General features: G+C 62.3%; 56 protein-coding genes (1 of these 56 running past the window's edge). 22 read left to right on the top strand and 34 right to left on the bottom strand.

The window, feature by feature from the left end; all coding sequences use genetic code 11:
- From RG540_RS11720 to murA, 7 genes are all read right to left on the bottom strand, one after another.
- Window positions 1–1540: the 5' portion of an ABC transporter ATP-binding protein gene (locus RG540_RS11720; protein ID WP_038588018.1), read on the bottom strand. Its footprint begins 206 nt before the window's first position; 1540 of the gene's 1746 nt are visible here — the first part of the coding sequence; the start codon lies at window positions 1538–1540; its stop codon lies off the left edge, out of view.
- Complete coding sequence (locus tag RG540_RS11715) at window positions 1537–2376, bottom strand: ABC transporter permease (RefSeq protein WP_174479285.1); 840 nt, start codon at window positions 2374–2376, stop codon at window positions 1537–1539. The genes RG540_RS11720 and RG540_RS11715 overlap by 4 nt, the downstream gene beginning before the upstream one ends.
- Complete coding sequence (locus RG540_RS11710) at window positions 2376–3338, bottom strand: ABC transporter permease (RefSeq protein ID WP_037083485.1); 963 nt, start codon at window positions 3336–3338, stop codon at window positions 2376–2378. Before RG540_RS11710 ends, RG540_RS11715 begins: the two co-directional genes overlap by 1 nt.
- 36 nt (window positions 3339–3374) lie before the next feature.
- Window positions 3375–4895 (bottom strand): ABC transporter substrate-binding protein, encoded by a 1521-nt coding sequence (locus RG540_RS11705; protein WP_038588011.1) that lies wholly within the window; start codon window positions 4893–4895, stop codon window positions 3375–3377.
- Between the two features lie 77 nt (window positions 4896–4972).
- Window positions 4973–5896 (bottom strand): N-acetylmuramic acid 6-phosphate etherase, encoded by a 924-nt coding sequence (murQ, locus tag RG540_RS11700; protein ID WP_038593605.1) that lies wholly within the window; start codon window positions 5894–5896, stop codon window positions 4973–4975.
- A 180-nt stretch (window positions 5897–6076) separates the two neighbouring features.
- Complete coding sequence (locus tag RG540_RS11695) at window positions 6077–6961, bottom strand: N-acetylglucosamine kinase (protein WP_038588008.1); 885 nt, start codon at window positions 6959–6961, stop codon at window positions 6077–6079.
- Window positions 6958–8214 (bottom strand): UDP-N-acetylglucosamine 1-carboxyvinyltransferase, encoded by a 1257-nt coding sequence (gene murA, locus RG540_RS11690; protein WP_038588006.1) that lies wholly within the window; start codon window positions 8212–8214, stop codon window positions 6958–6960. Before murA ends, RG540_RS11695 begins: the two co-directional genes overlap by 4 nt.
- Window positions 8215–8442: 228 nt before the next feature.
- Here murA and RG540_RS11685 point away from each other — a divergent pair, with 228 nt between their 5' ends.
- Window positions 8443–9294: a MurR/RpiR family transcriptional regulator gene (locus tag RG540_RS11685; RefSeq protein ID WP_038588004.1), complete on the top strand. Its 852-nt coding sequence runs from the start codon at window positions 8443–8445 to the stop codon at window positions 9292–9294.
- Window positions 9295–9302: 8 nt separating this feature from the next.
- Here RG540_RS11685 and RG540_RS11680 read toward each other — a convergent pair whose 3' ends face one another.
- The 5 genes from RG540_RS11680 to RG540_RS32365 all read right to left on the bottom strand — a co-directional run bounded on the left by RG540_RS11680 (window position 9303) and on the right by RG540_RS32365 (window position 13700).
- Window positions 9303–9953, bottom strand: a complete 651-nt coding sequence (locus tag RG540_RS11680; protein WP_038588001.1) for a class I SAM-dependent methyltransferase — start codon at window positions 9951–9953, stop codon at window positions 9303–9305.
- Between the two features lie 93 nt (window positions 9954–10046).
- The gene (locus RG540_RS11675) at window positions 10047–10667 is read right to left on the bottom strand and encodes a 2-dehydro-3-deoxy-6-phosphogalactonate aldolase (RefSeq protein ID WP_038543844.1); all 621 of its coding nucleotides are present in this window, start codon (window positions 10665–10667) and stop codon (window positions 10047–10049) included.
- Between the two features lie 12 nt (window positions 10668–10679).
- On the bottom strand, window positions 10680–11609 hold the full coding sequence (locus RG540_RS11670; RefSeq protein WP_038587998.1) for a 2-dehydro-3-deoxygalactonokinase: 930 nt from the start codon (window positions 11607–11609) through the stop codon (window positions 10680–10682).
- Between the two features lie 2 nt (window positions 11610–11611).
- Complete coding sequence (locus RG540_RS11665) at window positions 11612–12535, bottom strand: 2-dehydro-3-deoxygalactonokinase (protein ID WP_051909357.1); 924 nt, start codon at window positions 12533–12535, stop codon at window positions 11612–11614.
- 13 nt (window positions 12536–12548) lie between these two features.
- Window positions 12549–13700 carry a mandelate racemase/muconate lactonizing enzyme family protein gene (locus RG540_RS32365; protein ID WP_038587996.1) on the bottom strand — a complete coding sequence of 384 codons (1152 nt, stop codon included), beginning with the start codon at window positions 13698–13700 and terminating at the stop codon, window positions 12549–12551.
- A 142-nt stretch (window positions 13701–13842) separates the two neighbouring features.
- Between RG540_RS32365 and RG540_RS11655 the strand changes: the two genes are divergently transcribed.
- The 8 genes from RG540_RS11655 to RG540_RS11620 all read left to right on the top strand — a co-directional run bounded on the left by RG540_RS11655 (window position 13843) and on the right by RG540_RS11620 (window position 22960).
- Complete coding sequence (locus RG540_RS11655; protein ID WP_051909355.1) at window positions 13843–15567, top strand: SMP-30/gluconolactonase/LRE family protein; 1725 nt, start codon at window positions 13843–13845, stop codon at window positions 15565–15567.
- A gap of 17 nt (window positions 15568–15584) precedes the next feature.
- Window positions 15585–16679, top strand: coding sequence for an ABC transporter ATP-binding protein (locus RG540_RS11650; protein WP_038587993.1), 1095 nt, complete (start codon window positions 15585–15587; stop codon window positions 16677–16679).
- A complete protein-coding gene (locus RG540_RS11645; protein ID WP_046599705.1) occupies window positions 16676–17482 on the top strand; it encodes an SDR family NAD(P)-dependent oxidoreductase in 807 nt (268 codons plus the stop codon). Before RG540_RS11650 ends, RG540_RS11645 begins: the two co-directional genes overlap by 4 nt.
- Before the next feature lie 85 nt (window positions 17483–17567).
- Window positions 17568–18839 carry an extracellular solute-binding protein gene (locus RG540_RS11640; RefSeq protein WP_038587990.1) on the top strand — a complete coding sequence of 424 codons (1272 nt, stop codon included), beginning with the start codon at window positions 17568–17570 and terminating at the stop codon, window positions 18837–18839.
- Between the two features lie 249 nt (window positions 18840–19088).
- Window positions 19089–20021 carry a carbohydrate ABC transporter permease gene (locus tag RG540_RS11635; RefSeq protein WP_051909353.1) on the top strand — a complete coding sequence of 311 codons (933 nt, stop codon included), beginning with the start codon at window positions 19089–19091 and terminating at the stop codon, window positions 20019–20021.
- Window position 20022: 1 nt separating this feature from the next.
- Window positions 20023–20859, top strand: coding sequence for a carbohydrate ABC transporter permease (locus tag RG540_RS11630; protein ID WP_038587987.1), 837 nt, complete (start codon window positions 20023–20025; stop codon window positions 20857–20859).
- A complete protein-coding gene (locus tag RG540_RS11625; RefSeq protein WP_038587984.1) occupies window positions 20856–21767 on the top strand; it encodes a dihydrodipicolinate synthase family protein in 912 nt (303 codons plus the stop codon). The genes RG540_RS11630 and RG540_RS11625 overlap by 4 nt, the downstream gene beginning before the upstream one ends.
- Before the next feature lie 11 nt (window positions 21768–21778).
- Entirely contained in the window at window positions 21779–22960 is a 1182-nt protein-coding gene (locus tag RG540_RS11620; protein ID WP_038587981.1) for a mandelate racemase/muconate lactonizing enzyme family protein, read from the top strand.
- Between the two features lie 64 nt (window positions 22961–23024).
- Here the strand turns inward: RG540_RS11620 and RG540_RS11615 are convergent, their stop codons facing one another.
- Window positions 23025–23684 (bottom strand): SGNH/GDSL hydrolase family protein, encoded by a 660-nt coding sequence (locus tag RG540_RS11615; protein WP_038587978.1) that lies wholly within the window; start codon window positions 23682–23684, stop codon window positions 23025–23027.
- A gap of 107 nt (window positions 23685–23791) precedes the next feature.
- Between RG540_RS11615 and RG540_RS11610 the strand changes: the two genes are divergently transcribed.
- From RG540_RS11610 to msrA, 8 genes are all read left to right on the top strand, one after another.
- A complete protein-coding gene (locus RG540_RS11610; RefSeq protein ID WP_038587975.1) occupies window positions 23792–24823 on the top strand; it encodes a LacI family DNA-binding transcriptional regulator in 1032 nt (343 codons plus the stop codon).
- 14 nt (window positions 24824–24837) lie between these two features.
- A complete protein-coding gene (locus tag RG540_RS11605) occupies window positions 24838–26439 on the top strand; it encodes an FAD-dependent oxidoreductase (protein WP_038593589.1) in 1602 nt (533 codons plus the stop codon).
- A gap of 51 nt (window positions 26440–26490) precedes the next feature.
- Entirely contained in the window at window positions 26491–27762 is a 1272-nt protein-coding gene (locus tag RG540_RS11600; RefSeq protein WP_038587972.1) for an ABC transporter substrate-binding protein, read from the top strand.
- Window positions 27763–27773: 11 nt separating this feature from the next.
- On the top strand, window positions 27774–28706 hold the full coding sequence (locus RG540_RS11595) for a carbohydrate ABC transporter permease (protein ID WP_038587969.1): 933 nt from the start codon (window positions 27774–27776) through the stop codon (window positions 28704–28706).
- Entirely contained in the window at window positions 28696–29538 is an 843-nt protein-coding gene (locus RG540_RS11590; protein ID WP_038587966.1) for a carbohydrate ABC transporter permease, read from the top strand. The genes RG540_RS11595 and RG540_RS11590 overlap by 11 nt, the downstream gene beginning before the upstream one ends.
- 49 nt (window positions 29539–29587) lie before the next feature.
- Window positions 29588–30640 (top strand): ABC transporter ATP-binding protein, encoded by a 1053-nt coding sequence (locus tag RG540_RS11585; RefSeq protein ID WP_038587962.1) that lies wholly within the window; start codon window positions 29588–29590, stop codon window positions 30638–30640.
- Between the two features lie 8 nt (window positions 30641–30648).
- Window positions 30649–31341: a hypothetical protein gene (locus tag RG540_RS11580; protein ID WP_038587958.1), complete on the top strand. Its 693-nt coding sequence runs from the start codon at window positions 30649–30651 to the stop codon at window positions 31339–31341.
- Window positions 31342–31415: 74 nt separating this feature from the next.
- Entirely contained in the window at window positions 31416–31937 is a 522-nt protein-coding gene (gene msrA, locus RG540_RS11575; protein ID WP_038587955.1) for a peptide-methionine (S)-S-oxide reductase MsrA, read from the top strand.
- A 60-nt stretch (window positions 31938–31997) separates the two neighbouring features.
- Here msrA and RG540_RS11570 read toward each other — a convergent pair whose 3' ends face one another.
- The 8 genes from RG540_RS11570 to RG540_RS11535 all read right to left on the bottom strand — a co-directional run bounded on the left by RG540_RS11570 (window position 31998) and on the right by RG540_RS11535 (window position 40183).
- Entirely contained in the window at window positions 31998–33431 is a 1434-nt protein-coding gene (locus RG540_RS11570) for an aldehyde dehydrogenase family protein (RefSeq protein WP_038587952.1), read from the bottom strand.
- A 68-nt stretch (window positions 33432–33499) separates the two neighbouring features.
- The gene (locus RG540_RS11565) at window positions 33500–34780 is read right to left on the bottom strand and encodes a TRAP transporter large permease (protein WP_038587948.1); all 1281 of its coding nucleotides are present in this window, start codon (window positions 34778–34780) and stop codon (window positions 33500–33502) included.
- A complete protein-coding gene (locus RG540_RS11560) occupies window positions 34780–35301 on the bottom strand; it encodes a TRAP transporter small permease (protein ID WP_038587945.1) in 522 nt (173 codons plus the stop codon). The genes RG540_RS11565 and RG540_RS11560 overlap by 1 nt, the downstream gene beginning before the upstream one ends.
- A gap of 89 nt (window positions 35302–35390) precedes the next feature.
- A complete protein-coding gene (locus RG540_RS11555) occupies window positions 35391–36362 on the bottom strand; it encodes a TRAP transporter substrate-binding protein (RefSeq protein WP_038543802.1) in 972 nt (323 codons plus the stop codon).
- An 80-nt stretch (window positions 36363–36442) separates the two neighbouring features.
- A complete protein-coding gene (locus tag RG540_RS11550) occupies window positions 36443–37309 on the bottom strand; it encodes an amidohydrolase family protein (RefSeq protein WP_038587942.1) in 867 nt (288 codons plus the stop codon).
- Window positions 37309–38445, bottom strand: coding sequence for a mandelate racemase/muconate lactonizing enzyme family protein (locus tag RG540_RS11545; RefSeq protein ID WP_038587939.1), 1137 nt, complete (start codon window positions 38443–38445; stop codon window positions 37309–37311). The genes RG540_RS11550 and RG540_RS11545 overlap by 1 nt, the downstream gene beginning before the upstream one ends.
- A gap of 4 nt (window positions 38446–38449) precedes the next feature.
- Window positions 38450–39355, bottom strand: coding sequence for a 5-dehydro-4-deoxyglucarate dehydratase (gene kdgD / locus RG540_RS11540; RefSeq protein ID WP_038549347.1), 906 nt, complete (start codon window positions 39353–39355; stop codon window positions 38450–38452).
- Between the two features lie 75 nt (window positions 39356–39430).
- Window positions 39431–40183 carry a FadR/GntR family transcriptional regulator gene (locus RG540_RS11535; protein ID WP_038587936.1) on the bottom strand — a complete coding sequence of 251 codons (753 nt, stop codon included), beginning with the start codon at window positions 40181–40183 and terminating at the stop codon, window positions 39431–39433.
- 198 nt (window positions 40184–40381) lie between these two features.
- Between RG540_RS11535 and RG540_RS11530 the strand changes: the two genes are divergently transcribed.
- On the top strand, window positions 40382–41179 hold the full coding sequence (locus RG540_RS11530; RefSeq protein ID WP_038593586.1) for an NAD-dependent epimerase/dehydratase family protein: 798 nt from the start codon (window positions 40382–40384) through the stop codon (window positions 41177–41179).
- 100 nt (window positions 41180–41279) lie between these two features.
- Complete coding sequence (locus RG540_RS11525; protein ID WP_038587934.1) at window positions 41280–42251, top strand: S1C family serine protease; 972 nt, start codon at window positions 41280–41282, stop codon at window positions 42249–42251.
- 37 nt (window positions 42252–42288) lie between these two features.
- On the opposite strand, the gene RG540_RS11520 is transcribed toward RG540_RS11525, so the two are convergent.
- The 7 genes from RG540_RS11520 to RG540_RS11490 form a co-directional block, all read right to left on the bottom strand.
- A complete protein-coding gene (locus RG540_RS11520) occupies window positions 42289–43029 on the bottom strand; it encodes a tyrosine-protein phosphatase (protein ID WP_038587931.1) in 741 nt (246 codons plus the stop codon).
- Between the two features lies 1 nt (window position 43030).
- Window positions 43031–43894: a carbohydrate ABC transporter permease gene (locus RG540_RS11515; RefSeq protein ID WP_038587928.1), complete on the bottom strand. Its 864-nt coding sequence runs from the start codon at window positions 43892–43894 to the stop codon at window positions 43031–43033.
- Complete coding sequence (locus RG540_RS11510; RefSeq protein WP_038587925.1) at window positions 43884–44834, bottom strand: carbohydrate ABC transporter permease; 951 nt, start codon at window positions 44832–44834, stop codon at window positions 43884–43886. Before RG540_RS11510 ends, RG540_RS11515 begins: the two co-directional genes overlap by 11 nt.
- Before the next feature lie 81 nt (window positions 44835–44915).
- On the bottom strand, window positions 44916–46211 hold the full coding sequence (locus RG540_RS11505; protein WP_038587922.1) for an ABC transporter substrate-binding protein: 1296 nt from the start codon (window positions 46209–46211) through the stop codon (window positions 44916–44918).
- Window positions 46212–46233: 22 nt separating this feature from the next.
- Window positions 46234–47076: a metallophosphoesterase family protein gene (locus RG540_RS11500; protein ID WP_038587919.1), complete on the bottom strand. Its 843-nt coding sequence runs from the start codon at window positions 47074–47076 to the stop codon at window positions 46234–46236.
- A gap of 95 nt (window positions 47077–47171) precedes the next feature.
- The gene (locus RG540_RS11495; RefSeq protein ID WP_038587916.1) at window positions 47172–47807 is read right to left on the bottom strand and encodes a TetR family transcriptional regulator; all 636 of its coding nucleotides are present in this window, start codon (window positions 47805–47807) and stop codon (window positions 47172–47174) included.
- A gap of 68 nt (window positions 47808–47875) precedes the next feature.
- Window positions 47876–48205: a hypothetical protein gene (locus RG540_RS11490; protein ID WP_038587913.1), complete on the bottom strand. Its 330-nt coding sequence runs from the start codon at window positions 48203–48205 to the stop codon at window positions 47876–47878.
- A 187-nt stretch (window positions 48206–48392) separates the two neighbouring features.
- Here RG540_RS11490 and RG540_RS11485 point away from each other — a divergent pair, with 187 nt between their 5' ends.
- The gene (locus RG540_RS11485) at window positions 48393–49004 is read left to right on the top strand and encodes a DUF922 domain-containing Zn-dependent protease (protein WP_038587910.1); all 612 of its coding nucleotides are present in this window, start codon (window positions 48393–48395) and stop codon (window positions 49002–49004) included.
- A gap of 64 nt (window positions 49005–49068) precedes the next feature.
- Here the strand turns inward: RG540_RS11485 and RG540_RS11480 are convergent, their stop codons facing one another.
- A complete protein-coding gene (locus tag RG540_RS11480; RefSeq protein ID WP_038587907.1) occupies window positions 49069–49974 on the bottom strand; it encodes a DMT family transporter in 906 nt (301 codons plus the stop codon).
- An 87-nt stretch (window positions 49975–50061) separates the two neighbouring features.
- Between RG540_RS11480 and RG540_RS11475 the strand changes: the two genes are divergently transcribed.
- Window positions 50062–50991 (top strand): LysR family transcriptional regulator, encoded by a 930-nt coding sequence (locus RG540_RS11475; protein WP_038587904.1) that lies wholly within the window; start codon window positions 50062–50064, stop codon window positions 50989–50991.
- A 65-nt stretch (window positions 50992–51056) separates the two neighbouring features.
- Window positions 51057–51374 (top strand): hypothetical protein, encoded by a 318-nt coding sequence (locus RG540_RS11470; protein WP_038587901.1) that lies wholly within the window; start codon window positions 51057–51059, stop codon window positions 51372–51374.
- A gap of 4 nt (window positions 51375–51378) precedes the next feature.
- On the opposite strand, the gene RG540_RS11465 is transcribed toward RG540_RS11470, so the two are convergent.
- The 5 genes from RG540_RS11465 to RG540_RS11445 are packed head-to-tail and all read right to left on the bottom strand — an operon-like array spanning window position 51379 to window position 56588.
- A complete protein-coding gene (locus tag RG540_RS11465; protein WP_244446653.1) occupies window positions 51379–52134 on the bottom strand; it encodes an SDR family NAD(P)-dependent oxidoreductase in 756 nt (251 codons plus the stop codon).
- Window positions 52127–53011 (bottom strand): polysaccharide deacetylase family protein, encoded by an 885-nt coding sequence (locus RG540_RS11460; protein WP_038587897.1) that lies wholly within the window; start codon window positions 53009–53011, stop codon window positions 52127–52129. The genes RG540_RS11465 and RG540_RS11460 overlap by 8 nt, the downstream gene beginning before the upstream one ends.
- 18 nt (window positions 53012–53029) lie before the next feature.
- The gene (locus RG540_RS11455) at window positions 53030–54745 is read right to left on the bottom strand and encodes a dipeptide ABC transporter ATP-binding protein (RefSeq protein ID WP_174479284.1); all 1716 of its coding nucleotides are present in this window, start codon (window positions 54743–54745) and stop codon (window positions 53030–53032) included.
- A complete protein-coding gene (locus RG540_RS11450) occupies window positions 54742–55617 on the bottom strand; it encodes an ABC transporter permease (protein ID WP_038587893.1) in 876 nt (291 codons plus the stop codon). Before RG540_RS11450 ends, RG540_RS11455 begins: the two co-directional genes overlap by 4 nt.
- Window positions 55617–56588: an ABC transporter permease gene (locus RG540_RS11445; protein WP_038587890.1), complete on the bottom strand. Its 972-nt coding sequence runs from the start codon at window positions 56586–56588 to the stop codon at window positions 55617–55619. The genes RG540_RS11450 and RG540_RS11445 overlap by 1 nt, the downstream gene beginning before the upstream one ends.
- Between the last annotated feature and the right edge of the window lie 29 nt (window positions 56589–56617).

The raw sequence follows: 56617 nt of genomic DNA, 5'->3' as shown, positions 1-56617 counted from the left end.
CGATCTCGACGATCTGGCCAGCATAAAGCACCGCGATGCGGTGGGCGATACGTTCGACGACCGCCATGTCGTGCGACACGAACAGATAGGCGAGGCCATATTCGTGCTGCAGGTCGACCAGCAGCTCCAGAACCTTGGCTTGGACCGAGACGTCCAGCGCCGAGACTGCCTCATCGAGCACGACGATCGACGGATTGAGCATCAGCGCACGGGCGATGCAGAGGCGCTGGCGCTGGCCACCGGAGAACTCGTGGGGATAACGCAGGAGGCTGTTTTCGGGCAGGCCGACCCGCTTCAGCAGCGCCACCATTTTCGCCCGGGTTTCCGCGTCGATCCGGCCGCCGGCGGCGATCACCGGTTCGGCGAGGATGCTGTCGATCCGCAGGCGCGGATTGAGCGACGCGTAAGGGTTCTGGAAGACCATCTGCACGGAGGGATCGCTGCCGTCGACGATTGCTCCGTTGTTGGCGGAAAAGCTGCCGCGGGTGGGCTTCACGAGACCGAGGATGGCGCGGGCCGTGGTCGATTTGCCGGAGCCGCTTTCGCCGACGATCGCCAGCGTTTCGCCCGGCATCAGGTCGAAGCCGACATTCTCGACTGCGTGGACCGAGCCCGGCGAGCGGGTGAGGATGCTGCCGGCCACCTTGAAGCGTACTGTGAGGCCATCGACTTTCAGGGCAGGGACAATCGCCTCGGATTTTTCCCGGCTGAAATCGGAACGGGCGGCGCGGCCGGATTCGAAATGCGGCACGGCGCTCAGGAGATGCCGGGTATAGGGATGTTTCGGCTGATCGAGGACGTCGCCGAGCGGTCCCTGCTCGACCGCTTCGCCGGCCTGCATGACCATCACCTTGTCGGCAATGCCGGCGACGAGGCCGATGTCATGGGTGATGAAGATCATCCCCATGTCGGTCTCACGCTTCAATTCGCCGAGCAGAGCCATGATCTGGGCCTGGACGGTTACGTCGAGCGCGGTCGTCGGCTCGTCGGCGATCAGCAGGCGCGGATTGCAGGCGAGCGCCATGGCGATCATGACGCGCTGGAGCATGCCGCCGGAAAGCTGGTTCGGCGTGTATTTGAGGCGCCGCGCGGCATCCGGAATACGGACGCGGTCGAGCGCGTCCTTGGCCGCAGCCGTTGCCTGCCTGCCAGTCAGGCCACGATGCAGGCGAAACGATTCCTCGATCTGGCGGCCGATTGTCAGCACAGGGTTCAGCGAGGTCATCGGCTCCTGGAAGATCATGCCGATCTCGGAACCGCGGATTTTTTCGAGCACCGGCTCTTCAGCCTTGGTGATATCAAGAATGCTGCCGTCGGCGCGCTTCAGGGTGATCGAACCGCCGATGATCCGGCCGCCGCCGAAATCGACCAACCGGTTGATGGAGAGCGCCGTCACCGATTTGCCGGAGCCGCTTTCTCCGACGATCGCCAGCGTCTCGCCGGCATCGAGGTCGAAGCTGACGCCCTTGACGATTTCATTCTGCTTCGGGTCACGCCCGAAACCGACACGCAGGCCGGATACCGAGAGAAGCGACGTCATGGCGCGGACCTCCGCGTCTTGGGGTCGAGGATGTCGCGCAAGGCATCACCCAGCAGGTTGAAGCCGAGAATGCTGATCATGATCGCGACCGCCGGGAAGATCAGCATCCAGGGCGCGTTTTCCATCAGGTTGCGGCTGTCGGCGAGCATCAGCCCGAGAGAAGAGGCCGGCGGCTGGGTGCCGAGGCCGAGGAAGCTCAAGCCTGCCTCGGTGAGCAGCGACCAGGCGAGCGCCAGCGTCACCTGAACGGTCAGTGGCGCCACCAGGTTGAGGAGCAGATGCCGGGTCAGGATATAGCGGCGGCTCGAACCGAAGGTGCGGGCAGCGTCGACGAATTCGCGGGCCTTGATCGAGAGCGCCGGGCCGCGCACCACGCGGGTGAAGATCGGCGTGTAGACGATGGCGATCGCAGCCACGCTCGTCCAGGTGCCGGGGCCGACAACGGCGATGATCAGGAGCGCGAGCAGGATGGCCGGGAAGGCGAGCAGCACGTCCATGATGCGCATCACGAGGCCGTCCCAGGCCTTTCCGAACCAGGCGGCCGTGAGGCCGAGCACAGTTCCAGCAACCGTCGCGATCGCCACCGAGCAGAAGGCGACGAGGAAGGACTGGCCGACGCCGTTCATCAGCCGGCTTGCTACATCGCGGCCGAACAGGTCGGTGCCCATCCAGTAGACGGCATTCGGCGCATGCAGACGGTCGATGCGGAACTGCTGCAGAGGATTGTGAGGGGTGACGCCGAACATGCCGAGCAGCGCGACGACGACATAGATCACCACGATCGTACCGCCGATCCTGCCGCTGGAATGGCTGAAAATTGCACGCAGCATCGACATCAGTTGCTCTCTCCGAGCCGGATGCGTGGATCAAGCGTCACATAGGCGAGGTCGACGAGCAGGTTGACCACCATGAAGTTGAAGGCAATGAACAGCACACAGCCCTGCACCAGCGCATAGTCGCGCTGCAGGATGGCTTCGAGCACGAGGCGGCCAAGACCTGGAAGAGCGTAGATCTGCTCGACCAGCACGGCGCCGCCGAGCAGATAGCCGAATTCGACGCCGCTCAAGGTAACGACCGGGATCAGTGCGTTCGGCAAGGCATGGCGCCAGATGACGCTGCGTTTCGGCACACCTTTCGAGCGCGCCGTGCGGACATAGTCGTCGGAGAGGACATCCAGCATGGCGGAGCGCGAGATGCGGGTGACCGAGGCGGCGAAGGCAAAACCGAGCGTGATCGCCGGCAAGATCATCTGCCCGAGATTGCGGAGGGGGTCGGTCAGGAACGGCGTGAACTCGCCCATGGTCGGCAGGATGCCGAAACCGGCCGACAGCGCATAGATGATCAGCAGGCCGACGACGAAATTAGGGGTCGATTGGCCGATCATCGCGAAGATGCGCACCGCCAGATCGGAGATTTTTTCGTTGCGGGTGGCGGCGAACACGCCGGCCGGCAGGCCGACCAGAAGGGCCACGCACATCGACATCAATGCGAGCTGCAGCGTGAGCGGAAAACGTTCGAGGATGATGGTGAGCGCCGGCTTGCCATGGATCACGGAAATGCCGAGATCGCCCTGGAGAACGCCGAGAAGCCAGCTCCAGTATTGCACCAGGATCGGCTTGTCGATGCCGAAATAGGCCGAGAGCGCCGCCCTCTGCGCCGGAGTCAGCAGGCCGGCTTCGGTGCCGAGCATCGCGGTGATCGCGTCACCCGGCACCAGTCGAATTGCGACGAACACGAGGATCGAGACCCCGAGCATCACGAGCGGAAACGTCAACAGCCGTCGCGCCAGGTAACTCATTCGCCCACCAACCTCGTATCCGTCATGCTTTCGCGATTACTGCAACGTGACCTTGCTCAGGCCGAACAGCGAGCCTTCCGGCGTCGGCACGAAGCCCTGAACATTCTTCTGCTGTGCCGTGTAGCTGTAGGACGTGTAGAGCCAGGCCCAGGGGGCGACTTCGACGAGGTGCTTTTCGAAGTCGGCGAAGATGGCCTTGCGCTTGGCAGGGTCGGTCTCGACGCGGCCCTTCTGCATCAGGCTGTCGAGCGTATCGTCGATGTAGTTGGTGACCTTCTGCAGGTTGCCGGTCTTGGTCCAGTAGCGGTTGTACATGGAATAGGGATCGGCACGGCCGCCGTTCAGCGCCACCGCCATGTCAAAGTCGCCCTTCAGCCAGGCGTCGACATAGACGTTGAGCTCCATCATCTTGATGTTGAGCTTGACGCCGATTTCGGCGAGCTGGGACTGGAGGACCTGCGCTTCGGCGGCTGCGGTCGCAGGCTCGCCATTGGCGGCGATCACGGTCGCGGTGAAGCCGTTCGCAAAACCGGCATCCGCCATCAGCTTCTTCGCCTTGGCGATATCCTGCTTGTAGCAGAACAGCGCGCTGGCATCGGACGTGTAGCCGGGCATGGTCAGCGGGCCGGTGACCTTGCCTTCGCCGACCGAGGCTGTGTCGAGCACGTCCTTGCGGTCGATGGCGCAGGAGATTGCCTGGCGCACGGCGAGAACGTCCATCGGCTTGCGGGACGGGTTCATCTGCAGGACGTGGTAGGCGAGAACCGGTGTGCGGTTGAGCACAAGGCTTGGCTCCTTGGGCACGAGGGTTGCGACCAGCGGATCGTTGATCAGCGCAAAGTCGACCTGCTTGGTGCGCAGTGCCGCAAGGATAGCGGTTTCATCCGGCAAAACGCTGATGTCGATGCCGTCGATCGCGATCTTGCCGCCGGCCCAGTCCTTGTTGGCGGAGAGCGTTTCCTTGGAATTCGGCTCCCACTTGTCGAGCTTAAACGGGCCGGAACCGAGCGCCTTGGTGCCGATGGTGCCGGCCGCGATTTCAGCCGTCGGTACGATGGCGGCATTGATGCTTGCCATGGCGGTCAGAAGCGGTGCGTCCGGCTGCGACAGCTTGAAGACGACCGTCGCCTGGTCCGGGGTCTCGATCGAGGCGATCGACAGGAAGTTGGCGCGGGCGGCAGCGGCGGTCTTTTCGTCGAGAAGGCGCTCGAAGGAGGCCTTCACGTCGGCGGCCGTTACCGGCTTGCCGTCCTGGAATTTTGCGTTCGGGTTAAGCTTGAAGGTCAGTTGCTTGGCGTCGGCTGCAAATTCCCAGGAGGCTGCGACGGCCGGGACGATCTGCAGGTCCTTGTCGAGGCGGACGAGCGGCTCATAGATCAGTTCCAGCAGGCGGATCGAGGAAAATGCGGTCTGCTTGTGCGGATCAAGGCCGGTCGCATCCTGCTTCCAGGCCATTTTCAGCGACGCGGCTGATGCCGGCGAGGCGATCGCGGTCGCGCCGATAGCGACAGCCAGCGCAAGGCTGGACAGCAGTTTAGTCGAAAGATGTCTTCCCATTTTTATTCTCCCTCTTTTGATATCTGTTCGTCGTCTCGACCCAGCCACATTCGAGCAGCGGCCGTCATTCAGCAGCTTTACGCTGTCTTCCCATCAATTGCCTTGCGGAGGAAGCCTCCGGCACCGTCGAGCGCTACGCGCGCCGTATCGACATTCATTCCGGTCAGCGCGATCAGGATCGCCAGTTTGACGTCGTTGCCGGTGAGGTCAAGCACGCGGCGCGCCTCTTCCTTCGTGCAGCCGGTCGCCTGCATGACGATGCGGGCGGCGCGGGCGACGAGCTTCTGGTTGCTGGCATGAAGATCGACCATCAGGTTCTGATAGCTCTTGCCGATGCGGATCATGCTCGCCGTGGTCAGCATGTTGAGTACGAGCTTCTGGGCCGTGCCCGATTTCAGCCGCGTCGAACCGGTCAGGATTTCCGGGCCGACGACCGGCGAGATGGCGATATCGGCAATATCGGCAATGACGGCGTCGGGATTGCAGGAGAGAGCGACGGTCTTCGCCCCGATCTCCTTGGCATAGTTCAGGGCGCCGATAACGTAAGGGGTGCGGCCGCTGACGGCGATGCCGACAACGACGTCGTTTGCGGTCAGGCCGATGCCGACGAGATCCTGCTGGCCCTGTTCCGGGCTGTCCTCGGCGCCTTCGACGGCGTGCTGCAGGGCGTGGCTGCCGCCGGCGATCAGGCCCACGACCATGCCTTCCGGGACGCTGAAAGTCGGGGGGCATTCGGAAGCATCGAGCACGCCGAGGCGGCCACTGGTGCCGGCGCCGATATAGACCAGCCGCGCGCCATTCTGGAACGCGCGAACGATTTCGTCCACGGCCTCGGCGATCTGCGGGATCACCTTTTCGACTGCGGTCGCGACGCCCTTGTCTTCATCATTGATCTCGCGCAGGACGTCGATGGTCGGCAGGAGATCGATATCCATGGAGCGAGGATTGCGGTCTTCCGAAACCAGTCTTTCCAGTTCGGATATCAGCCGTTCGTCGCTCATGACCCTGCCTTCGAGATCGGGGTGCGGCGCAGCGCTTCGCAGGATCTGCGTCATACGATGTTGCTCCTCACCCTTCGTTGCCTTTCCCAAAGGATTAGGATCATCCATTCCATGAGTCAATTGAGTATTGGAATATATTATTCCATTTCTTCTTAGGCCTACCGAGACGCGGGATCAGGATCAGGAGGCTTGCAGGGCCTTGCGGGCGAGAATGATCGCGCCCGAGACGGCATCGCCGTCGGCGGGTTTCAGACGGCGGCGGACGTCGGGCGCCAGCCAGGCCTCGAGCGGGCTCGACAGCCCGCCCAGCAGCGTGACGCGCGGCGCGCCCTGGTCGAACAGCGTACGCACCAGCGTATCGATCTGTTCGGCGGCGCTCTGGACGATGCGGCGGCCGACGGAGTCGCCCTGGTCTGCATGGCGCATCACCATCGGCGCCAACGAGGCATAGTCGGTGGCCGACGACCGGTCCATCCAGCCGATGGCTTCATAAGGATCGTTCTGGAAACGTTGCATGACCTCGATGAGCAGAGCGGTTTTCTCGATCCGCCCGTCATGAGCCCGAAGCGCCAGCTGCACCGCTTTCAGGCCGAGATCTGCACCGCTGCCTTCGTCCGAAATGGGAAATCCGTAGCCGCCGAGGCGCAGGTCGCGGCCTTCTGCAAAACCGAGCCCGATCGAGCCGGTGCCGGCAATGACGATCGCGCCGTCGCGACCCGAATGCGCGCCGAGGCACGCACCCATGCCGTCGCTGACGAAATCGATGCTGGCGAACGGATGCGGGATCGCCTTCAAGGCTTCGACGGAACCCTTGCGACCGGTGCCTGCAAGGCCGACGCCCACATGGGTGAGGGCCATCTTGTCGGGTCCGAACCCGGCTTCGTCCAGGGCGGCGTTAAAGGCGCGCGAGATCGAGGCCCAGGCCTGCTCGATGCCGAGCCGCGTCGTTGCAGGGCCGGAAAGACCCTGGCCGAGTACGGCGCCGGATTCGTCCTCAATACGGGCGCGGCAGCCGGTACCGCCGCCATCGACACCCAGGAAAAAGCGTTCGGTTCCGGCCGTCATGCGCTGATCCGCTCGATATCGGCTCCGCATTGGCCAAGCTTACGGTCGAGTTGTTCGTAACCACGGTCGAGGTGGTACACGCGGTTGATGGTCGTTTCGCCCGACGAGACCAACCCGGCGAGTACCAGCGAGACGGAGGCGCGCAAATCCGTCGCCATCACCTGCGCACCCTTCAGTGGTGCTCCGCCGCGTACCAATGCGGTGGTCCCCTGGAGCGCGATATTAGCGCCGAGGCGCATCAGCTCCGGCACGTGCATGAAGCGGCTTTCGAAGACAGTTTCGCGGATCAGCGAAGCGCCTTCGGCACAGGCGGCGAGCGCCATGAACTGCGCCTGGAGATCGGTCGGGAAACCCGGATAGGGTTCGGTGGTGATATCGGTTGCCTTCAGCGGTCCTTCGCGCGAAACGACAAGGCCGCGGTCGCTCGGCCAGATGCTGACGCCCATCGTCTCTAGCACCTGCACGATGGAGGCCATGTTTTCCAGTCGTGCGTTGGTGAGCTCCAGCATGCCGCCGGTGATCGCGGCTGCCACGGCGTAGGTTCCTGCTTCGATGCGGTCGGGAATGCCGTGATGTTTCGCCGGCTGCCAGGTGGTTGAGCCCTGGATCAGGATGCGGTGGGTGCCGGCGCCTTCGATACGTGCGCCCATGGCGATCAGGCAGGCGGCAAGATCGGCGACTTCGGGTTCGCGGGCGGCGTTGAGGATTTCGGTTTCGCCCTTGGCGGCGGTCGCGGCCATCATCGCCGTCTCCGTGGCACCGACGGATGGGGAGGGAAGCACGATGCGGCCACCCTTCAATCCGCCCGGTGCCGAGGCAACGATCAGGCCGCTCTCGATATCAATGTCCGCGCCCAGCGCTGCCAGCGCCTTGACATGCATGTCGACCGGACGCGCGCCGATGGCGCAGCCGCCGGGGAGCGATACGCGCGCCTGGCCGAAGCGGGCGAGCAGCGGTGCAAGGACGAGCACGGTGGCGCGCATCTTGCGAACGGTGTCGTAAGAGGTTTCTTTGGAGACGATTGCCTTGGCGTCGACGATGGTGGAATGGCCGGTGCGGGTGACGACGGCGCCATGCAACTCGACGACCCCCAGCATGTTTTCCACATCGCTGACCTGTGGCAGGTTGGTGAGTTCGACCGGGTAGGGGCTGAGCAGCGTTGCCGCGATCTGCGGGAGCGCCGCGTTTTTCGCCCCGGCAATGGTAACGGCTCCCTGGAGCCGATGACCGCCGACGATCCGTAATCTGTCCATGACGAAACCTGTCGAAGAGGTGCGGTGAATCTCAAATCAATCTGCGCTTCCTCGAAACTAAACCACGGCGCGTCTCTGTCAATCATTCGGAATTTTTTATTCCTTTGTGCGGCATTATCTGCGATAATCCATCCTCGGTTTAAGAATGGAAACGCTGTTGTCGACGGGCGTTGCGGTGGTATCCTGCTCCATCGTCCCAACCCTATCGCGAAGCTTCCGAAGGAACGCATGTCAGTCTTAAAGAAGATCAACGCGCAGATAGAGGATATGGCGCCGGCGGACCGGGAGATCGGCCAGTTCATCCTCGATAACCCGGACCAGATGCTGCGGCTTTCCTCCGCAGCGCTTGCGGCCGAGACGGGGCGCAGCCAGTCGAGTGTCGTGAAATTCAGCCAGAAGCTGGGTTTTGCCGGATACCAGGAGCTGAAACTCGCCGTCAGCGAGGCGAAGGCGCAGGAATGGCACGCGCCTCCCGGGATGATCCACGGCTCGATCGAGGTCGGCGACAGTTATCTGACGATCCTGCAGAAGCTTATCGGCAGCAAGATGTTGTCCATGCAGCAGACGCTTGCGGTCAATAACGAGCAGGAGATCGAGCGGGCCCTGACAGCTCTCAACGATGCGCGACGCATCCATATGGCGGGCGTCGGGGCATCGTCGCTGGTCGCTCGCGATTTTTCCTACAAGCTGATGAAGCTCGGCCGCAACGTTCTGCATGACAGCGACAGCCATGTGCAGATGGCGAATGTCTCGACGCTCAACAGTCAGGACGTGCTGCTGGCACTTTCCTATTCCGGCACCAGTTTCGAGACGCTGAGGATTGCCGAGTTGGCGCGCCAGCGCGGCGCGACGGTGATTGCGATTACCGGTCTCAATGGCAATCCGCTGATGCAGGCGGCGGATATCCGACTTTATACGGTTGCGGACGAGGAGCGCGTGCGGTCCTCGTCGATCACGGCGCGCGATGCGCAGCTGATGCTGACGGACTTGCTGTTCATCCTGCTCGTCCAACGCCAGCCGGACGCCAACGAATATGTTCATAACAGCGAACTTGCGGTCTCTGTCCTGAAGGCCAAGTGACCTTAAGCTCACGCGGCCATGCGATGTTTCAGGCGTATGACCTTGAAGAAACCGTTCGGGAAGACGCGGCGGATCTCTGCGACTTCGAAATCGCCGCGGCGCTTTGCCCATTCGACAATCCGGGCGATACGGAAGGACGAGCTCCACCCGACCCGATGTACCAGCGGCGCGACGGCTTCCTCGATCGCTCCTTGCAGGCCGCGCCCGTCGCCGAGCTTGCTCGCAACGATGATCTCGCCGCCCGAGTGTAGCACGCGGGCGCACTCGTCAAGAGCACGTTCGGGATCCGGGATCAGCGTGATGACGAAGGGCAGGCAGACGGCGTCGAACGAACGATCGGCGAATTCGAGATTGTGCGCATCCATGACATGCAGCGACTGAACGTGGGCTAGCCCGGCGCGCGCGACCTTCTCACGCGCTTTGGCGATCATGTGTTCGGAAAGATCGATGCCGGTGACGCGGCAGTGTTTCGGATAATAGGGCAATACGAGCCCGGTGCCGACGCCGACTTCGAGGATGTCCCGTCCGACTTCGGCGGCGAGCCTTGCGACGGTGCGATGTCCGTCGCGCAGCAAGCCTCGATAGACCCGGTCATAGACCGGCGCCCACCGTTCATACACCTTCTGCTGATGTTCGGCGCTGTTGCGGATAACTGCCAAGATCGTCCCCTCCGGTTTGCCCTGCTTGCGCTAAAACTCAGGAGGAAAACGATAGTTCCGCTTCACGACGGTATTGCGACAGGGTTTTAGACGTCAGAGCGCGCGCATCGCGTCCATGAATTCTCTCGCCTTTTGCCCGATGGAGGCGATATCGGCACCGGGTTTGTAAAGGGAGGAGCCTATGCCGAAACCGGCGGTACCCGCCTGCGCGTAGACAGCCATGTTCTCGGGCGTGACACCGCCGACCGCCAGAACCGGAATGTCCTTCGGCAGTACCGCCTTCCATGCCTTGATGACATAGGGCGGGATGGCTTCCGCCGGAAAGGCCTTGATGCCGCTGGCGCCGGCCTCGATCGCCGCGAAGGCTTCCGTCGGGGTTGCGACACCCGGCAGGCTCACCATGCCGGCCGCGCGGCTGGCCTTGATGACTTCGACATTCGCGTTCGGCGAGATGATCACCTTGGCGCCGGTCGCGGCGACATCGGCGACCTGGGCCGGGGTCAGTACGGTGCCGGCACCGATCAGTGCCTGGTCTCCGAAACGCTTGACGAGCTTTTCGATACTTTTCAGCGGATCGGGGGAGTTGAGCGGCACTTCAATGATCCGCCAACCCGCCTCGACGAGTACCTCGCCCACCGCTTCCGCTTCTTCCGGCTTGATGCCGCGCAGGATGGCTACGAGATTGCATGCCTTGAGCGCCTCTTGGAAGGTCATCTCGAAACTCCTTTATTGCGCGGCTTCGGCCGCGATCAGCATGATGCCGCGTTTCGCGGCGTTTTCCGGAGCGGGTTCGACCATCAGGCCGAACAGGGGCGCGATCCGGCCGTAGCGGCTGTTGAGCACGTTGTTGCCGACGATGCCGATCGTGTCGCCGTTCTTGAACCAACCGGCAGCGCGGGCCTGGCGGAATTCCGAGCCTATGACGAGGCCGGAAACGTAATCGAGGATATCCTCCGGCTTCAATTTGCCGTCGAGAATCCCGGTGCGAGCGCTGAAGATCGCCGACAGGAAGGCATCGGCGGCGGCCGAATCGCTCGCTGCAAATTCTGCTCCGCGATCGAAGCTCTGCCAGTCCGGCTCGGCGCCCGGCTGCGGCTCCAGAGCCTTGGCGATGAACGAATGTTTGGTCAGAAGCGAAAATACCTCGCCGGTCGCGTAGGTCTGGAAACCGTCGATGCGGTTGTCCCTGACCCGTGCCCATTTGCTATGGGTGCCGGGCAGGACCAGGGTGCGGTCGCGCCCGAGGCCGTAGCCGACGATCTGGGTTTCCTCGCCACGCATCACGTCCGGAAAAGGGTTGGCGGCCGGATCGCGCATGCCGGGCAGGAAGGTGATGACGGCGCCGTTCTGAAGAGTGAGTTTGCGCGTGCCGGCGGCAAGCTCGGCGATCCCGCCGGGCGTGTCCACATAGGGTACTTCGACCCAGCCGTTGCGGCTGGTGATCATACCGCTTGCCAGGACGGGCAGGGGGCCATGCGCCGAAAACCATTCGCCCACGGCTTCCATCAACGCCTGCTCGAAGGCGCCGTTCTTGACGAACTGAATGCCGCCGCTCGACGTATCGCGGGTATCGAGCGTTTCACCTGTTTCCGAAACCAGCATGGCGCGCAGCGAACTCGTTCCCCAATCGAGGATGATCGAGGTGGGTTTTGGCATGGTCACATTTCTCCCGAAGCGGCTTTCGCCCCTTCGATAGCCCGTGACGTATCACCCTGTCGAGAGGCGACCCGGCGGAAACCGGCGGCGATGTCGGGCGTGACGAGATTTGTTTGCGCACCGAAGATCTCGAGCGCCGTCTTGTAACGCTCGGCGAGCGCGGCGTGACCGACAATGTTGATTTTCCTCGGTTTGTCCTGCCCGAGCGCTTCCGAGATTTCCGCGCCGATCATCAGACCGGTCAGATAGTCGGCGATCTCTTCCGGCGCCAGACGATCGAACAGGACCAGGCTGCGCGCTGAAAAGACGCGGGCGAGGATGCGGCCGGGTAGGGTCCCTTGTTCAAGCGCCGTCTGGACCCCGCGGCGAAAGGCGTCCGGGCGCTCCTCGTACGTCGCGGGGATGAGGCGAGAGACGAGCGAATCCTTCTTGAGCAGATTGAGGATTTCGCCGGACATGTATGTGGTGATGGCGGTGATGCGGCCACCCTCCATCGTCACCCATTTCGCATGCGGACCGGGCAGCACGAAGATGCCGTCGGTTTCCGTGAGGCCGAAGAGCGACATTTCCTCGCCGCGCATCACGTCGGGCAAGGGTTTGGTCTGGGCAATGCCGGGCAGGAAGATCAGCGGCGGCAGACCCTCGACCTCATGCGCAACCGCCTGGGCCAACAAATCCGCAGGCCCAGTCGGCACTGGGGCGAAGGGGCTTTCGATCCAGCCGTTGCGGCTGGTGATCATGCCGGAAAACAGGATTTTTTCTGCTTTCTCGCTCCAATCGCCGAGTTCTTCCCGGAGTGCGGTTTCGAAACCGCCGGCCGTGACCTTGGTTGTGCCGCGGTCGCTCTTCTTTTCTCCCAGCACCGTGTCGTCGTCGAGAAGCAGCGCACGGAAGGCAGCGGAGGTCCATTCAATTGCAATATACATGGGGAGAATAATCCTAATAGGCGGGTTTGACCGGGAACCAGTCCTTGCGCTCGGTATCGAGATAAGCGCCGGCAATGCCGGGCACGCGGTATTTTTCGAGCATTTCGATATCCACTTCGAGGCCGAGGCCCGGCCCTTCCGGCACCTGGAAACAGCCGTCTTTCAAGACCGGCGGATTGGGCGAGATATCGCCGCCGAGATAGGCGCGTTCGGTATCGATGGCGATCGACATGTTGGGAAGCGAGGCCGCGAGGTGGATATAGGCCGATTGCGACAGGGCCAGTTCCGCGCCGGAATGCAGCGTCACCGGGATGCCTACCGCCTCGCATATGGCAGCCGCCTTGATCGTCTGCCACAGACCGCCTGCCTCGTGCGGATCGAGCAGCACGACATCGGCTGCATTGGCGCGGATGATGTTGCCGACATCGGACAGCGTATAGGCGCTTTCGTCGAGCGCGATCGGCACGGAGGAATTTGCGACCAGCGCCGCATGGCCGGCAATATCATCGAGTTCCAGCGGCTGTTCCACATAGGCGGGATCGAAGGCTTTCAGCTTTTCGAGCTGGCGTTTGGCGGTCGCCGGGTTCCAGGCGCCGTTGACGTCGAGCCGTAGCGGATGGTCGCCGATCACCTTTCGGGATGTTTCGGCGAGCGTGATGTCGCTCCTTTCATCGAAGCCGATCTTCACCTTGAAGGTGGTGTATCCGAGATCGAGGAACCGCTTCAGGCGTTCGGAAAGACCTTTGGGATCGTTGGTGAAGAGATAGGCTGCGGCCTCGACATCCTTGCGCCAGCGGCCGCCCCACATGGCATAAAGCGGCAGGCTCGCCTGTTTGCCGAGCGCATCCCACATTGCCATTTCCATGGCGCAGATCGCCATCACCGCAGCACGCTTGTGGTGGTAGAAGCCGGCGCCGAGCACATGCCGGTGGAAACGTTCCGCATCCGCGACCGGATATCCGATCGCCAGAGGCGCGACGATATCGGCAAACACCGCCGGCACGTTCGCGATCAACGAGATCGTCTCCCCCCAGCCGATGATCCCCGTGTCCGTTTCGATTCGGCAGATCAGCCGGGTCGTGCCGATTCGCCGGCCGGACCCCCAGAGAATGTCCTCGGTAAAAGGCATACGGACCAACCAGTGGTCCACTTTGGTAATGCGCAAGATATCCTCCCATGGGCGGTCAGTGTCTGGCCGCTTCAGTTTCGCTGTTGACATGGAACTTAGTTCCAAGATAACTCTCTTGGCAAGAGCGAGGCGGCATGCTGTGGGAGCAGCATCAAAAATCGTCGTTCGGGGAGAGGGCATGGCCAAGGTACAACTGGAAGCGATCGACAAGGATGTCGCCAATGATACGGGCGGCGTGCCGGGTGTTCAGGCGCTGACGCGCGGCATCCAGATCGTCGATGCCGTGGCGGCGGAAGCCCGCGGCCTGCGCTTCACCGAACTGCTCGACCAGACGCAACTGCCCAAGGGCACGCTGCACCGGCTGCTGCAGGCGCTGGTCGACGAGCGGCTGCTCCACTTCGATACGCGCGACCAAGTCTACCGGTTGGCGCCGCGGCTGTTCCAATGGGCCCACAAGGTCTGGGACAATTTCGATCTGCGCGGCGCGGCCGAACCGGAACTGGCGCGGCTTCGCGACCTGACCGGCGAGGCGATCCGTCTTGGCGTGCTCGACGGCGGCAGCGTCCTTTACATCGACCAGCGGGAGGTGCCGCAGCCGCTGCGCCTCAACAACGGTGTCGGTTCACGGGCAGCACCGCATGCCAGCGGCCTGGGCAAGGCCATCCTGGCGCATCTGTCGCTCGAAAAGCGCCGCGCATTGCTCGACGGCATCGAACTGGAGCGACTGACCCCGAACACGATCGTCAACGCCGAGGAACTCAGCCGCCAGCTCGATCTCACCAAGGCCCGCGGTTATGCCGTCTCGGTCGACGAACAGCATATCGGCATTTCCTCGGTCGCAGCCCCTGTCCTCAACCACCGCGGGGAGCCGATTGGTGCGATCGGCATTATCGGCCCGTCCTTCCGCCTGCCGGTCGACCGGCTGCACGCTTTCGGCCGGGACGTCATCGAGGCAGCCCGCCGCACATCCGGCAATTTTGGAGAGTTTCCCATGTCGCTTGCGGTCAAGCCGCGTCCTCTCGGCCCCGATCGCGCCGACGTGCGCTGCGTCATTCCGGCAAGCACGTTTCTCGGCGAAGGTCCGCACTGGTCGCCCGAGCACAAGAAGCTCTATTTCGTCGATATTCTGGCGCCGGCCGTGCATACCGGCGATCCGGTGAAGGGCACCTATACCTCCATGCAGTTGCCGGAACTGATCGGTTTTGTCATCCCTCGCGCTCGCGGCGGTTTCGTCGCCGCCATGCATGGCGAGATTCGCGGCATCGATCTTTCGACCGGCGATATCACGACGATCTCGCGGCCGGAGGCAGACCGTCCCGGCAATCGTTTCAACGACGGCAAGTGCGACCGTCGCGGCAGGCTTTGGGCCGGTACGCTTGCGATCGACACGACGCCGGACCAAGGTCGGCTCTGGAGGATCGATCCGGACGGGCGGTCGCGGGAGATGGATCGCGGTTTCCACGTCTCGAACGGGCTTGGCTGGAGCCCGGACGACCGCACCTTCTACTTCACCGATACCAACCGGCAGACGGTCTATGCCTATGATTTCGATATCGAAAGCGGTGAGGTCGCAAACCGCCGGACCTTCATCACGGTGCCGGAAGCCGAGGGCAAGCCGGACGGCATGACGGTCGATGCGGAAGGTTTCGTTTGGATCGCCCATTGGGACGGCTGGTGTGTTACCCGCTACGATCCGCAGGGCAAGGTCGAGCGGGTGATCAATCTGCCGATACCGCGCCCGACGAGCTGCGTCTTCGGCGGTCCCGACATGCAGACGCTGTTCGTGACGTCCGCCCGCATCCGGTTGTCGGCAGCGCAGCTTTCCGAAGCGCCGCTCTCCGGCAGCGTGTTTTCCATCGATACCGGCATCAAGGGCCAGGCAGCCCAGATGTTCGCGGGCTGAGACATCAAGAGACACCCATGGCCAAGCTTGAACTCAAAGACATCCGCAAATCCTTCGGCTCGGCAGAGGTGCTGAAGGGCATCGACCTGACGGTCGAAGACGGCGAATTCGTCGCTTTCGTCGGTCCGTCGGGCTGCGGAAAATCGACGCTACTGCGGCTCATCTGCGGCCTCGACGAAATCACGTCGGGCCATATGGCGATCGACGGCGAACTGGTGAACGACGTGCCGCCGGCCAAGCGCGGCATTGCCATGGTCTTCCAGTCCTACGCGCTCTATCCGCATATGACGGTTGCCGAAAACATGGGTTATGCGCTGAGACTCGCTGGCACGCCGAAGCAGGAGATCGATGCCCGCGTCGTCCAGGCGGCCAGGAAACTCCGCATCGACACCTATCTGGAGCGCAAGCCCCGCCAGCTCTCCGGCGGCCAGCGCCAGCGCGTCGCGATCGGCCGCGCCATCGTGCGCGAACCGCGCATCTTCCTGTTCGACGAGCCGCTTTCGAACCTCGACGCCTCTCTGCGCGTCGAGATGCGCATCGAGATCGCCCGGATGAAGGATACGCTCGGCACCACCATGGTCTATGTCACCCACGACCAGATCGAGGCGATGACGCTGGCCGACAAAATCGTCGTGCTGAATTCCGGTCGCGTCGAGCAGATCGGCTCGCCGCTCGATCTCTACAACAAGCCGGTGAACCGCTTCGTTGCGGGCTTCATCGGCTCGCCGCGCATGAATTTCCTGAGCCTCGGCGCCAGGAAGAGCGAAGGCGTCTTTGTCGTTCCGGGCGGAGAGGTGCGTCTGCCGCGTGACTTGTCTTCGGTGCCGGCGGAGATCGGCATCCGGCCGGAGCATGTGGAGCTGGTGAGCCGCGGCGCGCCGGAATCGCTGGCCGGCACCGTCACCATGACCGAGCATCTCGGCAGCGACACCTATGCCTATGTGGCGCTCGAAGGCTCCGAAGAGATGGTCGTCGTCCGCCTGTCCGGCGACCGCGCCGTCAAGCGCAGCGAGCCGATCGGCGTGCATGTCGATCCGGTGATGATTCATGTCTTTTCCGCCGATGGCCTTTCGCTTGCCTCTGCGCGTCCCGTTGCCCTGGAGGCCGCATGACCATCCATCCCGAACTCATTGCAAAGGTTGAGGTCGAGGCCGCGACATATCCGAGCCTCAAGGACAAGGGCGTGCTGATCACCGGCGGAGGATCGGGCATCGGCGCGTCGCTTGTCGAGCATTTCTGCGCCCAGGGCTGCAAGGTCGGCTTTCTCGACCTTGATGCCAATGTGGCCGACGAGACGGCCGAAACGGTCGGCAGGAAGACCGGCAATACCCCGTTCTATCGTGCGGCGGATCTGCGTGACATCGACGCCCTGAAGGAAGGGATCGAGGCACTCCGATCCGAGATCGGCCCTATCCGAGTGCTCGTCAACAATGCCGGCAATGACGACCGCATGCCGCTCGAAGACGTGACGCCGGACTATTGGGACGAACGTTTCCAGACCAACCTGCGCCACCAGTTCTTCGCCGTGCAGGCCGTCGTGCCGGAGATGGCGGAACTTGGCGGCGGGTCGGTCATCAACATGGGCTCGATCTCGTGGATGCGCGGCGCTGCCGGCCTGATCTTCTATACGACCGCCAAATCCGCCGTCATGGGCATGACCAAGTCGCTCGCCCGCGAACTGGGGGCACGCAATATCCGCGTCAACTCGATTGCGCCCGGCTGGGTGCTGACCGAGCGCCAGGTGGAGCGCGCCAAGCGTGTCTATCAGGGCAAGTTTTCCGAATACCTCGAGGTCCAGTGCCTCAAGGAGCATCTGCTGCCGCCCGATATCGCCCGCATGGCGCTGTTTCTGGCAGCGGACGATTCCCGCCTCATCACGTCACAGACATTCATCGTCGATGGCGGCGTCGTCTAACAAAGGCAAGGCGGATACGGCGCTCGCCGCTTGACCTTTTTCGGGTTGAAACAGAGTTCCATCATCATCGTTTCGGGAGGATTTGATGAACACCTTTACCAGACTGATCGGCACCGCCGCCGTCGCGCTTGTGCTCGGCTCGGGTGCCGCCAAGGCAGCCGACCTGAGCTTCATGAGCTTCACTTATGCGGAAGAGGCCAACAAGGCGATTGTCCAGGGTGTCCTGGACAATTTTCAGAAGGCTGAGAAGCTGACGGTCGAGCCGCTCGGCTTCGCCTGGGGCGATATGCAGAAGAACATCTTTTTGCGCGCCCGGTCGAAGACCCTGCCCGATATCGCCCAGCTTTCCGAACGCTGGCTGCCGACCTTCGCGAGCCTCGATAATCTCGTCGACCTGAACACGGTCTATGGCAAGGACAAGCTGGAAGTGGCTTTCGCGCCGGATGCGCTCGCCATGGGCAATATCAACGGCAAGCAGCTTGCACTGCCGCTTCTGTCCGGTTCGATCGGCATGGTGGCCAACAAGGAAGTTCTCGCCAAGGCCGGCATCAATGACGCTCCGAAGACCGTCGACGACTTCAAGAAAGCTCTGGTCGCGGTGCGAGACAAGGTGCCCAACTCGGTGCCGTACTCCATGGCGACCAAGAACAACGGCTCGATCCTGATCGACTTCATGGTCTGGAACTGGGTGCATGGTGGCCGGATCATCGATGACGCCGGCAAGGTCGTTGTCGACAGCCGGCAGAGCCGCGATGCGCTCGGCTTCATGGTCGGTCTCATGAAGGACCGCCTGGCGGCTCCGGAAATAGACCGTCCGGATTCGCGCCGTCTGCTGGCGCAGGGCGCTTCGGCCTTCTATCTCGACGCGCCGCAGACCCGCACCTTCCTGCGTGATTTCTCCGGCAAAGGCCAGGCCTTCGACGCCAACGTTCTGCCGATGCCGACGCCTGTGCTGAAGGCTGGTGACAAGTCTGTTTCCGTCCAGTGGGGCCATCTGCTCGTGCAGTTCGCGGCCAACGGCAAGGCCAAGGCGGATGACCCGGCCGACAAGTTCCTGACCTACATCATTTCGGACAAGGTACAGACGGACCTTCCGTTGAAGATGAGCGCGCTGCCGGTCACCAAGTCCGCCCGCGCGGCGGTTGCCGACGACGCCTATCTCAAGAACTGGTCGGCCGCGACGGGTGACGCCCGCCGCAACGAAGTCGGCATCTGGTCTAATGCCGCAGATCTCACCAACATCATCGGCGAGGAAGTGCAGGGCGCGCTGCTCGGCCAGAAGTCTGCCGACGATGCCATTAAGTCCATGCAGGCAAGGCTGACGACCAGCATGGAGAAGGCGAAGAAGTCGGAATAGTCACAGTCACCGCAATACTCGGCCGCTGTTACTATTGGCCGGAATTTTCAAACAGGAAGACCCCTCTGGCCTGCTGGCCATCTCCCCCACAAGGGGGAGAAGACTCGTGGCGCCGTCTCGGTTCCTTTCGAGGACGGTGCGGCAGGTTAAAGTCCCTCCCCCTTGTGGGGAGGGGTTGGGGAGGGGGCTTTTTGAAACGCCGGAATCTCGCGGGCCGGCAGATCTCCATGCTCTTAGGAAATGACCTCTATGGCCGTGATCGAAAACAATGTCGGTGCCTATCCGGTCTCGCCGCATGCGAACCGTGGGGGCCTGAAAGCGGGGCAGAACCGCATCGGGCTGCTTCTGCTGCTGCCGGCGGCGATCGCCTTTGCCGCGGTCATCCTCTATCCGTTTCTGTCGGCGCTTGGCCTGTCGCTGTTCGAATACACCGTCGAGATGATGGAGCCGCGTTTCATCGGCTTCGAGAATTTTTACAAGATCGCATCGGATCCCGATGTCTGGGCGGCGTTCTGGACGACGGCCATCTATGTGGTGTTGACGACAACGGGCACGCTGGTCGCCGGTCTCGGCTGGGCGCTGATCATGAACCAGCCGTTTGCCGGCCGCGCGGTGCTGCGGTCGCTGTCGCTGCTGCCCTGGGTGCTGCCCTCTACGGTCAGCGCCTTCATCTGGGGCTGGATCTTCAATTCCCGCTACGGCGTGCTGAACGCCTTCCTGATGGAGCTTGGCCTGATCGACTACCCGCAGGCCTGGTTGTCGACGCCCGAAGGCGCCATGCTCGCGGTGGTGCTGACCAAGATCTGGCTCTCCATCCCGCTTTTCATGTCCTTTTTCCTGGCCGGCCTGCAGAACCTCGACAAGGAGCAGATCGATGCGGCGCGCGTCGACGGCGCCGGCAACTGGGCGGTGCTGCGCGACCATATCCTGCCGCATCTGCGCCCGGTTCTGATGATCGTCGTGGTTCTCGGCGTGATCGGCAATCTGCAGCAGTTCGACACCATTTACGCGCTGACCGGTGGTGGTCCGGTGCGGGCGACGACGGTTCTGTCCGTCGAGGTCTATCGCCGCGCTTTCGAGCAGTGGGATATCGGCTTTGCCTCCGCCGTCGGCGTGCTCTGGGTTGCGGCGCTCCTGCCGCCTGCCTTCCTCTATCTGCGCATGCTGGTGAAAGGAAACTGAGATGTTCGACCTTTCCTCCCGTCAGGCAAAAATCGTCTTCTTTGCCGCCCTTGCTGTGATCGGCTTCTTCCTGTTCTTCCCGCTCTACTGGCTGGTGATCTCGTCCCTGAAGGCGAATGCCGAGCTCTACCGGGTCGTGCCGACGCCGTTTCCGACCATGCCGAGCCTTGAGCATTTCATCCGGGCGCTGACCACCGGCAAACTGCCGATGTACCTGATGAACAGCCTGATCACCTCGACCTGCAGCGCCGCGCTGGTCACCCTTCTGGCGCTCTATGCCGGCTTCAGCTTCGCCAAATACCGCTATTTCGGCCGCCAACCGGTGATGCTGTTCATGCTCTCGGCGCAGATGTTCCCGTTCGGCCTGCTGCTGATCTCGATCTACCCGCTGATGAGCGAACTGAACCTGCTCGACACCCGGCCGGGACTGATCCTCAGCTATATCGTCTTCGCGCTGCCGGTCTCCACCTACATGCTCTACAGCTATTTTTCCCAGGTGCCGGACGAACTGATCGACGCGGCGCGGGCGGATGGGGCAAGCGATCTCAGGATCTTCCACACGATCGTCATCCCGATCTCGATCCCGCCGATCGTCACGGTCTTTCTCTATTCCTTCATGTGGTCGTGGAACGACCTTCTCTATTCGATGACGCTGATCGTCTCGGACGAGAAGCGCACCATCGGGCCGGGCCTGCTTCTTACCTATCTCAACGAGGTCAATTCCGACTGGGGCGGCGCCATGGCGGCATCGCTGATCGCGTCCGCGCCCATCGTCGTGGCCTTCATGTTCCTCCAACGTTATTTCATTCAGGGCGTCACCGCCGGAGCAGTCAAATGAGCAAGATCCTTGCCGGGGCTTTCCCCGTTCTTCCCACACCGTTCCGCGACGACGGATCGATCGACGAGGCGGATTTCCTGTCGATCATCGATTTTGCGCTGGAAAGCAATGTCGACGGTGTCGTTTATCCTGGCGTCGCCAGCGAAGTGGACACGCTGACGCCGGAGGAGCGCAGGCGGCAGGTGGAACTGCTGGCGGAGCGGATCGGCGGGCGCATCCCGATCATCATCGGTGCCAGCGATCCGGACCCGAAGGCCGCGGCCAAGCACGTGGCGCAGGCGGCGGAGATCGGGGCAGGGGCGGCGATGGTGATGGCGCCGTTGTCTCTCGGTAACGACATCGCTGCCCAGACCGCCTATTTCAAAGAGGTGGCGGCTGATGCGGGCGTGCCGATCATGCTGCAGAACCAGCCGAAGCCGATCGGCGCGGGGCTCACGCCGGAAGAAGTGGCGGCGGTTGCCAATGCCGTGCCGGAAATCCGCTACGTCAAGGAAGAGACTGCACCCTGCGGCCAGCACCTGACCCGGATCAAGGTGGCTGCCAATGGTTCGCTTGATGCGATCTTCGGCGGTGCCGGCGGGCGATATGTCACCGACGAACTGGCGCGCGGTGCCGCCGGAACCATGCCGGCGGCCGAGCTTGCCGATATCCATGCGCAAATGATCCATGCCTGGCAGAAGGGCGATGTCGCGACCACGCGAAAACTCTACAACGTCTCGCTGCCGCTCCTGAATTTCCAGGCCATCTTCCGCATGCACATGACCAAGGAAGTGCTGCGCCGGCGCGGTGTCATCAAGCACACGTTCGTGCGCGGCAAGGGGCCGAAATTCGACGAGGGCGATGCCAAGGAACTGGCGTTGCTTCTGGCCGAGGCCGATCTGCCCTATACCAATCACAAGCCCAACTGAGCCGGAACCCCATGCCGAAAAACTTCGTCGATGCGATCGTCTCGGTCGAGACCTTCATCATCTCCATTCCCCGCGAGGTGCCTTATCTTGGGCCTCTGAAGGAAGGCGAGGCGATCAACGCGCGCGGTTACCTGATCCGCAAGGGCAACCGCACCATCTATCCCTCGACCGACATGACGCTGCTGGTCAAGGTCACCGGCGAGAGCGGCAAGGTCGGCTGGGGCGAGTGTTATGGGATCGTGGCGCCGGAGGCGACCAAGGCGATCATCGACGACGTGCTAGGCCCGGTCATCATCGGCCGCGATCCGGGCGATGCGGCGGTCATCCACGAGGACCTCTACGACCTGATGCGGGTGCGCGGTTTCTTCGGCGGCTATTATCTCGACGCGCTGGCGGGGGTCGATATCGCCCTCTGGGACCTGACCGGCAAGAACCTGAATGTGCCGGTCTCGACGCTGCTCGGCGGGCGGCGGCACGATACGATCCGCGCCTATGTCTCGGGTCTGCCGAAAGCGACGCTGAAGGAGCGTTGCGATCTGGCCGTCCATTGGGTTGGCAAGGGCTACAAGGGCATCAAGTTCGCGGCGGTGGTTTCCGAGGAGGATATCGTCAAGGAAATGGCGGCTCTGCGCGAAGCGGTAGGTCCGAGCATCGACCTGATGGTCGACCTGCACTGGAAGTTCGAAGCGGGCGAGGCGATCCGCATCATCCGCCGGCTCGAACCCTACAACCTCTATTTCGCCGAAGCGCCGGTACAGCCGGAAAACCTCGAAGGCCAAGCGCGGGTGGCGGCAGGCATCGGCGTGCCGCTGGCACTCGGCGAGGAATTGCGCACCACCTATGAATACAGGCCACGGTTCGAAAAGCGGGCGATGAGCATCGTGCAGCCGGAAATGGGCCATACAGGCATCACCGAGTTCATCCGCATCGGCCAGATGGCGCAGGCCTTCCACATGAACATCATGCCGCACGCATCGATCAGCGTCGGCATCTTCATGGCGGCCAGCCTGCAGGCCGCGTCGGCGCTGCAGAACGTGCCCTATCATGAATACCAGCACTCTATCTTCGACCGGAACCTCACCTATACGAAGGGCGACATGGCTTCGGGCGAGGGCACCTATGTGGTGCCGACCGGTGCCGGTCTCGGCGTCGAGCCGAAGGAGGACGTGTTCGAGTTTGTCGTCAGGCGGTGACAGGATCGATGTCGACTGCTGAAGGGGCTGCCGTCGCATGGAGGCGTTGGCGAGCCAGAGATCGTCACAGTGCGGCATCGCGGAATGCTTCGAAGATCACCCGGTGGCCGGCGTCGTTGGGGTGGGTGATGTCGGGCGAGGCGAGAAGTCCGTCGCCGTGGTCCATCATCCTTTCGTAGACCGGGGCGTAAAAAACCGGGAATTGCCGGCCAAGCTCGCGGACCGCTTCCACATAACGCTCAAAGCCCTGGCGAGTCTGACCGGTGAACCCTGCGCTTCCAACCGAGAACCCGGCATCCGGAATATAGGGCGGGCTGCCGATCGCGATCCTTTGCCCATGTCCGGCGGCGATCAGGGCCTTCAGGATACGGCTATAATCCCGCACAAAGCCTGCGACGTTCATGGTTTCGGGAGCCGCAGTGTATCGAGCGTCATTGTAGCCGTAGAGGATCAGGATCGCGTCCTCGTGCGGCCGATCAAGAAGTGATTCAACAAACCTTCCGACTCCGTTATTCAGCCTCGGCTTTCCCTCGGCGAGCCTTGAGCCCTGCAACACCGTTCCCGGAATGGCGTGATTGCGGATGGGGAAGCCATCCACCCCATCGGCAAACAGAGCCGGCCAGGCAAGTTCGGCCCGGGAGGCGTTGAAGCCAGCGGTGATGCTGTCGCCGAACACGCGGGTACCGGAAATTTCCAGCGATTTCAGATGCTCCGCAAACCTCATCAGTTCTTCCTTCATTTTCCCGCTTGACATCAACCGCGCTAATCTTGTTTATACGTATTAGCTGCTAATACGCATTAGCAGTCAAGAGGAGAGAGGGAGGATGTTGCGTGGCTGCGCCTAAGCGTTTGACTCAGCACGATATTGCAAAACTGGCCGGCGTCAGCCAGGCGACGGTTTCGCTTGTGCTGAACGGCGCGCCGACGGCTCTGGCGCGTATTCCACAGGAGACCCGCGAGCGCGTCCAGCAGGTCATCCGCACCACCGGTTACGTTGCCGATCCGATCGCGCGCCGAATGGCGAAGGGGCTGAACCGCATACTCGGCGTGTTCACCTACGAGCCGGCGTTTCCAAGCGCCCAGGCAGACTTCTTCACCCCCTTCCTGCTCGGCATCGAGGAAGAGGCGCAGATCCAGAATTACGACCTTCTGCTTTTGACCGGGGCCGGCATCGGGCAGGATCGAAAAATCTTTGCCGACGGCAATCGGCTGAGGATTGCAGATGGCTGTCTCGTGCTCGGCCGCGAATTCGACCGCGCGGAGCTGACGAGGCTGGTATCCGGCGACTATCCGTTCGTGGCGATCGGCCGACGCGAGGATGCTGGCGGGCCGGTTCCCTATGTCGGCGGCGATTATGCGAACGGCACACGGGCGCTGGTCGAGAAGGCAAGGGTGCTGGGGCATTCCAAGCTTGCCTATATCGGCCCACCGGGACCGGCGGAATCGACCGCCGATCGGTGGTCGGGCTTCGACGGAGCCTTCGGCAGCGGGCTCGAGCTTGTCCTGCATATCGAAACGGTGGGCCGCGCGGCAGACGAGATACTGGACGCTCTTTTCGGCAGCGGTGCGACTGTCGCCTTCTTCGTCGAACTCGCCGATGCGGTGCGCGTCGAGGCGGCTGCCCGCGCTCGCGGCCTGTCCATTCCCGGCGATTTTTCCGCCGTCGTGCTCGGCAGCCATATCCGCGCCGAGCGCAGCCATGTGCAATTCACCTCTTTCGACATCCCCCGCGAGGAGATGGGCCGGCAGGCGACTGCAATGCTGGTGCGCCGCATCGAGAGCGGCGATGCCGGCGGCCAAATTCTTCTGACCTGTGAACCGGTCGAGGGGGAAACCCTTGGACCCGCAAAAAGACGGACATGATCAACGTGACAGAGATGCATACGGATATTCTGGTGGTAGGCGGCGGTCTTGGCGGTGTTGCGGCAGCACTCGGTGCATGCCGGGCCGGCCGCAGCGTGATCATGACCGAGGAGTTCGACTGGATCGGCGGCCAGCTGACCAGCCAGGCGGTTCCCTCCGACGAACATACCTGGGTCGAGCAGTTCGGCATTACCCGCTCTTACCGAAAGCTGCGGGAAGGCATCCGCCGATACTACCGCGACCACTATCCGTTGACCGAGGGCGCACGCGCCTGGGGCGACCTCAATCCCGGTTCCGGCTGGGTCAGCCGCATCTGCGCCGAACCGCGCGTCAGCCTTGCCGTCATGGAAGCCATGCTTGCGCCCTATCGCGGCGCCGGCAAGCTGAAGGTGCTGCAGCCCTATCGCCCGGTCGCCGCTGATGTGGCCGACGATACGGTGCGCTCCGTCACCGTTCGGCATCGCGACACCGGCCGGGAGATCACCGTCTCCGCTGCCTATATCCTCGATGCCACGGAGCTCGGCGATCTCTTGCCGATGACTGGCACGGAATATGTGAAGGGTTTTGAGGCCCAGTCCGATACCGGAGAGCCGAGCGCGCCATCTGAAGCGCAGCCCGACAATGTCCAGGCGGTATCGATCTGCTTTGCGATCGACCATGTCGACGGCGACCAGACGATCGACAAGCCGGAAAACTACGACTACTGGCGCAAGTACGAGCCGCATTTCTGGGGCGGCCCACTGCTCGGCTTCACCGCGCCGCATCCGCGTACGCTCGATTTCACCACCCGCTCGTTCACGCCCAATCCCAATGACGATCCGCTCGCCGTCGATGCCGACCAGCGCAAGGGCGGCGGCGACGAGAACCTGTGGATCTTCCGGCGCATCGCGGCGCGCAACAACTTCGTGGCCGGCGCCTACGCCTCCGACATCTGCCTCGTGAACTGGCCGATGATCGACTACATGGAAGGCACGATCATCGACCTTTCCGAAGAGGACAAAGCGAAACAGCTGAAATCGGCTGCCGACCTTTCCTATTCGCTGTTCTACTGGCTGCAGACAGAAGCGCCGCGCGTCGACGGTGGCCAGGGCTTTCCGGGACTTCGCCTGCGCGGCGACATTACCGGCACCGAGCATGGGCTTGCCATGGCCCCTTATATCCGCGAGAGCCGCCGCATCAAGCCGGTGACCCGCATCGTCGAGCAGGACCTTTCCTATTCGGTGCGCGGCGAAAAGGGCGCGGTCAACTACCGCGACAGCATCGGCATCGGCATGTACCGGATCGACCTGCATCCCTCGACCGGCGGCGACAACTATATCGACGTGCCTTCCTGCCCGTTCGAGATCCCGCTCGGTGCGCTTCTGCCTGAGCGGGTGAAGAACCTCATCCCGGCCGGCAAGAATATCGGCACCACCCACATCACCAATGGCTGCTATCGGCTCCATCCGGTCGAATGGAATATCGGCGAAGTCGCCGGCATGCTCGCCGCCCATTGCCTCGACAAAAATCTTACGCCGCATCAGGTCCAGAAAAGCGACGAGAAGCTCCAGAATTTCCAGAGAGAGCTCAGCCGTGAAGGCATCGAAATGCGCTGGCCGGATATCGCGGCCTACTAAGGACGGCCAATGGACCGTCTATCAGAACCAACCTTTGGAGGAGGAACGGGAATGAACTATCATCGGACTTTGAAATCTGCGGTCGCGGCATTGGCCGTGGCCGTGCCACTCTGCTGGAGTGGCATCGCCAACGCGCAAGACGCGGTCAACCTGCGCATGACCATCTGGAGCGCCAACGAGGCGCATCTGAAGCTGTTCAGCGACATCGCCGCCGGCTTCAAGAAAGACCATCCGAACGTGACGGTGACCTATGAGTCGCTGCCCTTCGATACCTATACGACGGCGCTGACGACCCAGATCGCCGGCGGGAATGCGCCTGATATGGCCTGGATATTCGAGACCGCGGCCTATGACTTCGTCAATTCCGGCGCGCTCTTTCCGCTGACCGATACGCTCAAGGCCACCAAGGGCTATAACGCGGAAGAACTGAGCGCCACGGCCGCCGAGCGCTGGACCAAGGACGGCAAGCTGTTTGCCTATCCGTTCTCGACCTCGCCGTTTGCGATGTTCGTCAACAACGACCTCATCAAGGCTTCCGGCGCCAAGACCCCGGCGGAAATGATCGCCGCCAACCAGTGGACATGGGACAACGCCATCGCCACCGCATCCACCGTCGGCAAGACTGGCAAGGGTGGCCTGATCGTCCGCGATTTCAACTATCAGATCTGGCAGAACCTTGCCTCCGTCTGGAACGGCTGGGGCGCATCGCCATGGAGCGCCGACGGCAAGACCTGCACGATGACCGAAAAGCCGATGGTCGACGCGCTGACCTTCATTCACGATGCCGTCTTCAAGAACAAGGCGATGCCGGGTCCCGGCGAAAGCGTCGACTTCTTCGCCGGGAATGCGGCAATGACGATCACTCAGATCAGCCGCGCCTCGTTGCTGCCGAAGGACAAGCCGTTCGCCTGGGATCTCGTGCCGCTGCCGAAGGGGCCGGCAGGCAACTATGCGTTGATCGGCCAGGCCGGCGTCGGCGTCATGCAGTCGGGCAAGAACGCCAAGACGGCCGCCGAATTCGTCGCCTATATGACGAACCCGGAAAACTCGGCCAAGCTCAGCCAGTTCTTCCCGTCGGCCCGCAAGTCGCTGCTGAACGCCGAAGTCCTGAAGAAGACCAATCCGCTGCTGAGCCAGGAGCAGATCGACAAGGTCGTGATCTCCGGCATTGCCACCGGCAAGGTCATTCCGGGCCATACCGGCTTTGCGCAGATCCAGCAGGTGGTTCGTTCGGGCCTCGATGCCGTCTGGCGTCCGGATGCGAATATCCCGGCAGCCCTCCAGCAGATCTGCGGCCAAATCGGCCCGCTTCTGAAGCGCTAAGGAAATAGCCGATGGCTGTCGTGCAGCAAACCGCCCGTCCGGAAGGCCGCTCTTCATCGTCATTCTGGACGGTCGCGCGGCGCGACAGCCTCGCCGGCTTTCTCTTCATCGCCCCGCAACTGATCGGGATCACGCTTTTCGTGCTGATCCCGCTCTGCCTCGTCTTCTGGTATTCGCTGCACGAATGGAACGTGCTCGCCAATACATTCACCTATACCGGAGCCACCAACTACCAGATGCTGCTCGAGGACACGAGCCTGCCTTCGGTGCTCGGGGCGACGGCGATCTTTTCCGCCGGGCTGGTAATCTTCAACCTGAGCCTGGCATTGCTGCTTGCGGTGCTGCTCAACCAGAAGCTCGCCGGCATCACCATCTTCCGCACGCTGTTCTTCTCGCCGGTCGTCGTATCGCTGGTCGCCTGGACGATCGTTTGGGGGTTCCTGTTGCAGAAGAACGGCGGCATCAACGGTGTGCTGCTCGTCTTCGGCATCGATGGGCCGAACTGGCTGCGCGAACCGGTAACGGCGATGATCTCGGTCATCGTGGTGCAGGTGTTCAAGAATGTCGGCCTCAACATGATCCTGTTCCTTGCCGCCCTCCAGGGGGTGCCGAACGAACTCTACGAGGCGGCCCGCATCGACGGTGCGCCGCGTTTCAAGCAGTTCCGCCGCATCACCCTGCCGCTGATCAGCCCGACCATCCTTTTGACCTCGATCATCACCATCGTCGGCTCGTTGCAGGTGTTCGCGCAGATCGCGGTGCTGACGCAAGGCGGGCCGGGCCTAACGACCACGGTGCTGGTCTATTACCTCTACCAGCAGGCCTTCCAGTTCCATTTCTTCGGTTACGGCTCGACGCTGTCGATCATGCTGTTCGTGATCGTCGCCGTGCTCACCTTCGCCCAGTGGCAGATGCGCAAGAGGATCGTCTTTTATGAAAGCTGAGCTCTCCCCGCGCAGACAAGTGTTCCTCTACGGCCTGCTCTGCGTCCTCCTGATCCCCTTCGTTTTCCCGACGTGGTGGATGGTGACGTCGTCGGTGAAGCCGATCAGCGATATTTTTGCCTTTCCGCCGCAGCTCCTGCCGGAAAGCTACGACTGGACGACCTATGCCAAGGTCTTCGAACTGCAGCCTTTCGTGAAGCAGTACTGGAATTCCGCCTATATCGCCGCACTGGTGACGATCGGTACGATGATCGTCTCGTCGATGGCCGGATACGCCTTTGCGCGGATCAAATTCCCCTTTGCCAACGCCATTTTCATGGTCGTGCTGCTCGGGCTCTTGATCCCGTCGGAAGTGACGATCGTGCCGCTCTTCCAGATGTTCCTGAAGGCCGGCATGGTCAACACCCATTGGCCACTCATCCTGGTGCCGATCTTCGGCGCGCCGAGCGTGTTCGCGACATTCGTGATGCGGCAGTTCTTTATCGCGCTGCCTGTCGAGCTTGAAGAGGCGGCGCGGGTCGATGGCCTCGGGCGTTTCAAGATCTTTCGCAAGATCGCCTTGCCGCTCGCAAGGCCGGCGCTCGCGTCGGTCGCGATCTTCACCTTCCTGCATTCCTGGAACCTCTATCTGGAACCGATCGTGTTCCTGTCGAGCGCCGACAAATTCACGCTGCCGCAGGCGCTGACACAATATACCGACGCCTATGGCGGGCCGATGTGGAACATCCAGCTTGCGGCCGCGACCCTGACGGCGCTGCCCGTTCTCCTCGTCTTCATCATCGCGCAGAAGCAATTCGTCGAAGGGCTCGCGCATACCGGCCTCAAGGGTTGAAAAACTCACCTTTTGAAACACTGGGGCTGAAGAAACGGAAATCTGATTGATGGCTGAAGTTACCCTTTCCAATGTCCGCAAGAGTTATGGCGCCGTCGATATCATCCACGGCATCGACCTCGGCATCACCGACGGCGAGTTCGTCGTGCTGGTTGGCCCGTCCGGCTGCGGCAAGTCCACCCTGCTCAGAATGGTCGCGGGGCTGGAGACAATTACCGGCGGCGAGGTGAATATCGGCGGTCGGGTGGTCAACGATCTCGATCCGAAGGATCGCGACATCGCCATGGTCTTCCAGAACTATGCGCTTTATCCGCACATGACCGTTGCGACCAATATGGGATTCTCGCTGGAACACCGCGGCGGCAGCAAGGCGGAGATTGCCGAACGCGTCAAATGGGCCGCCGACATCCTTGGCCTCGCGCCGCTGCTTGACCGTTACCCACGCCAGCTTTCCGGCGGCCAACGCCAGCGCGTTGCGATGGGCCGGGCGATCGTGCGCGATCCCAAGGTGTTCCTGTTCGATGAGCCACTTTCCAATCTTGACGCGAAACTGCGCGTCGTCATGCGCGGCGAGATCAAAAGCCTGCACCAGAGGCTGAAGACGACCACCATCTACGTGACCCACGACCAGGTCGAGGCGATGACCATGGCCGACAAGATCGTCGTGCTGAACGGCGGCAGGGTCGAGCAGATCGGGGCACCGCTCGACCTTTACGACCGGCCGGCCAACCAGTTCGTGGCAGGCTTCATCGGCTCGCCGTCGATGAATTTCCTCACCGGCACCATTACGCCGGAAGGCTTCTCCGCGCCCGGTATTCTGCTGCCCCTGCCCGACGCAGCGCACGGGCACAAGGACCGAAAGATGGTCTACGGCATTCGTCCCGAACATTTCGCCCTGGACGAGAGCGGCGTGCCGGCGGAAATCGTGCTGGTCGAGCCGATGGGCTCCGAGACGCAGGTGACGATGAAGCTTGGCGAGACGCTGGTGACCGGCGTGTTTCGCGAGCGGGTATCGTTGTCGCCGGGGGCGACGATCCGGGTGCGGCCGGAACTCGGCAATATCCATCTCTTCGCCGCCGACGGCGGCCAGCGTCTGAACTGAGGCCCGTGATGCCGAATTACCCTGAAACCAAACTCACCAAGGCGCTGCGCGGCGGTGAATTCCCGGTCATCGTCTCGCTTGCTCGCCACGACCTCGACCTTGCCAAGGCGGCGATCGGGGCAGGAGCATTTGCCATCAAGGTGCATCTCAACGCCTATCATCGCGCCACCGGCACCACATTCGGCAGTTTTGCCGAGGAACGACCGTTCTTCGAGAAGCTGGCGCCGCTCGGGGTGCCGCTGCTGGTAATGGCCGGCCAGGAGACGGTGCCGACGCCGGACGAGCTCGATGCTCTCGCGGATCTTGGCTTTGAAGGTTTCAACGTCTATTTCGACCATCTTCAGTCGCATCTGTTGCAGTCGAAGCTCCGCCCGATCCCAGCGCTCGGCGAGAAAAGCACTGACGAGGATTTGAAGACCATCGTCGCCATTCCCGGCGCCATGATGGAGGCGTCTGTCGCGTCGTTTGCCGATTACGGCAGGCCGCTCACCGAAACAGATCTTGCCTGCTACGGAAAAATCACCACGAAGGCCGGTATCCCGGTCATCGCTCCAAGCCAGAAGCGTTTCGTGGCCGATGACATGGCAAGGCTGAAGGCGGCCGGCATTGCGGCGCCGCTACTCGGTGTCATCGTCACCGGCACCACACCCGAAAGCCTCGAGGTCGCGGTGCGTCCCATCGTTGACGCGGCGGCTGGCTGAGTGGTGGAGATGGATTGAATTTCTTCCGTCGGATCGCCATTTTAGGTGCAAATCCAAAACCGAAGGAGGAAAGCATGACGACGTCTACCGAACGGGCCGTTCTGGCCGGTGGTTGTTTCTGGGGCATGCAGGACCTGATCCGGCGTCTGCCCGGCGTGGTGTCGACCCGCGTCGGCTATAGCGGAGGCGATGTGCCGAACGCGACCTACCGCAATCACGGCACCCATGCCGAAGCGATCGAGATCATCTTCGATCCGGCCAAGACCAGCTATCGCGATATTCTGGAATTCTTCTTCCAGATCCACGATCCGTCGACCAAGAACCGCCAGGGCAACGATATCGGCATGAGCTATCGTTCGGCGATCTATTACGAGAGCGATGAACAGAAGCGCGTCGCCGAAGACACGATCGCCGATGTCAACGCATCGGGCTTATGGCCGGGCAAGGTGGTGACGGAAGTGGACCCGGTTGGTGACTTCTGGCAAGCCGAACCGGAGCATCAGGATTACCTGGAGCGTTATCCGAATGGCTATACATGCCATTTCCCGCGCCCGAACTGGAAACTGCCGAAGCGCGCCAGCGTTGCTGCTGAATAACCCGTCTTAATTCACGAATTGAAGGCGCTGCCATCTCGAGATGGCAGCGCCTTTTTTTTGTTACGCGAGCGTATAGGCCGTCTTCACCACGGTGAAGAACTCGGCGGCATATTTGCCCTGTTCGCGCGGGCCGAAGGATGAGGCCTTCCGGCCGCCGAACGGCACGTGGAAATCGACGCCTGCCGTCGGCAGGTTGACCATCACCATGCCGGCTTCCGAGTTGCGCTTGAAATGCGTCGCGTGCTTGAGGCTGGTGGTCGCGATGCCCGCCGACAGACCGAACGGCGTGTCGTTGGCGGTTGCCAGCGCTTCCTCGTAGTTTTTCACCCGGATGACGGATACGACCGGTCCGAAAATCTCTTCACGGGAGATGCGCATCTGGTTGGTGGCTTCGGTAAACAGCGTCGGCTGGAGGTAGAAGCCGGGCGTGTCGCGCTTGACGATTTCGCCGCCGAAGGCGAGCTTTGCGCCTTCGGATTTGCCGATATCGATATAGTCGGTGTCCTGCTTCAGCTGCTTGTCGTCGACGACCGGCCCGATATGGCTGCCGGCCTTCATGGCGTTGTCGACGTTGAGCGTCTTCAGCTTTTCGGTGAGTGCTGCGACGAACTTGTCGTGGATGCCTTCCGTCACGATCAGGCGCGACGAAGCGGTGCAACGCTGGCCGGTCGAGAAGAAGCCCGAATTGGCGGCGGCTTCGACGGCAACGTTGAGGTCCGCGTCGTCGAGGACGATCATCGGGTTCTTGCCGCCCATTTCGAGCTGGAACTTGCGGTTATGTTCGATCGAGGCGAGCGCGACGCGCTTGCCGGTGCCGGTCGAGCCGGTAAACGTGATGCCGGCGAGATCCGGGCTGTCGAGCATGGCCTGGCCGACGACCGAGCCGCGGCCCATGACGAGGTTCAGGACGCCCTTCGGCAGGCCAGCGCGGTGGAGGATGTCGACGATCGCCCAGCCACAGCCAGGCACGAGATCGGCAGGCTTGAAGACGACGGTATTGCCGTAGCAGAGCGCCGGCGCGATTTTCCATGCCGGAATGGCGATCGGGAAATTCCAGGGAGTGATGATGCCGATGACGCCGAGTGGTTCGCGGGTGATCTCGACGCCGATGTTCGGACGCGCGGACGGCACCAGTTCGCCGGTCAGGCGCAGCGCTTCGCCTGCGAAGAAATCGAAGATCTGGGCGGCGCGGGTGACTTCGCCGATCGCTTCGGGAAGGATCTTGCCTTCCTCGCGGGCGAGGAGCGCGCCGAGTTCTTCCTTACGGGCGAGAATCTCGTCGGAAGCTTTCCGAAGAACAGCGTGACGTTCCAGGATGCCGGAGCGCGACCAGGCGGGGAAAGCGGCCTTGGCGGCAGCGATTGCCTGTTTGGCATCGTCGGCGCTGCCCTGGGCATACATGCCGACGACATCGTTGGTATCGGATGGATTGATGTTCTTGGAAGCTTCCGAGCCGACCCATTCGCCGGCGATCAGGTTCTGGTAGATGGTCATGGACCTCTCCTCTCATGTGAAAGGTCCCGCCATGGGGCGGGACCGTCAGATAAAACTTGTTCAGCCGCTCATTTGAAAACGTTTGGGAGCCAGAGCGACAGGGCAGGGATATAAGTCACGAGCAGCAATACTGCGATGCTGGCTCCGAAGAAAGGCCAGATCGTGCGCATCGCTTCACGTATCGTGATGCCGCCGACCGCGCAACTGACGAAGAGCACGGTTCCGACCGGCGGCGTGTTGAGGCCGATGCCGGCATTGAGGATCATGATGACGCCGAAATGGACAGGATCGATGCCGAAGGCCTTGACGACTGGCAGCAGGATCGGGGTCGAGATGATGACCATCGGCGCCATGTCCATGAACGTGCCGAGCACCAGCAGGATGACGTTGATCATCAAGAGCACGATAATCGGATTGTCCGAAACCGCGCTGATCGCCGCGATGATCAGCGTCTGGACCTGCAGGAATGCCATCAGCCAGCCGAACGCGGCTGCGGTGCCGATGACCAGCAGTACCATCGCGGTGGTGCGCACCGCGCCCATGACGGCCTCGACAAAACCGTCCCAGTTCAGTTCGCGATAAACGAGCATGGCCACAAGGAACGCGTAGAGGACCGCAATGCAGGAGCTTTCGGTTGCCGTGAACACGCCGGAGCGAACGCCGCCGAAGATGATGGCGATCAGCAGGATGCCCGGCAGCGAAGCCAGAAAGTAATAACCGATGCGGGCAAAGCCCGGGAACGGATCGGCCGGATAACCGCGTTCGACGGCAACCCACCAGGCCGTGATCATCAGCGCTCCGGCCAGCAACAGGCCGGGAATGATGCCGGCGGTGAAAAGGTCGGCAACGGAGACGTTGCCGCCGGCTGCGATCGAATAAAGGATCATGTTGTGCGAGGGCGGGATCATCAATGCGATGATGGCGGCGTTGGCTGTCACGTTCACCGCATAATCCCGGTCGTAGCCGCGCGCAGCCATTTGCGGGATCATCAATCCGCCGACGGCCGATGCATCCGCCACGGCAGAGCCGGAAATGCCGCCGAACAGCGTCGATGCGACGACGTTGACCTGGCCGAGACCGCCGCGCATATGGCCGACAAGGCCGGCTGCGAAGCGGATCAGCCTGTGCGCAATGCCGCCGCGCACCATCAGGTCGCCAGCGAAGATGAAGAACGGGATTGCCATCATGGCGAAGACGTTCATGCCGGAATTCAGCTGCTGGAAGACGACGATCGGCGGCAGGCCCATGTAGAGGACCGTGGCGAAGGACGCGATGCCAAGGCAGAAGGCGATCGGCATGCCGATCAGCATGAGGAAGGTAAAGGAACCGAAAAGAATGGCGTAGGCCATTACGCAGCCTCCTGCACGAGGACGTCAGCAGCAATTTCCTCGCCGATGGCGACGTCGACGAAGCGCTCCAGAGCGAAAAGGGAGATCATGATGCCTCCGACGATCATCGGGAAGAAGTCGGTGCCGCCCGGCCAGCCGAGAACGGGAATGGTGGCCGACCACGTGCCCTTGGCGAGCAGCGTTGAATAATAGGCCATGCCTATCCCGAACAGCACGATCAGGCCGAGGCTCAGGAGGTCCATGGCCTTCTGGATTGCCGGTGGCATGACGTAACGAACGATATCGAGCCCGAGATGCACGCTCTCACGCACGCCGACGGCGGCTCCGAGCATGATGAACCAGGACATCAGGTAGAGCGACAGCGGCTCGGACCAGCTGGGCGAGTCGTTCAGGATATAACGGCCGAAGACCTGCCAGCCGACAATGAGGGTCATGGCGATCATGCCGATGCCGGAAATATAGAGCGATAGGCGGCTGAGCCCGCCCAGAATTGGCTTGATGGCCAACATGAAATTTCTCATGAACCTGTCCTCCACGATCCGGCGACGTTCCCCGGTGCCGGAAATGAAAAACCGGCCCTCTGATCAGAGGGCCGGCTTCTTTTTCGAACTTACTTGACGGCCTGGATCTGCTCCAGCAGAGCCTTTTGCTTCGCGTCCGTGACGAACTTGTCATAGACCGGCTTCATCGCTGCCGAGAACTCGTCCTTGTTGACCTTGATAATGTTGGCGCCAGCAGCACGAACCTTGGCTTCCGAGGACTTTTCGCGGGCAGTCCAGAGTTCGCGCATCTTGACGACCGAATCCTTGGCTGCCTGGCGGAAGATCTTCTGGTCTTCGGGTGTCAGCTTGTCCCAGGAGATCTTCGACATGACCAGGATTTCCGGGTTCAGCGAATGTTCCGTCAGCGTATAGTTCTTGGCGATCTCGTAGTGGCGGGCGGACTCATAGGACGGCCAGTTGTTTTCTGCGCCGTCGACCACACCGGTTTCGAGCGAGGAATAGACTTCGCCCATCGGCATCGGCGTCGGGTTGGCGCCGAAGGCCTGCATCATGGCGATCCAAAGGTCGGATTGCTGGACGCGGATTTTCATGCCCTTCAGGTCGGCAAGCTTGGTGATCGGTTTCTTGGTCGTGTAGAAGGAGCGCGCGCCGGAATCGTAGTAGGCGAGACCGATCAGGCCATGCGGTTCGAAGGCTTTCAGGATTTCGTCGCCGATCGGGCCGTCGACGACCTTGTGCATGTGCTCGGTCGAACGAAACAGGAAGGGCAGGCCGAGAACGGTGGTTTGCGGCACGAGATTGTTGAACGGCGCTGCATTGACGCGGTTCAAATCGATGACGCCGAAACGGGTCTGTTCGATCGTGTCCTTTTCACCACCCAGCACCGAGTTGTTCATCACCTGGATCTTGATGCGGCCGTTGGTGCGCTGGGAGATTAGTTCGCCCATATATTTGACGGCATCGACGGTCGGATAGCCATCCGGATGGATATCGGCGGAACGCAGGGTAACCTGCGCATTGGCGGCGGTCGCGCTGAGCGCGAGACCGAATGCGAGGCCGAGCAATTTCGTGAGTTTCATGTTGTCCTCCTCCGTTAATCGCCGGGGCCTCCGTGCCCCGGTCGTTTAAATTCTCAGTCTCCTAGGGCTTGCCTTGCCGCTTATTGGGCCGACAGGCCGTAAAGCTCTTCAGGGTTTTTCACGAGCGCGAGCTGGCGTGCCGCATCGTTTGGGAACCAGCCGAGCACGGTGTCGGTCAGCGCCACGTCATCCGGATAATCGGCCTGTTCGCGGGCGAGATTGTGCGGCCAGTTGGTGCCCCAGACGATCCGTTCCGGTGCATATCTGGCGATCTCGCGGGCGATGGCTGCGACGTCGGCATAGTCCGGGCCGCCGGCCTTCGAAGATTCGTAGACGCCGGCGAACTTGAACCAGCATTTTCCACGGTCGATCAGCCGCTTGACGGCTGCGATCTGCGGGCTGTCCGGTGTCACACCTGAAAAGAACTTGCCATGGTGATCGAAGACCCAGCGGGATTTCAGTTTTGCGAGCCGCGCCTCGTGATCGAGAATGTTGCTGCCGTCGAACTGGACAGCGACCATCCAGTCTTGCGAGGCCGCCTTGGCATCGACGGCTTCGAGTTCGCTGAGGTTCACCGCGCCGCCGGGCAGATCCATGATCCGCGCACCGACATTGCCGGCTGTGGAAAGGCGGTCCAGTTCGGCGTCCGATGTGGTGCTGTCGATGACGCAGACGCCGCGGGCGATCGATCCGAATTCCGCAAGGCAGGCGTTGAGATTGGAATTGTCGCGCTGCTGGGCATTGCCCTGGGTGACGATGACCCGCTCGATGCCGATCCAGTGCATGAACTGGAGATACTGGGCCGGCGTCGGCAAATCTCCCGCCGGAAGGCCCGGACCGCCGGGCAGAGAGGGAAAGCCCGGCAGGTATGCATGCATCTGAGTGTCGATCGCGCCCTTGGGCAGTTTGGTCTTGGGCGGCGTGCCGGAAAGGGTGCGGACGAGCATCAGATATCTCCCATGCGGAATTCTTTGAGCGCATCGCGGTTGATTTCGATCCCAAGGCCGGGGCCGTTCGGGATCTGCACCACGCCGCGCTCGTGTTCGATCGGGGTTTTGATCACCGCCTGACGGAACGGATTGTGGGTACGGTCGAATTCGAGGATCGGTTCGATCGGGTTGACACGAACCGGGCTCGGGATCATTGCCGCCATGAACTGCAATGCGGCTGAGATATGGACAGCGGTGCCCCAGACATGCGGCACGACGCGGATGCCGTGAAGGGCGGCCATATCGGCAACGCGCTTGGCTTCGGTAAAGCCGCCGACACCGGCAAGGTCGGGCTGCAGGATATCGACGGCACGGGTTTCCAACGGCTCGCGCATGCCCCAGCGGCTGTGCCAGGTCTCGCCGCCGGCGACCGGGATCGGCTGGCGGGCGCGGACTTCGCGATAGGCGGCGAGCTGTTCGGGCACGACCGGCTCTTCGAACCAGTCGATGTTGAGTTCTGCCGCCGCCTGGCCGAACCTGATCGCCTCGATGGCGTCATAACCGTGGTTGGCGTCGACCATCAGCCGCATGTCGGGGCCGACGGCGTCGCGCACGGCGCGGATGACGCGCAGATCCTCCTCGACGCCGAAGCCGATCTTGATCTTGCTGGCGTGAAAACCCTCATCCCAATAACGGGCGACATCCGTCGCATTGTCCTCGACGCGGTCGACGCCGTCGCGCTTGAAGCTGCCGGTCGCATAGGCCCTGACGTTCTCGCGGAAACGCCCGCCGAGCAGGATCGAGACCGGCACGCCGAAATGTTTGCCCTTGATATCCCAAAGCGCGATGTCGATGCCGGACAGTGCCGTGACGGCAAGGCCGCGCTGGCCCTGGTCGCGCAGCGCATTATAGAGCCGCGCCCAGATCTTTTCGGTTTCGAGAGGGTTTTCGCCGATCAGCCAGTTCGCATAGGTCGCGACCACGGCCGCATTCGGCCGGGCCGGGCCGAGGCATTCGCCCCAGCCGATCGTGCCGTCATCGCACTCGATCTCAACGAGCACATGAGCGCGGCGATCGAAGCGCATCGAGGCGCTTTCGAAGGCGACGTCGAGCCTGTGTTCGAGAAGGTGGGTGCGAACGGAAGCGATCTTCATGGGACTATCGCTTCCAGGGGCCGATGAGCTTCAGAAGCATCTCTTCTTCTTCTGCCGTCAGGTCGTCGAGCGGCGGGCGCACCTTGCCGGCGTCAAAACCCTGCAGGCGCACGCCAGCCTTGATTGCCGAGACGGCATAACCCTTGCGGCGATTCCGGATCGCCATGAAAGGATAGAAGAAGTCCTTGAGGATCTCCTCGCAGCGGGCGCGGTTGCCGGCGCGAAGCGATTTGTAGAAGTCGACGGCAAGGCCCGGCACGAAGTTGAAGACAGCCGAGGAATAAGTGGTGAAGCCGGCGCCGAGATAGGCTTCGGCGAAGAGCTCGGCTGTCGGCATGCCGCCGAGATACATCAACCGGTCGCCCATGGTGGCGGTGATCTGCCGGACAAGTCCGATATCGCCGCTGCCGTCCTTGAAACCGATCAGGTTCGGGCATTCGTCGCAGAGGCGCTTCAGGGTGTCCACCGACAGGATCGAGTTGTCGCGGTTATAAACCATGACGCCGATGCCAACCGACTGGCAGATGCGCTTCACATGCTGGTAGAGGCCTTCCTGCGGTGCATCGATCATGTAATGCGGCAGCAGCAGGATGCCGTCGGCGCCGGCCTTTTCGACCGCGCGAGCCATTTCGACGCCCACATGGGTGCCGAAACCGCAGCCGGAGACGATCGCGGTCTTGCCGGCGGCCTCCTTGGCTGCGGAAACGATCGTGGGGACTTCATTGGGAGACAGCGAGAAGAATTCGCCCGTGCCGCCGGCGGCAAACAGGACCGGTGCATCATAGCCCGACAGCCATTCGACATGGCGGCGATAGCTTTCCGGCTGGAACTGGCCTTCCTTGTCGAAATGGGTGACGGGAAAGGACAGCAGGCCGGCACCAAGTGCGACCTTGATTTCTTCAGGCGTCATCATGCGGATTTCCTTTGTAAGCGTCTCCTCCAGACAAAAATTGTCGTACAGGTTGCGCTGACTTGTGTCAACAAGTCATCTTACAGCTTCCCGAAGCTCCCGGAGGAGGGTGCGATAACGCAGCTGCGCACCCCGCAGATGCCGGCGCATGGCGTCGCGGGCACGGTCTTCGTCGCCGTCGGAAATCGCCACGACAATGGCATTATGTTCCTCGTCGAGCAGCTTGATATAGGCTGCCTGGTCGGCCTCCGAATCGTCCGGGCGTAATGCTGCGCGCGGGATCAGGCTGCGGCCGATCATCGTCAGGAATTCGCGGAAACGGGGATTGTTGGTGGCTTCGGCAATGGCAAGATGCAGCGCAAAGTCTGCCTCGCTGGTCGGTTTTGCCGCATCGAGACAGGCCCGAACCGCATAATGACGATCGAGAATGACCTCTTCCTGTGCGGGGGAGCGGCGAAGGGCCGCAAGCCCTGCAGCCTCGACTTCCACCGCGGTTCTAAGCTCCAGGAGCTCGATCATCGAGGATACGCGGGCAAGATCGATATTCGACAGGGATAGCATGACCGGCTGCACGTTGCGCGAAGGCTCCAGCACGAAGACGCCGGCGCCCTGGCGCGCTTCGACCAACCGGTCGGCGCGCAGCGATGCGATGGCCTCGCGGACGACGGTGCGGCTGACGCCGTGCGCCTCGGTCAGCTGCGCTTCGCTCGGCAGGCGCGAGCCCGGCGGAAACTGGCCCGCAGCAATTGCCTGGCGTAGCGTTTCTCCGAGGCGGGAAACTAGCGTCCTCGATCCCCTGCCGGTATCGAGTCTGGTTTCTACGCTCATTTCATTCCTCCCTGCTCGGCGGCGCATCACAATATCGCGTCAACACGCGTGTCAAGCTTAAGCGACCGCGCTAAGCCGGCTCCGACTTGTTGACCGAGCTTTCTCAACATGTATGATAAGTATTGAAGCTTGTCACGAACAAGTTGGCCAATGAACTGGATTGCCGCGGCCGACGGGCCGCTTTCGGAGGATGATTTCTTGAAAAGACTTTTGATCACCGGTGCCGCCGGCGGCCTCGGACGCGCCATGCGTAGCCGTCTTGCCGGGTTCGCCGAAACGCTTCGCCTGTCCGATATCGTCGATCTCGGCACCGCCGGCCCAAATGAGGAGCTGGTCGTCTGCGATCTCGCGGATGCAGATGCGGTCATGAAGCTGGTTGAGGGCTGCGATGGTATCCTGCATCTCGGCGGTGTTTCGGTGGAGGACAAGTTTTCGAAGATCCTCAATGCCAACCTGCTCGGCCTCTACAATCTCTACGAGGCGGCTCGGGCGCACGGCCAGCCCCGCATCCTGTTCGCCAGTTCCAACCATGTCGTCGGTTTCTACCGGCAGGACGAGCATATCGACGTCAAGGCTCCGATGAAGCCGGACGGGCTTTACGGCGTTTCGAAATGCTTCGGCGAGGCTCTGGCGCGCATGTATTTCGAGAAATTCGGCCAGGAGACGGCGCTAGTCAGGATCGGCAGCTGCTTCGAAAAACCGATCAACCACCGGATGCTGTCCGGCTGGATGTCACATGACGACTTCGTGTCGCTGATCGGCTGCGTCTTCCGGACCCCGATGCTCGGCTGCCCGATCATCTGGGGCATTTCCGACAATGACAGCAAGTGGTGGGACAATTCGCATGCGTCCTATCTCGGCTGGAAGCCGAAGGACAATGCAGAACGTTATCGCGCGGAACTGGAAGCCAGCATTCCGCGTCCGGAACCGACCTCGGCGCTTGCGGTCTACCAGGGCGGCATGTTCACCCAGGACCCGATCTTCGCCGAGGACTGAGCCCGCACGGCGGGTTCTTGTTTCTGCCTTTTAGGCCCACCACATCAGCTTCTTCTACAACCTTCCCTTTTCCGAGAAGGTGTTTTCCGGAGTTCTTGTGATGGGATTTATCGATATCAATCCTCCCGTCCCCGAGGATGGCGTGCTTCTCGACGCCTATTCGGAGACGGTTGCCGGCGCGGTCGACCGCGTCGGTCCTGCCGTAAGCCGCATCGAGCGGCTGGGCGGCGTTGCTGGCCAAGGAGGCCACGGGTCGGGCTTTGCGATTTCGCCCGACGGCCTGATCATCACCAACCACCACGTCGTGGCAGACGCCAAGACCGTCCGTATCCGCAGCGCCAACGGGGCGGTCGGGCAGGGCGCAGTTCTAGGTCGCGATGCCGACACAGATATCGCGCTGGTGCGTGCCGACATGGACGTGCAGGCCTGGGCACGGCTCGGCGATTCCCAGAAGCTGCGGCGCGGCCATATCGCGATCGCGATCGGCAATCCGCTCGGTTTCGACTGGTCGGTGACATCGGGCGTCGTATCTGCGCTGGGTCGATCGATGCGGTCGTCCACCGGCCGGTTGATCGACGACGTCGTACAGACCGATGCGGCGCTCAATCCGGGCAATTCCGGCGGACCGCTGGTGTCTGCCTCCGGTGAAGTGGTCGGCGTCAACACGGCGGTTATCCGCGGCGCGCAGGGCATCGCCTTTGCGGTCGCCTCCAACACGGCCAATTTCGTCGTCTCGGAGATTTTGCGTTTCGGCCATGTGCGGCGCGCCTTTATCGGCATCGTCGTCGATACGACCGCGCTGCCGCGCCGCGTCGCGGTAAAGGCCGGCATGTTGCAGGAGACGACGGTGCGTATCCGCCGCATCGATCCCGGCAGCCCGGCCGATCTGGCTGGCCTGAAGGAGGGCGATTTCATCCTGGCGATCGACGGCCAGCCCGTCGGCGGCGCGGATGATTTGATCCGCCTTCTCGACGGCACCCGGATCGGCAAGCAGACGCCGATCTCCGTCTACGACCTCGACTCGCGGATCGTCGACCGCGTGCTGGTTCCGGCCGCGCGGCCGCAGAGCTGAGCACGGCGCTGCTCTTCTCGTTCACGACCTTGAGGTCCTAGGCCAGGCGGTTGCGAAGCTTTTCCCGCTCGGTTTCATCGAGGCCGAGCGTAGAGAGATAGGCCTCGACGCCGCCATGGCGACGGCGGATATGGTCCAGCGCCTGCCGCATGCTGCGTGGTTCGGAGGCGAGGACGATATCGACCAGTTCCGGCGTCGTCCCACGACCAAGTGCCCGTTCCCGTAGCCTTGCAATCAGCGGTCCGGAGATGGTCGCCGTCAGAGCATAATCTTCAACGATGGTTGCCTCATCGACGTCGGCATTGGCGAGCAGCAGCGCCGAAATCACACCGGTGCGGTCCTTGCCGGCGCTGCAATGGAAGAGCACGGCGCCATCCGGCGCGTCGGCGATGGTCTTCAGGACTTTGGCAATGGCCGGCTGGCAGTTGTCGATCGCCTGGCAATAGCGGTCGCCCATATCGAAGCTCGCCACCGCATTCGCCATCATCTCGACGGGCGCCAGCGCCGAAAACAGCGGCGTATTGTAGTAGCGCACCCGAGCGTGACCGGCGAACGGGTTGGCTTCGGCGGCGATCTCGTTGGCGTTGCGCAGGTCGATGACGGTGGCAAGTCCGTTGTCCAGCAAGGTTTCGATATCGGCCTCGCTCAACCGGTGCAATGCGTCGCCGCGCAGGATCGAGCGCCAGCGGGTCGGGCCGCCGTTCGAGGTCTGGTAACCGCCGAGGTCGCGGACATTGTGGGCGCCTTCCAGCGTAATCAGGCGTTCGTAACTCAGCATATCAGCGGATTCCGGATTTCATGAAGGATTCGATGACGTGGCGCTGCAGGACCAGGTAGATGATCAGGATCGGCATGCTGGCGAGTGCGGCAGCCGCCATCAGCGGCCCCCAGAGATTGCCCTCCTGGGTCATGAACATCTGCAGGCCGATCTGGACGACCGAGTTCTCCGGCTTTCTCGACAGAAGCAGCGGCCAGAAATATTCGTTCCAGGCGGAGATGAAGGCGATGATCGACAGCGAGGCAATCGGCGCGCCCATATTCGGCACGACGATCTGCCAGAGGATCTTCCAGCTTCTGGCGCCGTCGATGCGCGCCGCTTCGAGGATCTCGGTCGGGAACGAACGCATCGCGTTGTAGAGCAGCAGGATCGCGAAGGCATGCGCCGCATTCGGCACAATCAGACCGGTCAACGTATCGAGGAGGCCGAGCCGCGAGGCGAGCACGTAGTTGGGGATCATCGTGACCTGGAAAGGCACCAGCCACGAGAGCGCGATAAGCCCGTGGATGACGCCGGAAAGGCGCATGCGCCAGCGCACCAGCGCATAGGCCGCAAACAGGCCGGTGACGACCTGCAGGATCGCGGTGGCGGCGGATACGATCGTGGTGTTGATCAGCATCCCGATCATCGGAATGCGGGTCAGCACGAAGACATAGTTTTCGAGCGACGGGTTGCTGGGCCAGAGCGCGGTGGAGAAGATCTCGTTTTCCGGCCGAAGCGAGGTGACGATCATCCAGTAGATCGGAAAGATGGACAGGAAGGACAGGAGGATCATCACCGCATGCACTGCAAGCCGGCGGATGCCACCGAATTTGAGGCTGCCGGAAGCGACCGCAATGCTGTCAGGGGAGGCGTCAGTTGTCATAGATCGCGAACCTCTTGGTCAGCCACATGCAGCCCGCCGCGATGACGGCAAAACCGGCAAAGGCAATCATTCCGGCCGCCGAGCTCCAGCCGGCCGACATGGTCTGGAAACCGTATTCCCAGAGCAGGTAGAAGATGTTGGTGGTCGATTTCAGCGGGCCGCCATTGGTGAGCACGTTGATATAGGCAAAGCTCCACTGCGCCCCGAACAGGATCGTCATCATCGACAGAAGCAGGATGGTCGGCGAAAGCAGCGGCAGGCGGATATCGCGGATGATCCCCCAGCGGCTGGCGCCGTCTATGCGCGCCGCTTCGATATAGGAGGGGTTGATGCCGGCATTGGCGGCGGAAAACAGCAGGGTGGAAAAGCCGATCAGCTTCCAGCCGGTAATCCAGGTCAGCGTCGCAAGCGCGTATTTCGGATCGGTCAGAAAGCCGATGCGGCCGAGGCCGATCGTCTCCAGGCCGAGCGTGATCAGCCCCTGGTCCTCGTTGAGCAGCCAGCGCCAGAGGATGGCGGCGACCACGGGTGCTACGATCATAGGCACGAAGATTAGCGCGCGATAGATCGTCCGGGCGCGGCCTTCGAGATCCTGGGTCCAGATCGCCACGAAGAGCGGAACGATCACCGACATCGGGAATAGGCCGAGAATGTAGAAAAGCGTGTTCCAGAGGGCGGCGCGCATCTCGGGCAGTGCGAACAGGCGCTGGTAGTTGGTGAGGCCCACATAGCGCTGCGGCGCGGTCGGCAGCATGTTCCATTGGTAGAAGGAGAGCTGGAACGCCTCGAGCAGCGGCACATAGGTCCACATCATCAGAAGGCAGAGCGCCGGTGAGAGATAGAGCCAGGGTTGCACGGTGAATGCGCCACGCTGGCGGGCAGCCACGGGCACCCGGGCAAGGATGAGCGGTCTTGCGAGATCGGCCTGAATATCGGTCATGGAATTTTCCCCGAAAGGATCCCGAGGGGACAAGGATGCCGGACAGGAAAGCGAGACCCGCCCGGCATCTCCTCGTAACAGTTACGGCATCAGGTCCTGGCCCTGGTCCTGGGCGGCTTTCAGCGTGGCGATCGGATCGCCCTTGCCGAAGACGGCTTCGCGCACCGAGTCCATCATCATTTTCTCGACCTGGCGGTAGTTCGGGCCGGGGAAGGCGACGTTGGCGGTGAGGCGGTTCAGCTGTTCCAGGTTGGCGCGGAACATCGGGTTCTCCTTGACCCACGGGCCGAGGTAGTTCGGATCATCAACGATATCGAGGCGCAGCGGCAGGTAGCCGATCTTGCTGGTGATGATCGTGTAGGCTTCCTTGCTCGTCAGGTATTTCAGGAGTTCATAGGCCGCACGCTGCTTGGCCGGATCCTTGCTGAAGACGAACAGGGCGCTGCCGGAATTGGTCGGAGCGGTCGGCTTTTCGTCGAACGAAGGCATCGGGGCGATGCGTAGGTCGAACTTGCCCTGGGCGGCCTTCTTGTAGGCGCCGAGCGTCGCGGTGGTATAGACGAACATGCCGAGATTACCGGCCGCAAACGTATCCGAGCCGCTGGCCGGGTCGATCTTGGCATGGGCGCCGCTATCGACCATGTCGCGCAACATCTTGACTGCTTCGGCGGCATTCCTGTCCGCGAATGTCAGCTTGTTGCCGTCGCGTACCTTGCCGCCGTTCGACATGACGATTGCCTGGTAGACGAAGGTGCCGTCGCTCGGGCCGTAGGCGCCGGGGAAGAAGCCGTTCTTGCCGGTCTTTTCCTTGATCGCCTTGCCCGCGATGTTGACGTCGGCCCAGGTCTTCGGCGGGTTGTTCGGGTCGAGGCCGGCCTGCTTGAAGAGGTCGCCGTTGTAATAGAGGACGGGCGTCGAGAAAGTGTAGGCGAGGCCATAGGTCTTGCCGTCGACCTTGCCGAGTTCGAGGCCCTTCGGGATCATGCCAGAAAGGTGTTCTTTCAGTTCCGCCGGGCTCACCATGTCTTCGAGCGCATTGCCGCCGAGGTCGCTGGCGATAAAGATCAGGTCGCGGAAGGTGAGCTGGGCGACGTCCGGCTGCTTGCCGGCGACGATATCGGCCTGGACGCGGTTGATGATCTCGTTCGACGGAACGGCCACCGTCTCGACCTTCACGTTCGGGAACTTCTTCTCGAAGCCGGCGATCAGTTCCTTGGTGGCCTCGGAGCCGATTCCGGCGGACGCGAGGTTGTAGTTGTAGAAGCTGATCGTGACCGGCTTGTCGACGTTTGCCGGCATTTCGGCAAACGCACCGACCGGCAGAATGGAGGCGGCGGAAAGCGTCGCCATCAGCTTGAGCGTGGTTCTGCGCAGCATTTTGCGTGTCTCCGGGTGAGGGTTATTCAGCGGCGACGGGCATTGCCCGGGCCATCAGAAGTTCCAGCGGATAGGTATTGAGCTCGGCGCGGTCGGACGGCAGCGGCACGAAGGCCATGGTGAGGCCGGACGGGCGGATGGTGCCGATCCCGAAGGAGGCGCCGCGCACCATGCGCAGGATGTCCGTGCGCAGGATGTCGGTGGCGGCATGCTGGCCGGTGCCGACCACCACCGGGATACCATGCCAGACCGAGACGCGGTCGTGATGGATATGGCCGCTGAGGATGCCGATGATGTTGCGGCCCTTCAGCAGTTCGCGGAAACGTTCCGACTGCGGAAAGTGGATCGTCCGCCAATGGGCGGCATCGGCTTCCTCGCCGAGCGCCGGCGGGTGGTGGACGACGATCAACTTCGGCAGGTCGGGGTGGCTGTCGAGGGTCGAGGCGAGCCAGTCGAACTGTTCCGGATCGATCGTGCCGCCGATCAGGCCGGGCGTCGTCGAGTCGATGGTGATGATGTGGATGCCGTCGATGATCGTGTCGTGGTCGTAGGGCGCATCCGGATCGTCGGTCTCGATGCCCATGCCCTCGTAGAAGCCGGGGCGGGTGTCGTGATTGCCGAGCGCATAGATGACCGGCACATCGATCCTGGCGTCGATGATCTCCTTCAGCCGGCGAAAACTTTCCGCATCGCCACGGTTGGTAAGGTCGCCGCTGGCGATCACGAATTGCGGCTTCGGCGTTACGGTCGCGACCAGATCGAGCACCTGACGCAGCGTCTCGGTCGTGTCGCTGTGGAGGTGGCTGTCGTCGGCGGTGCCGATATGCAGGTCGGTCAGATGGATGAATGTCGTTTCGCGTCGCACCGGATGCCTCCATGGATGACGGTTTCGTCAGGAGGACCGTTAGAAGGGGTTTGTTTCCTGCGCGTGACGGATTTCGAATGCCGTTCGAAACCGGTTCAGCGGCGGAACATCGGTGCGATCACCTCGACCATACGGGCGATGACGATGTCCGGATCGTCGAGGTCGATGCCATAATTGGTCAGCACTTCGGTGCGCGACCGCGAGCGGGTGACTTGGGAGCGGATGCCGAGCGCGCAATTGAGCCGCCAGCCGATGTCGACGTCGTCCAGCCAGGGCGCGATCCGCTTCAGGTGCGGGACGAAGGCCCGGTGATGTTCGACGTTATCGATGATGCGGCGGTAGTGCGGCGCGCGTTCCCGGTGGGTCTTCGCCATCGAGGTGAAATGCGACAGGACGGGATAGCTGGAGGTCGGGTCGAGGCTCCAGCGGATCGACGGGCCAACCAAAGCTGCGATGACTTCATCGAGATCGGGCGGATCGGGCGCCCGCCGGTCGACGGCTTTGCGAAGCAGGCTCAGCCTCTCGGCATTGAGCCGCCGGTAGACGCGCTCTGCGACCGCTGCGACAAGCTCTTCCTGCGAGCCGAAATGGTAGCTGATGGCGGAAGGCGTCGCATGCGCTTCGATGGCAATCCGCCGCGCGGTCAGATCCTCCAGAGCCTCGGCTTCGCAAAGCAGATGCTCGCAGGCATCCATGAGCCTCATGGCTGTGAGATTGGCGCGGCCGTGCATGTTCTCACCCTCGACAACTCCAGTCTAGGGCGCGTTTGTGTATGGTGGATGACAGCGCGGAAGAACGCCTAGGACAAGTCGGGGCCTAAGTCGGGACGGATCGTCTTTTTGTCGGGCTCGCGGGCGAAGGGCGCGGGCCAGCTGTCTCTTTCGTCATCCGCATCCTCGCCATCCCGAAACTCATCCATGCGGTGTTTGATGGCAAGGGCGTAGATCGTATCGAGGATGTTCTTGTCGCGGAGGTGCGGGTCGGTCAGTCCCAGCAGCGCTGCCCGGACGATCTTCTTGCTCGATGTCTTCGGGCAGCGTTTGGTGACGAATTTGAACAAGGCGTCGTCGGTGAGGCCATCCATCGCACCATCGACCAAGGCCTCGTAGACCTTTCGCTTTTCTCCCATTCAACTCCCCCATGCCAAGTCAAAACACTTAGTCACATAACTGTCATCATCCATTTTGAAGGAAATATGGCAAGGGCCTGGAACAAAAGTCGCGATGGACAGCGTTCACGGAAAACATGTTTGACGAATTGAAACGGCGCTGTGGCATCTCTAGGTTCACCGCAGCAACGCGATTGGGAGGAAAAGAGTGAAGATAGGTGCAGGAATTCTCGCGGCCCTCTGCCTTGGGATGGTGCCCATGGAGGCGTCGGCGCAGAGCCAATGGCAGCCGGTCGAGCAGGTCCAGGCCTATCCCATCACCGGAGATTCCGGCGTTGATCTATACGCTTCCATCGGACAGCTTGGTCCCAAGATCGGCAAGGAGGTTCGCGCCATCGCGCACACCAATTTCAAGCTCACCTGGACCCGCGATTACCAACCGCAGCCTGACGGTGCCTGCACGCTGGTTTCGGCGCGGCCGAAGCTGGTCATCACCTATACGCTGCCGAAGCCCGCATCGGCGCTTGCTCCCGATCTGAAGAAGAAATGGGATGTCTTTATCGCCGGCGTCTACAAGCACGAACTGGTTCACGGTGTGATCATCACCGACATGGTGAAGGAGATCGAGCGGATGAGCGTGGGTCTCAGTGTCGCCAACGATCCGCAATGCACGAAAATCAGGGCAGAACTGACGGCCAAGCTCGGCGAGATTTCGAAGGCGCAGCAGAAGCGCAGCAATGATTACGATCGGATGGAGATGAGCGAGGGCGGCAACGTCCACCAGCTCATCCTGCAACTGGTGAACGGCACCGGCAAATAGTCTGCTGCAGATTGATTCAGAAATTGGCCGGAAGGCGCTGTTTTTCCGATGAATTCTGCGGAAGCTATCTCTTGCGCATGACATTGACGACGAGCACGCCAAAGATCGCCATGACGCCGCCGATCGCGCCGATCAGGGTCGGCACCTCGCCGAGCCAGAGGAAACCGATCAGGGTTGCGGTCGGAGGAACGCCGTAAAGGAAATTGGAGGCCCGGGCGGCGGACAGTCGCTTCAAGGCGATCGCCCAGGTGACATAACCGATCGCAGTCGGGAAGAGCACCAGATAGACGATGCCCCAATTCACCTCTGCCGGGGCGGCGGCAAGCGCCTGCAAGGTGGACGGTACCGCCGGCAGCAGCGGAATGGAACCGATCAGCATCAGCCAGGCGGTGACGGCCAAAGCGGGCATGCGGCCGAGGATTGGCTTCTGCAGCACGCTTGCAATCGCCGAACAGAGGGCGGCGCCGAGAATGAGGATCGCATTCGGATCGAGATCGAACCCGTCTTCACCGGAAGCAGCGATCAGTGCCACGCCGGCAAAGGAGATTGCCGTTCCGACCCAGCCCCAGCGGCCAAACCGCTCGCCAAGCGCGAAGATGGCGATAAGGGCGGTGAAGACCGGCATGGTGTTGATGATGAAGCTTGCGGGGCCAGCCGCCACGGTTCGCTCACCCATGTTGAGGAGAACGGCATAGGCCGCGATGAAGAGCACGGCCGCGACGCCGAGGCGAAGCAGATCGCTTCTGGCCGGAAGGGCTGGTCGGGCAGCGACAAGATAGACTACGGCGATCAAGGCGGCCGGGACATAACGTGCCGTCGCAAGCTCGATCGGCGTCAGCGGCCCGAGCGCGATGCGGATGACGGCGAAGGACGAAGCCCAGAAGACGATGGTCACCAGGATCGCCAGGAAGGCGATCACATCAAACCCGTGTCTCTCGTCCGTTCCCGTATTCATGGCGACGGTGCTCATCTCTTTCTCCCTGGAAGCTTGCCAGTTGGGATTTAGCCCTTCTCATCCGTGCTTGAAAAGCACCGCAATCGATGATCATATGTGCCTATGGTTCACAGCTCGCAGACTTTGCCACCACTTGATACGCTTGAGACCTTCGCCCGCGCCGCGCGTCTCGGATCGTTTTCCGCGGCGGCGGAGGAGGGCGGGGTCACCCATGGTGCCGTCTCTCGGCAGATATCCCGCCTGGAGCGCTGGATGGGCGTGCGGCTTTTCTCCCGCGAGGCTCGGGGTGTGACGCTGACACCGGAAGGCACACGGTTTTTCGCCCGCGCGGAGGAAGCGTTGGCCCTGCTCGGGGATACGGACGAGCGGTGGCTGCCCCGCCGCAATAAGGCGGTCGTGCGGCTTTCGGTGACGCCGTCGGTCGCCTCGCTCTGGCTGTTTTCGCGGATGCCGAAGCTGGAGGCCGCCGACATCCATCTGGAATTGATCCTGGAGCATCGGCTGGCGGATTTCAGCGAGGGCATCGACCTGGCGATCCGCTGCGGCAAGGGGCCATGGGCCGGCGTGCGCAGCCTGCCGCTCTGGCAGGAGAAACTGGTGCCGATCGCCGCTCCGGTCATCGCCGAACGTCTCGGTGGAAGGTCAGATGCAAAATCTCTGCTGGAGCTGCCGATCCTGCACGATTCCAATGTCGAGGCCTGGCGGCGCTGGCTGGCCGTCGAGAATCTCGATTACGTGCCGCGCGGGCAGGACCGGCGGTTCGAGGATTATAACCTGGTGATCGACGCCTGCGCGCATGGCCTCGGCATCGCGCTCGCCCGGCCGCCGCTTGCGGACGCAGCACTTGCCTCCGGCCGGGTCGTCGTCGTGTCGGAGAGAGCCATCGATCACCACGTCGCCTTCCACCTGATCCGTCCGAACGACGCGATGAAAGCGTCCGCCTCCGAGTTTTCCCAGCGCTTCCTGCTGGAGGCCGGACTCGACGAGACGGCTATCACTGCCTTCATCGCGCCTGGGCGGGGAAGGGGTTAGCGGCTCCATTGGCAAATGCTGCTCCGGCTCTATTTGCTCCGAAAATTGGATATGAGGAGCATCCCATGAGCACAAAGGCGACGATTGCGAGGATCTGGCGGGGGCGTACCCGTGCCGCGATAGCCGACGAATATGAGGCCTATCTACTCGAAACGGGCATTCCGCCACTCCTCAAGACCGCGCTTGCGGTCCAGCTTTTCCGCGAGGAACTGGGCGACGAAACGGAATTCGTGACGACGTCCTATTGGCCGGACTTCCAATCCATGGCGACGGTCACCGGCGGCGATCCGAACAAGGTGCATCACCTCGACCGCGACCCGCACTATCTCGTCGAGCTGCCCGAGCGGGTGGCGATCATGAAAATCCTCATCGATCGGAACTAAGGGGTCAGCGGACCCACTGGAACCCGTCGATCTGGATGTCCTGACCCGTCAGGAAGTTAGGCTCGGATGTCGCGAGGAAGGTGACGACGCTTGCGACGTCCTGCGGCGTTCCGACCCGCTTCAGCGTGATGCCAGCCGCGAGTTGCGCCTCCCGGGCTTCGATCATCGCGTTCGAGCGCTCGGTCTTGATGACGCCGGGGCAGATCGCATTGACGACGATCTCCGGTCCGAGCTCCTTGGCGAGCGCCTTTGTCATGCCGAGAATGCCGGCCTTGGCTGCCGTATAGGAAAACTTGCTCACCGCACTGGTGACGCCGCCGGTATGGGCGTTCATCGACGACATGTTGACGATCCGCCCGCCGCCGCTGCGGCGCATGATGGGCACCGTCGGCTGGATATAGTTGAAGGCCCCCTTGAGGTTGATGTCGATCGTCGCGTCGAATTCCTCCTCGGAAATCTCCTCGATGCCTTTCGCCATCGACCGACCGGCATTGTTGAACAGGACGTCGATCCGGCCCCATTTCTCATCCACCTCGCGCACGATTTCCGCCGCGCGCTTATGGTCACGGACATCGGCGATGAAGGTCAGTACGTCGCGTGACAGGTCGCGGATTTCCTGCGCCGTGCGGGCAAGATCGTCTTCGATCAGGTCGACGAGGACGATATCGAAGCCGTGACGGGCAAGATCGAGCGCGCAGCCCCGTCCGATCCCGCGTCCGCCGCCGGTTATCAACGCAACCTTACGGGACACATCACGCACCACCATTCTCCCTGGCGAAACGGGCGATATCCGCGTGGGTGGCGAACCAGACGCCCTCGTGGCCCTGGATGTGCCTGATCAGCTCTTCCAGCACGAAGATGCGCGAGCGGTAACCGGACACGTGCGGGTGCATGGTCAGAAGGAACAGCCCGCCTTCGATATAGGCGCGGTCGAATTCCCGCTTGAAGATATCGAGCACGGAGGTCGGCGGCGTATATGGGCGGAGCGCGGTAAACCGGTTCATGTTGAAATAGACCGCGTCGTCGCGGATCCATTCGACCGGCAGTTCGACCATGCCGGTCGGCTCGCCGTCCTCGACCAGTTCATAAGGGTCGTCATCGGCCATCAGCGAGGAATCGTAGATGAGCCCGAGTTCGCGCTCGATCTTCAGCGTCTCGTAGGAAAAATCCCAGGACGGCGTGCGCATGCCGACCGGGCGGATGCCGGTGATCTTTTCGAGCGTATCGGCGGCGCGGAAATGCAGTTCGCGTTCCTTGTCGGCCGGAACCTTGGTGTTCACCTCGTGAATCCAGCCGTGCAGGCCGATCTCGTGGCCTTCGGCGATGACACGCCGCTGTTCGTCCGGATAGAGGAGGGCCGCGACGGCCGGCACGAAGAAGGTCGCCGGGACGTCCGCGTTCTTCAGCGTTTCGAGGATGCGCGGCACGCCCATGCGGTTGCCGTATTGCCCCTGGGACATGCGACCGATCGATTCACCGCCGTCGCGAAGCTCGTTGGTCTCATGGTCGCTGTCGAACGAAAGAGCGACTGCGCAACGCGCGCCGTCCTTCCAGGCTTTCGGCTTCAGCGAGCGGCCGGCTCGCACCTTGTTGACCTTGCCGCGCCAGGTGGCTTCGTCCCACTCCCAGGGTTCCATGTCCCATTCTCCCTTTTGTTATTCTGCTGCCTCAGGCAGGACAGGCACGGCTGCGAGCAGCCGCCTGGTGTAATCGTGCTGCGGATCGGCGTAGATCGTCGATGCCACGCCTTCCTCGACGATCTTCCCGCGATACATGATCGCTACGCGATCGCAGAGATGGCGGACGACGGACAGGTCGTGGCTGATGAAGATCAGCGAGAGATCGAGTTCGGCGCGCAGGCGGATCAGCAGGTTGATGATCTGCGCCTGGATCGACACGTCGAGCGAGGCAACCGGCTCGTCGCAGACAATCACATCCGGCTGCATGGCGAGCGCGCGAGCGATCGCGATACGCTGGCGCTGACCGCCGGAGAATTGATGCGGGAAACGGTTGGCGAAGGTGGGATCAAGCCCGACCGCCGCCAGCCAGTCTTTGACATAGGCGGGCGCTTCGGCGCGGGTCACCAGCTTGTGGGCCAGCGGACCTTCGGCGATGATGTCGCCGATCCGCATGCGGCCGTTCAGCGAGGCGAATGGATCCTGGAAGATCGTCTGGATGCGGGTGGTGATTTTTCGCGCATTGCGGCCGTCGCTCATCACCGGCTTGCCGTTGAGGCGGATCGTGCCCGAGGTAGGGACCGTAATGCCGGCGGCCATGCGGCCGAGCGTCGATTTGCCGGAACCGGATTCGCCGACGAGGCCGAGCACTTCGCCGCGCTTCAACGTGATCGAGACGCCATCGACCGCCTGCACGACCGGCAGCGGCTGGGAAATGCCGGACTTGATCGCCAGGTTCCGGAACAGGCCGGCCGGCTTTTCGAAGCGCTTCATCGCGTTGTCGATGACCAGATAGGGGCTGCCGAGGGGCGGCAGGTTCAATGTCGCCGACTTGCGCGGCGGCGGTGCCGCATCGGCAATGCCGCTGCCGCGCAGCAGCAATTGGCCGGGCTTGGCGCGTGAGGGTAGCGCGTCGAGCAGCGCCTTGGTGTAGTCGTGCTGCGGGCGGGTGAGCACGCCGAGCGCCGGGCCGATCTCGACGATATTGCCGAACCTCATCACCGCGACGCGGTCGGCGATCGACGAGACGATGGCGAGGTCATGGCTGATCCAGATCAGCGCGGTGCCGAGTTCGGCTACCAGTTCCTTCATCTCGGTAAGGATTTCCGCCTGGATCGACACGTCGAGCGCTGTCGTCGGTTCGTCGCAGATGATCAGTTTCGGCCGGTGCAGCAGGGCGATGGCGATCGCCACACGCTGGCGCATGCCGCCGGAGAATTGGTGCGGGAAAAAATCCGCCTTGCGTTCCGGCTCGTCGATGCGGACCTGAGCCAGCGCCTTGATAGCTCTTTCGCGGGCATCGGCTGCGCTGATGTTTTCATGCGCTTCGAGGGCCAGCTTAATCTGGGTGCCGATGCTCAGGACCGGGTTGAGGGTCATCATCGGATCCTGGAAGACCATCGAAATGGTCTTGCCGCGGATGGCGCGCAGCTCATGTGCGGATAAGCCGATCAGTTCGCGGCCTTCGAGTTTGATCGAACCCTCGACGATACGGCCAGGCTCGTCGATCAGGCCGATGATCGAGAAGCCGGTGATCGACTTGCCGGAACCGGATTCGCCGACGAGGCCGAGGACTTCGCCCGGCGCCAGCGAAAACGAGACGCCGTCGACCGCCTTGATCTCGCCGCGTCCGCTCGGGAACCAGGTCTTGAGATTGGTGACTTCGAGAAGCGGCCCAGTCATCGTTTCGGTCATCGGCGGAGCCTCGGATTGAGCTGGTCGCGGATCTGGTCGCCGACGAGGTTGAGAGAGACGATGAACAGGATCAGCGCCACGCCGGGATAGATCGAGATCCAGTAGCGGCCGGACAGCAGGTACTGGAAGCCGTTGGCGATCAGCATGCCGAGCGACGGTTCGGTTGGCGGCAGCCCGACGCCCAGGAAGGAGAGGGTGGCTTCGAGCGAAATGGCGCTCGCTACCTGCACCGTCGCAACGACGATCAGCGGCGGCAGCGAATTGGGCAGGATGTGTTTCAGCACGACACGCCAGGGCGACAGCGGGATGGAGAGCGCCGCTTCGACATAATCCTTCTGCCGTTCGGCGGATGCCGCGCCATGGGCGGTTCGGGCGAAATAGGCGTATTGGGCGAAGATCAGCGCCATGATCAGCTGGTAGCGGCCCTGGCCGAGAAGGGCTGCGATCACGAAAGCGAGCAGGATTGCCGGGAAGGACAGCTGCAGGTCGATGATGCGCATCGCGAGGCTTTCGAAACGTCCGCCGATATAGGCAGCCGAGCAGCCGACCACCGCGCCGATGACGAAGGCAATGCCGCCGGCAATCACACCCATCTGCAGCGAGATGCGCAGCCCGTAGATGATCGCCGACAGGAGGTCGCGGCCTTGCGAATCCGTGCCAAGCCAATGGGTGTAACCGCCGGTGCCGACATAACCCGGCGCACGCCGTGCATCGCGCAGCACCAGGCTGGTCAGGTCATACGGGTCCTGCGGGGTGACCAGGGGCGCGACGATCGCAGTCAGGACGATCAGGAGGACGACCATTGCCGCACCCGTCGCGACCTTGTTGCGGAAGAATTCCTCGAGGAAACGGCCAAGCAGAGTATCGCGCATCAGGCACGTCCCTTTCGCAGGCGCGGATCGAGCAGCGCATAGGTCAAATCGACGATCAGGTTGATGACGATGAACAGGAAGGCGACGAGCATCAGGTAGGCGACCATGACCGGCCGGTCGAGCGAGGTGATGCTGTCGATGATCAGCTTGCCGAGACCGGGCCAGGAAAAGATGGTTTCGGTGACGACCGCAAAGGCGAGCGTCGAGCCGAGTTCCAGACCGAAGACGGTGACGAGCGGAATCGAGATCAGCCGCAGCACATGCCGGCTCAGCACCGTGAATTCCGACAGGCCGGCGGCGCGGGCGAATTTCACCGTGTCGCTCAGCATCAGTTCGCGGGTACCGGCACGGGCGAGCCGGATCATCAAGGAGAACTTGAAGAGCGCCAAGTTTAGTGCCGGCAGCACGAGATGCGCAAGCCCGTCGCCGGTGAGGAAACTGAAGTCGACGCCGAACAGGCTGACCGTTTCGCCGCGCCCCCCGGCCGGCATGCAGCCGCATTGCACGGCGAAAACCATGATCAGCATCAGGCCGAACCAGAAGGTCGGCACCGAGAACCCCAGGATCGAGATCGCCATGATGGCACGGGAAATCAGGCTATGCGGCCGGTAGCCGGCATACATGCCGATCGGGATGCCGACGAGGCTGGCAAATAGAACGGCTGCGAGCGTCAGTTCCAGCGTCGCCGGCAGGCGGGTGAGGATCAGCTGGCTGACCGGCATGCTGTAGACGAGCGAGCGGCCGAAATCGCCTTCGATCAGCCTGCCGAGAAAGGCAAAATATTGACGCCAGAGCGGCTGGTCCAGCCCGTATTGGGCGATCACCGCGGCGCGAATATCCTGCGTCGCATCCGGAGAGATCAGCACGTCGATGGGATTGCCGACGGCATAGACGCCGCAGAAGACCAGCGCCGACATCGCGATGACCACGATCGCCGCCTGCCACAGGCGCTGCAAGATGAAACCTAACATATGTTCCCCGTCTTATCCCTCTGTCCCGT

The sequence above is a fragment of the Neorhizobium galegae bv. orientalis str. HAMBI 540 genome (assembly GCF_000731315.1).
Lineage (GTDB): Bacteria > Pseudomonadota > Alphaproteobacteria > Rhizobiales > Rhizobiaceae > Neorhizobium > Neorhizobium galegae.
This window is presented reverse-complemented; position numbering and strand designations above follow the sequence as displayed.

Excerpts from the sequence above, each read along its gene's own strand:
- RG540_RS11715 (WP_174479285.1), bottom strand. The coding sequence starts at position 2,376 with ATGTCGATGCTGCGTGCAATTTTCAGCCATTCCAGCGGCAGGATCGGC.
- RG540_RS11710 (WP_037083485.1), bottom strand. The coding sequence starts at position 3,338 with ATGAGTTACCTGGCGCGACGGCTGTTGACGTTTCCGCTCGTGATGCTC.
- RG540_RS11705 (WP_038588011.1), bottom strand. The coding sequence starts at position 4,895 with ATGGGAAGACATCTTTCGACTAAACTGCTGTCCAGCCTTGCGCTGGCT.
- murQ (WP_038593605.1), bottom strand. The coding sequence starts at position 5,896 with ATGAGCGACGAACGGCTGATATCCGAACTGGAAAGACTGGTTTCGGAA.
- RG540_RS11695 (WP_038588008.1), bottom strand. The coding sequence starts at position 6,961 with ATGACGGCCGGAACCGAACGCTTTTTCCTGGGTGTCGATGGCGGCGGT.
- murA (WP_038588006.1), bottom strand. The coding sequence starts at position 8,214 with ATGGACAGATTACGGATCGTCGGCGGTCATCGGCTCCAGGGAGCCGTT.
- RG540_RS11685 (WP_038588004.1), top strand. The coding sequence starts at position 8,443 with ATGTCAGTCTTAAAGAAGATCAACGCGCAGATAGAGGATATGGCGCCG.
- RG540_RS11675 (WP_038543844.1), bottom strand. The coding sequence starts at position 10,667 with ATGACCTTCCAAGAGGCGCTCAAGGCATGCAATCTCGTAGCCATCCTG.
- RG540_RS11670 (WP_038587998.1), bottom strand. The coding sequence starts at position 11,609 with ATGCCAAAACCCACCTCGATCATCCTCGATTGGGGAACGAGTTCGCTG.
- RG540_RS11665 (WP_051909357.1), bottom strand. The coding sequence starts at position 12,535 with ATGTATATTGCAATTGAATGGACCTCCGCTGCCTTCCGTGCGCTGCTT.
- RG540_RS11655 (WP_051909355.1), top strand. The coding sequence starts at position 13,843 with ATGGCCAAGGTACAACTGGAAGCGATCGACAAGGATGTCGCCAATGAT.
- RG540_RS11650 (WP_038587993.1), top strand. The coding sequence starts at position 15,585 with ATGGCCAAGCTTGAACTCAAAGACATCCGCAAATCCTTCGGCTCGGCA.
- RG540_RS11645 (WP_046599705.1), top strand. The coding sequence starts at position 16,676 with ATGACCATCCATCCCGAACTCATTGCAAAGGTTGAGGTCGAGGCCGCG.
- RG540_RS11640 (WP_038587990.1), top strand. The coding sequence starts at position 17,568 with ATGAACACCTTTACCAGACTGATCGGCACCGCCGCCGTCGCGCTTGTG.
- RG540_RS11635 (WP_051909353.1), top strand. The coding sequence starts at position 19,089 with ATGGCCGTGATCGAAAACAATGTCGGTGCCTATCCGGTCTCGCCGCAT.
- RG540_RS11630 (WP_038587987.1), top strand. The coding sequence starts at position 20,023 with ATGTTCGACCTTTCCTCCCGTCAGGCAAAAATCGTCTTCTTTGCCGCC.
- RG540_RS11625 (WP_038587984.1), top strand. The coding sequence starts at position 20,856 with ATGAGCAAGATCCTTGCCGGGGCTTTCCCCGTTCTTCCCACACCGTTC.
- RG540_RS11620 (WP_038587981.1), top strand. The coding sequence starts at position 21,779 with ATGCCGAAAAACTTCGTCGATGCGATCGTCTCGGTCGAGACCTTCATC.
- RG540_RS11615 (WP_038587978.1), bottom strand. The coding sequence starts at position 23,684 with ATGAGGTTTGCGGAGCATCTGAAATCGCTGGAAATTTCCGGTACCCGC.
- RG540_RS11605 (WP_038593589.1), top strand. The coding sequence starts at position 24,838 with ATGCATACGGATATTCTGGTGGTAGGCGGCGGTCTTGGCGGTGTTGCG.
- RG540_RS11600 (WP_038587972.1), top strand. The coding sequence starts at position 26,491 with ATGAACTATCATCGGACTTTGAAATCTGCGGTCGCGGCATTGGCCGTG.
- RG540_RS11595 (WP_038587969.1), top strand. The coding sequence starts at position 27,774 with ATGGCTGTCGTGCAGCAAACCGCCCGTCCGGAAGGCCGCTCTTCATCG.
- RG540_RS11590 (WP_038587966.1), top strand. The coding sequence starts at position 28,696 with ATGAAAGCTGAGCTCTCCCCGCGCAGACAAGTGTTCCTCTACGGCCTG.
- RG540_RS11585 (WP_038587962.1), top strand. The coding sequence starts at position 29,588 with ATGGCTGAAGTTACCCTTTCCAATGTCCGCAAGAGTTATGGCGCCGTC.
- RG540_RS11580 (WP_038587958.1), top strand. The coding sequence starts at position 30,649 with ATGCCGAATTACCCTGAAACCAAACTCACCAAGGCGCTGCGCGGCGGT.
- msrA (WP_038587955.1), top strand. The coding sequence starts at position 31,416 with ATGACGACGTCTACCGAACGGGCCGTTCTGGCCGGTGGTTGTTTCTGG.
- RG540_RS11570 (WP_038587952.1), bottom strand. The coding sequence starts at position 33,431 with ATGACCATCTACCAGAACCTGATCGCCGGCGAATGGGTCGGCTCGGAA.
- RG540_RS11565 (WP_038587948.1), bottom strand. The coding sequence starts at position 34,780 with ATGGCCTACGCCATTCTTTTCGGTTCCTTTACCTTCCTCATGCTGATC.
- RG540_RS11560 (WP_038587945.1), bottom strand. The coding sequence starts at position 35,301 with ATGAGAAATTTCATGTTGGCCATCAAGCCAATTCTGGGCGGGCTCAGC.
- RG540_RS11555 (WP_038543802.1), bottom strand. The coding sequence starts at position 36,362 with ATGAAACTCACGAAATTGCTCGGCCTCGCATTCGGTCTCGCGCTCAGC.
- RG540_RS11550 (WP_038587942.1), bottom strand. The coding sequence starts at position 37,309 with ATGCTCGTCCGCACCCTTTCCGGCACGCCGCCCAAGACCAAACTGCCC.
- RG540_RS11545 (WP_038587939.1), bottom strand. The coding sequence starts at position 38,445 with ATGAAGATCGCTTCCGTTCGCACCCACCTTCTCGAACACAGGCTCGAC.
- kdgD (WP_038549347.1), bottom strand. The coding sequence starts at position 39,355 with ATGACGCCTGAAGAAATCAAGGTCGCACTTGGTGCCGGCCTGCTGTCC.
- RG540_RS11535 (WP_038587936.1), bottom strand. The coding sequence starts at position 40,183 with ATGAGCGTAGAAACCAGACTCGATACCGGCAGGGGATCGAGGACGCTA.
- RG540_RS11525 (WP_038587934.1), top strand. The coding sequence starts at position 41,280 with ATGGGATTTATCGATATCAATCCTCCCGTCCCCGAGGATGGCGTGCTT.
- RG540_RS11520 (WP_038587931.1), bottom strand. The coding sequence starts at position 43,029 with ATGCTGAGTTACGAACGCCTGATTACGCTGGAAGGCGCCCACAATGTC.
- RG540_RS11515 (WP_038587928.1), bottom strand. The coding sequence starts at position 43,894 with ATGACAACTGACGCCTCCCCTGACAGCATTGCGGTCGCTTCCGGCAGC.
- RG540_RS11510 (WP_038587925.1), bottom strand. The coding sequence starts at position 44,834 with ATGACCGATATTCAGGCCGATCTCGCAAGACCGCTCATCCTTGCCCGG.
- RG540_RS11505 (WP_038587922.1), bottom strand. The coding sequence starts at position 46,211 with ATGCTGCGCAGAACCACGCTCAAGCTGATGGCGACGCTTTCCGCCGCC.
- RG540_RS11495 (WP_038587916.1), bottom strand. The coding sequence starts at position 47,807 with ATGCACGGCCGCGCCAATCTCACAGCCATGAGGCTCATGGATGCCTGC.
- RG540_RS11490 (WP_038587913.1), bottom strand. The coding sequence starts at position 48,205 with ATGGGAGAAAAGCGAAAGGTCTACGAGGCCTTGGTCGATGGTGCGATG.
- RG540_RS11480 (WP_038587907.1), bottom strand. The coding sequence starts at position 49,974 with ATGAGCACCGTCGCCATGAATACGGGAACGGACGAGAGACACGGGTTT.
- RG540_RS11475 (WP_038587904.1), top strand. The coding sequence starts at position 50,062 with ATGGTTCACAGCTCGCAGACTTTGCCACCACTTGATACGCTTGAGACC.
- RG540_RS11470 (WP_038587901.1), top strand. The coding sequence starts at position 51,057 with ATGAGCACAAAGGCGACGATTGCGAGGATCTGGCGGGGGCGTACCCGT.
- RG540_RS11460 (WP_038587897.1), bottom strand. The coding sequence starts at position 53,011 with ATGGAACCCTGGGAGTGGGACGAAGCCACCTGGCGCGGCAAGGTCAAC.
- RG540_RS11455 (WP_174479284.1), bottom strand. The coding sequence starts at position 54,745 with ATGACCGAAACGATGACTGGGCCGCTTCTCGAAGTCACCAATCTCAAG.
- RG540_RS11450 (WP_038587893.1), bottom strand. The coding sequence starts at position 55,617 with ATGCGCGATACTCTGCTTGGCCGTTTCCTCGAGGAATTCTTCCGCAAC.
- RG540_RS11445 (WP_038587890.1), bottom strand. The coding sequence starts at position 56,588 with ATGTTAGGTTTCATCTTGCAGCGCCTGTGGCAGGCGGCGATCGTGGTC.